General features: G+C 65.3%; 51 protein-coding genes. 34 read left to right on the top strand and 17 right to left on the bottom strand.

Annotation, left to right across the window (positions count from 1 at the left end):
• The first annotated feature begins 200 nt into the window (after positions 1 to 200).
• The 13 genes from JQ635_RS34100 to JQ635_RS34040 all read left to right on the top strand — a co-directional run bounded on the left by JQ635_RS34100 (position 201) and on the right by JQ635_RS34040 (position 11769).
• Positions 201 to 656: a phasin gene (locus JQ635_RS34100; RefSeq protein ID WP_211414154.1), complete on the top strand. Its 456-nt coding sequence runs from the start codon at positions 201 to 203 to the stop codon at positions 654 to 656.
• 124 nt (positions 657 to 780) lie between these two features.
• Complete coding sequence (locus JQ635_RS34095; protein ID WP_211414153.1) at positions 781 to 2067, top strand: DUF445 domain-containing protein; 1287 nt, start codon at positions 781 to 783, stop codon at positions 2065 to 2067.
• A 187-nt stretch (positions 2068 to 2254) separates the two neighbouring features.
• A complete protein-coding gene (locus JQ635_RS34090) occupies positions 2255 to 3025 on the top strand; it encodes an esterase/lipase family protein (protein WP_211414152.1) in 771 nt (256 codons plus the stop codon).
• Between the two features lie 98 nt (positions 3026 to 3123).
• Positions 3124 to 3990, top strand: coding sequence for a phenylacetic acid degradation operon negative regulatory protein PaaX (gene paaX / locus JQ635_RS34085; protein WP_211414151.1), 867 nt, complete (start codon positions 3124 to 3126; stop codon positions 3988 to 3990).
• Positions 3991 to 4066: 76 nt separating this feature from the next.
• The gene (gene paaA / locus JQ635_RS34080) at positions 4067 to 5059 is read left to right on the top strand and encodes a 1,2-phenylacetyl-CoA epoxidase subunit PaaA (RefSeq protein WP_211414150.1); all 993 of its coding nucleotides are present in this window, start codon (positions 4067 to 4069) and stop codon (positions 5057 to 5059) included.
• A 10-nt stretch (positions 5060 to 5069) separates the two neighbouring features.
• Entirely contained in the window at positions 5070 to 5357 is a 288-nt protein-coding gene (gene paaB, locus JQ635_RS34075; RefSeq protein WP_014496929.1) for a 1,2-phenylacetyl-CoA epoxidase subunit PaaB, read from the top strand.
• Positions 5357 to 6133 carry a 1,2-phenylacetyl-CoA epoxidase subunit PaaC gene (gene paaC, locus JQ635_RS34070; protein WP_211414149.1) on the top strand — a complete coding sequence of 259 codons (777 nt, stop codon included), beginning with the start codon at positions 5357 to 5359 and terminating at the stop codon, positions 6131 to 6133. The genes paaB and paaC overlap by 1 nt, the downstream gene beginning before the upstream one ends.
• Positions 6127 to 6630, top strand: a complete 504-nt coding sequence (gene paaD, locus JQ635_RS34065) for a 1,2-phenylacetyl-CoA epoxidase subunit PaaD (RefSeq protein WP_211414148.1) — start codon at positions 6127 to 6129, stop codon at positions 6628 to 6630. Before paaC ends, paaD begins: the two co-directional genes overlap by 7 nt.
• Before the next feature lie 2 nt (positions 6631 to 6632).
• On the top strand, positions 6633 to 7715 hold the full coding sequence (gene paaE / locus JQ635_RS34060; protein WP_211414147.1) for a 1,2-phenylacetyl-CoA epoxidase subunit PaaE: 1083 nt from the start codon (positions 6633 to 6635) through the stop codon (positions 7713 to 7715).
• A gap of 101 nt (positions 7716 to 7816) precedes the next feature.
• Positions 7817 to 8266, top strand: a complete 450-nt coding sequence (paaI, locus tag JQ635_RS34055) for a hydroxyphenylacetyl-CoA thioesterase PaaI (protein WP_211414146.1) — start codon at positions 7817 to 7819, stop codon at positions 8264 to 8266.
• A 41-nt stretch (positions 8267 to 8307) separates the two neighbouring features.
• Complete coding sequence (paaK, locus tag JQ635_RS34050) at positions 8308 to 9639, top strand: phenylacetate--CoA ligase PaaK (protein WP_211414145.1); 1332 nt, start codon at positions 8308 to 8310, stop codon at positions 9637 to 9639.
• Between the two features lie 64 nt (positions 9640 to 9703).
• Positions 9704 to 10708: a quinone oxidoreductase family protein gene (locus JQ635_RS34045; RefSeq protein WP_211414144.1), complete on the top strand. Its 1005-nt coding sequence runs from the start codon at positions 9704 to 9706 to the stop codon at positions 10706 to 10708.
• Positions 10709 to 10710: 2 nt separating this feature from the next.
• Positions 10711 to 11769 (top strand): YeeE/YedE family protein, encoded by a 1059-nt coding sequence (locus JQ635_RS34040; protein WP_211414143.1) that lies wholly within the window; start codon positions 10711 to 10713, stop codon positions 11767 to 11769.
• Here JQ635_RS34040 and JQ635_RS34035 read toward each other — a convergent pair.
• A complete protein-coding gene (locus tag JQ635_RS34035; RefSeq protein WP_211414142.1) occupies positions 11748 to 12662 on the bottom strand; it encodes a DMT family transporter in 915 nt (304 codons plus the stop codon). The two genes, JQ635_RS34040 and JQ635_RS34035, sit on opposite strands and share 22 nt — an antisense overlap.
• A 101-nt stretch (positions 12663 to 12763) precedes the next feature.
• On the opposite strand from JQ635_RS34035, the gene JQ635_RS34030 reads away from it, so the two are divergent.
• Positions 12764 to 14194, top strand: a complete 1431-nt coding sequence (locus JQ635_RS34030; RefSeq protein ID WP_211414204.1) for a PLP-dependent aminotransferase family protein — start codon at positions 12764 to 12766, stop codon at positions 14192 to 14194.
• Positions 14195 to 14203: 9 nt separating this feature from the next.
• On the opposite strand, the gene JQ635_RS34025 is transcribed toward JQ635_RS34030, so the two are convergent.
• From JQ635_RS34025 to JQ635_RS34010, 4 genes are all read right to left on the bottom strand, one after another.
• A complete protein-coding gene (locus JQ635_RS34025) occupies positions 14204 to 15427 on the bottom strand; it encodes a bifunctional alpha/beta hydrolase/OsmC family protein (protein WP_211414141.1) in 1224 nt (407 codons plus the stop codon).
• A gap of 25 nt (positions 15428 to 15452) precedes the next feature.
• Entirely contained in the window at positions 15453 to 16115 is a 663-nt protein-coding gene (locus JQ635_RS34020; protein WP_211414140.1) for a sulfite oxidase-like oxidoreductase, read from the bottom strand.
• Between the two features lie 151 nt (positions 16116 to 16266).
• Positions 16267 to 17487: a cytochrome P450 gene (locus JQ635_RS34015; RefSeq protein WP_211414139.1), complete on the bottom strand. Its 1221-nt coding sequence runs from the start codon at positions 17485 to 17487 to the stop codon at positions 16267 to 16269.
• Positions 17488 to 17553: 66 nt separating this feature from the next.
• A complete protein-coding gene (locus JQ635_RS34010) occupies positions 17554 to 17763 on the bottom strand; it encodes a ferredoxin (RefSeq protein ID WP_018648108.1) in 210 nt (69 codons plus the stop codon).
• Positions 17764 to 17919: 156 nt separating this feature from the next.
• On the opposite strand from JQ635_RS34010, the gene JQ635_RS34005 reads away from it, so the two are divergent.
• Entirely contained in the window at positions 17920 to 18567 is a 648-nt protein-coding gene (locus tag JQ635_RS34005; RefSeq protein WP_211414203.1) for a TetR/AcrR family transcriptional regulator, read from the top strand.
• Here the strand turns inward: JQ635_RS34005 and JQ635_RS34000 are convergent.
• The 4 genes from JQ635_RS34000 to JQ635_RS33985 form a co-directional block, all read right to left on the bottom strand.
• Positions 18564 to 19214: an aspartate/glutamate racemase family protein gene (locus JQ635_RS34000; RefSeq protein WP_211414138.1), complete on the bottom strand. Its 651-nt coding sequence runs from the start codon at positions 19212 to 19214 to the stop codon at positions 18564 to 18566. The two genes, JQ635_RS34005 and JQ635_RS34000, sit on opposite strands and share 4 nt — an antisense overlap.
• Positions 19215 to 19383: 169 nt before the next feature.
• On the bottom strand, positions 19384 to 20394 hold the full coding sequence (locus JQ635_RS33995; RefSeq protein WP_211414137.1) for an amino acid ABC transporter substrate-binding protein: 1011 nt from the start codon (positions 20392 to 20394) through the stop codon (positions 19384 to 19386).
• A 12-nt stretch (positions 20395 to 20406) separates the two neighbouring features.
• Positions 20407 to 21756, bottom strand: a complete 1350-nt coding sequence (locus JQ635_RS33990; protein ID WP_211414136.1) for an aspartate aminotransferase family protein — start codon at positions 21754 to 21756, stop codon at positions 20407 to 20409.
• Between the two features lie 3 nt (positions 21757 to 21759).
• Entirely contained in the window at positions 21760 to 22632 is an 873-nt protein-coding gene (locus tag JQ635_RS33985; RefSeq protein WP_211414135.1) for a MurR/RpiR family transcriptional regulator, read from the bottom strand.
• Between the two features lie 87 nt (positions 22633 to 22719).
• Here JQ635_RS33985 and JQ635_RS33980 point away from each other — a divergent pair, with 87 nt between their 5' ends.
• From JQ635_RS33980 to JQ635_RS33960, 5 genes are all read left to right on the top strand, one after another.
• Positions 22720 to 23904, top strand: coding sequence for an amino acid ABC transporter permease (locus JQ635_RS33980; RefSeq protein ID WP_211414134.1), 1185 nt, complete (start codon positions 22720 to 22722; stop codon positions 23902 to 23904).
• Between the two features lie 2 nt (positions 23905 to 23906).
• Positions 23907 to 25013, top strand: a complete 1107-nt coding sequence (locus JQ635_RS33975; RefSeq protein WP_211414133.1) for an amino acid ABC transporter permease — start codon at positions 23907 to 23909, stop codon at positions 25011 to 25013.
• A 40-nt stretch (positions 25014 to 25053) separates the two neighbouring features.
• Complete coding sequence (locus JQ635_RS33970) at positions 25054 to 26550, top strand: extracellular catalytic domain type 2 short-chain-length polyhydroxyalkanoate depolymerase (protein WP_211414132.1); 1497 nt, start codon at positions 25054 to 25056, stop codon at positions 26548 to 26550.
• 228 nt (positions 26551 to 26778) lie between these two features.
• The gene (locus JQ635_RS33965) at positions 26779 to 27225 is read left to right on the top strand and encodes a (2Fe-2S)-binding protein (protein WP_211414131.1); all 447 of its coding nucleotides are present in this window, start codon (positions 26779 to 26781) and stop codon (positions 27223 to 27225) included.
• A gap of 14 nt (positions 27226 to 27239) precedes the next feature.
• Positions 27240 to 29477: a xanthine dehydrogenase family protein molybdopterin-binding subunit gene (locus JQ635_RS33960; RefSeq protein WP_211414130.1), complete on the top strand. Its 2238-nt coding sequence runs from the start codon at positions 27240 to 27242 to the stop codon at positions 29475 to 29477.
• Between the two features lie 27 nt (positions 29478 to 29504).
• Here the strand turns inward: JQ635_RS33960 and JQ635_RS33955 are convergent, their stop codons facing one another.
• Both JQ635_RS33955 and JQ635_RS33950 read right to left on the bottom strand, forming a co-directional pair.
• Positions 29505 to 30923 (bottom strand): amidase, encoded by a 1419-nt coding sequence (locus JQ635_RS33955; RefSeq protein ID WP_211414129.1) that lies wholly within the window; start codon positions 30921 to 30923, stop codon positions 29505 to 29507.
• A gap of 147 nt (positions 30924 to 31070) precedes the next feature.
• The gene (locus tag JQ635_RS33950) at positions 31071 to 31847 is read right to left on the bottom strand and encodes an SDR family oxidoreductase (protein WP_211414128.1); all 777 of its coding nucleotides are present in this window, start codon (positions 31845 to 31847) and stop codon (positions 31071 to 31073) included.
• A gap of 157 nt (positions 31848 to 32004) precedes the next feature.
• Between JQ635_RS33950 and JQ635_RS33945 the strand changes: the two genes are divergently transcribed.
• Positions 32005 to 33078: a tartrate dehydrogenase gene (locus JQ635_RS33945; protein WP_211414127.1), complete on the top strand. Its 1074-nt coding sequence runs from the start codon at positions 32005 to 32007 to the stop codon at positions 33076 to 33078.
• A gap of 184 nt (positions 33079 to 33262) precedes the next feature.
• On the opposite strand, the gene JQ635_RS33940 is transcribed toward JQ635_RS33945, so the two are convergent.
• From JQ635_RS33940 to JQ635_RS33920, 5 genes are all read right to left on the bottom strand, one after another.
• A complete protein-coding gene (locus tag JQ635_RS33940) occupies positions 33263 to 33904 on the bottom strand; it encodes a suppressor of fused domain protein (protein ID WP_211414126.1) in 642 nt (213 codons plus the stop codon).
• Between the two features lie 156 nt (positions 33905 to 34060).
• The gene (locus tag JQ635_RS33935; protein ID WP_211414125.1) at positions 34061 to 35134 is read right to left on the bottom strand and encodes a malate/lactate/ureidoglycolate dehydrogenase; all 1074 of its coding nucleotides are present in this window, start codon (positions 35132 to 35134) and stop codon (positions 34061 to 34063) included.
• Between the two features lie 11 nt (positions 35135 to 35145).
• The gene (locus JQ635_RS33930; protein WP_211414124.1) at positions 35146 to 36057 is read right to left on the bottom strand and encodes an NAD(P)-dependent oxidoreductase; all 912 of its coding nucleotides are present in this window, start codon (positions 36055 to 36057) and stop codon (positions 35146 to 35148) included.
• Between the two features lie 12 nt (positions 36058 to 36069).
• Complete coding sequence (locus JQ635_RS33925) at positions 36070 to 37320, bottom strand: Zn-dependent hydrolase (RefSeq protein ID WP_211414123.1); 1251 nt, start codon at positions 37318 to 37320, stop codon at positions 36070 to 36072.
• 148 nt (positions 37321 to 37468) lie between these two features.
• Complete coding sequence (locus tag JQ635_RS33920) at positions 37469 to 38386, bottom strand: LysR family transcriptional regulator (RefSeq protein ID WP_211414122.1); 918 nt, start codon at positions 38384 to 38386, stop codon at positions 37469 to 37471.
• A gap of 119 nt (positions 38387 to 38505) precedes the next feature.
• Between JQ635_RS33920 and JQ635_RS33915 the strand changes: the two genes are divergently transcribed.
• The 6 genes from JQ635_RS33915 to JQ635_RS33890 all read left to right on the top strand — a co-directional run bounded on the left by JQ635_RS33915 (position 38506) and on the right by JQ635_RS33890 (position 43965).
• Positions 38506 to 39321, top strand: coding sequence for a putative hydro-lyase (locus JQ635_RS33915; RefSeq protein ID WP_211414121.1), 816 nt, complete (start codon positions 38506 to 38508; stop codon positions 39319 to 39321).
• A gap of 92 nt (positions 39322 to 39413) precedes the next feature.
• The gene (locus tag JQ635_RS33910; RefSeq protein ID WP_211414120.1) at positions 39414 to 40658 is read left to right on the top strand and encodes an ABC transporter substrate-binding protein; all 1245 of its coding nucleotides are present in this window, start codon (positions 39414 to 39416) and stop codon (positions 40656 to 40658) included.
• Positions 40659 to 40690: 32 nt separating this feature from the next.
• On the top strand, positions 40691 to 41569 hold the full coding sequence (locus JQ635_RS33905; protein WP_211414119.1) for a branched-chain amino acid ABC transporter permease: 879 nt from the start codon (positions 40691 to 40693) through the stop codon (positions 41567 to 41569).
• Complete coding sequence (locus tag JQ635_RS33900) at positions 41569 to 42549, top strand: branched-chain amino acid ABC transporter permease (protein ID WP_211414118.1); 981 nt, start codon at positions 41569 to 41571, stop codon at positions 42547 to 42549. Before JQ635_RS33905 ends, JQ635_RS33900 begins: the two co-directional genes overlap by 1 nt.
• Positions 42546 to 43277 (top strand): ABC transporter ATP-binding protein, encoded by a 732-nt coding sequence (locus JQ635_RS33895; RefSeq protein ID WP_211414117.1) that lies wholly within the window; start codon positions 42546 to 42548, stop codon positions 43275 to 43277. Before JQ635_RS33900 ends, JQ635_RS33895 begins: the two co-directional genes overlap by 4 nt.
• Complete coding sequence (locus JQ635_RS33890; RefSeq protein WP_211414116.1) at positions 43261 to 43965, top strand: ABC transporter ATP-binding protein; 705 nt, start codon at positions 43261 to 43263, stop codon at positions 43963 to 43965. Before JQ635_RS33895 ends, JQ635_RS33890 begins: the two co-directional genes overlap by 17 nt.
• A 270-nt stretch (positions 43966 to 44235) precedes the next feature.
• Here JQ635_RS33890 and JQ635_RS33885 read toward each other — a convergent pair whose 3' ends face one another.
• Entirely contained in the window at positions 44236 to 44922 is a 687-nt protein-coding gene (locus JQ635_RS33885) for an aldolase (protein WP_211414115.1), read from the bottom strand.
• 100 nt (positions 44923 to 45022) lie between these two features.
• Between JQ635_RS33885 and ltnD the strand changes: the two genes are divergently transcribed.
• The 7 genes from ltnD (at position 45023) to JQ635_RS33850 (ending at position 56564) form a co-directional block, all read left to right on the top strand.
• A complete protein-coding gene (gene ltnD / locus JQ635_RS33880; RefSeq protein ID WP_433996588.1) occupies positions 45023 to 45946 on the top strand; it encodes an L-threonate dehydrogenase in 924 nt (307 codons plus the stop codon).
• A 14-nt stretch (positions 45947 to 45960) separates the two neighbouring features.
• Complete coding sequence (gene otnI / locus JQ635_RS33875) at positions 45961 to 46743, top strand: 2-oxo-tetronate isomerase (RefSeq protein WP_211414113.1); 783 nt, start codon at positions 45961 to 45963, stop codon at positions 46741 to 46743.
• The gene (gene otnK, locus JQ635_RS33870) at positions 46740 to 48017 is read left to right on the top strand and encodes a 3-oxo-tetronate kinase (protein WP_211414112.1); all 1278 of its coding nucleotides are present in this window, start codon (positions 46740 to 46742) and stop codon (positions 48015 to 48017) included. The genes otnI and otnK overlap by 4 nt, the downstream gene beginning before the upstream one ends.
• 169 nt (positions 48018 to 48186) lie before the next feature.
• Positions 48187 to 49878 (top strand): methyl-accepting chemotaxis protein, encoded by a 1692-nt coding sequence (locus JQ635_RS33865; protein WP_211414111.1) that lies wholly within the window; start codon positions 48187 to 48189, stop codon positions 49876 to 49878.
• Between the two features lie 244 nt (positions 49879 to 50122).
• Entirely contained in the window at positions 50123 to 51817 is a 1695-nt protein-coding gene (locus JQ635_RS33860) for a methyl-accepting chemotaxis protein (RefSeq protein ID WP_211414110.1), read from the top strand.
• 378 nt (positions 51818 to 52195) lie between these two features.
• The gene (locus tag JQ635_RS33855) at positions 52196 to 55375 is read left to right on the top strand and encodes an efflux RND transporter permease subunit (protein ID WP_211414109.1); all 3180 of its coding nucleotides are present in this window, start codon (positions 52196 to 52198) and stop codon (positions 55373 to 55375) included.
• Positions 55362 to 56564, top strand: coding sequence for an efflux RND transporter periplasmic adaptor subunit (locus JQ635_RS33850; RefSeq protein WP_211414108.1), 1203 nt, complete (start codon positions 55362 to 55364; stop codon positions 56562 to 56564). Before JQ635_RS33855 ends, JQ635_RS33850 begins: the two co-directional genes overlap by 14 nt.
• Positions 56565 to 56695 lie beyond the last annotated feature (131 nt).

Here is a 56695-nt window from a genome sequence, read left to right as displayed (position 1 = left end):
GTCCGGATCGGCCCGATCCTCGAACCAATTGGCCAAGGAGGCATCAGGATGCCTCCCGTTAAGGCTGTTCACGATTTCGTGATATCGCAGTGCAATACGAATATTGCATCGCACAATTAACCGTGGCATATAAGCCGTGCCCCGGGCCAATGCGGACGGGGTGAGCCCATAGCTCAACCAATGAGGATGGAGAGAACCCCATGACCACTGAAACCAACACCGCTTTCGAGGGCTTCAAGGACGCTTTCAAGAACATCCAGAACCTGGAAGTTCCCGAGGCCGCTCGCGAATTCGTCAAGAAGACTGCCAACACCGCCAAGGACCGTGCCGCCGAGGTGTTCGCTGGCTCCGAGCGCGTGACCGCCGCCGTCGAGAACGCGGTGACCGAGTCCGTCACTGAAGCCGGCAAGATCAGCCGCAACATCCAGCAGGCGATCTACGAGGACGCCGAGGCGTTCTTCTCGGGCATCGACAAGCTCGCGTCCGCCAAGTCGGTCAGCGAAGCCGTCGAGATCCAGTCGAGCATGCTCCGCGCCCGCGGCGAAGCGTTCGTCTCGCGCGCCAAGGCGACCGCCGACTATCTCGGCAAGCTCGCCGCCAACGGTGCGAAGTCCGCTCAGGACAACTTTGCCAAGGTCTACAACAAGACCGCCTGATTTGGTCTCCTGAGTAGCAACTGAATTTGAGGCCCGCTTCGGCGGGCCTTTTGTTTTTTCGCGGCCGTCATTGCGAGCTGGATTGCTTCGCTTCGCTCGCAATGACGAGTACTGTGACGCTGTCATGAACGCACCCGCCACCTTCTCCTTCGACACCCCCGGCGATGCCGAACGTGCGGCCGAGCTGCGCCGCGTGAAAGCGCTGGCGACGCTGGTGCTGGCCTCGACGCTTCTGCTCTTCATCGTCGCGAAATGGCTGCTGCCAGTGCATCCCGTGTTCGGCTTCATTGCAGCCTTCGCGGAAGCCGCGACCATCGGCGGGCTCGCCGACTGGTATGCGGTGGTGGCGCTGTTCAAGCGGCCGCTCGGACTGCCGATCCCGCACACAGCGATCATCCAGAGCAACCAGGCCCGCATCGCCGACAAGCTCGGCGAGTTCATCCAGGTGCATTTCCTCGAGGCCGGCCCCGTCGAGGCCAAGCTGAACGAGATCGACTTCGGCTCCTTCGTCGCCGACTGGCTGCGCGACCGCAAGCGCAGCGATGACCTTGCGCGCTTCGCGCTGCGTCTGTTGCCGGAGGCGGTGTCCGCCACGGAAAGCTCGGGCCTGATGACCTTCATCATCCGCCGCATGTCCTCGCAGCTTCAGGCGATCGACCTAGCCCCGCTCGCGGCCGGCACGCTGCGCGGCTTCGTTGCGGAAGGGCGGCACCAGATCCTGTTCGACGATCTCCTGCGCGTGATGCACGAGACCCTGAACCAGAAAGAGACAATGGCGATGATCCGCGAGAAGGTGCGCGCGGAGTTGCCGACCTTGCTCAATCTCTATCGCGCCGACAAGTTTCTGGTGAACAAGATCGTGGCCTCCGCCACCGCATTCTTCAACGAGGTGCGCAGCGATCCCAGGCATCCGTTCCGCGGCGAGTTCGACCGCATGGTGCTGAACTTCGTCGACCGGCTCGGTACCGATCAGGCCTATATCGACCGCATCGACGGCTTGAAGCGCGACCTGCTGGCGCGGCCGGAGCTTGCCGATCTCGCCCGCACCGTCTGGGCCAATGCGCGCTCCTTCATCGAGCGTAGCGCGAGCGGCGAAACGCAGGTGCTGCAGCATCATCTGGCCGGCATGTTCGTCTCGGCAGGCGAGGCGCTCGCCGGCGATGCCGAGCTGCGGGGCGAGATCAACAAGGGCCTGGTGACGGTGCTGCGCAGCTTCGTCGCGGACCAGAAGAGCGGCGTCTCGACCTTCATCTCCGACCAGGTCAAGGCGTGGAATATGACGCAGCTGATTTCGCTGATCGAAATCAACATCGGGCGCGACCTGCAATACATCCGCTTCAACGGGTCGTTGATTGGCGGGCTCGCCGGGCTCGCGCTCTACTCCGTAGAATTCCTGCTTCGATGGCTGTGACTTTTGCGTCACGGCCGTTAGCATTAACGCGCGGGCCTATTGTCGCCTCGCATCTCTCCCGCTTGAATGTGCGGACCGGCCGCCTAGCTGATTCATGTTGCGCTGCGGAACGTTCAAGAAGCCGGCGTATTGGAATTCATGCCCATTTGCCGGCATCGCTGCCGGCGCCTTCTCAGGGGAAATGTTGATGACCGCTACTGCCCAGACGCTGCGTCCGCCGTCCCGTACCCTGATGTTTCTGGAAGGGCGCGCGATCCACGAGTTCGGCGCATTCCTCGGCGCACTGCCGCTGCTGAGCCTCGCGCCGCGCGGCGATGGGCACCCGGTGCTGGTGCTCCCGGGCCTCGTGGCCTCCGACGCCTCCACGCGCGCGCTGCGTACGTTCCTGTCCGGCAAGGGCTACACGGTGAGCGGCTGGCGCCAGGGCCGCAATTACGGCCTGCGCGAAGGCGTGCAGCACGCGATGGTCGATCTGGTCGAAGAGCTCAGCGACAAGCACGGACGCAAGATCAGCCTGGTCGGCTGGAGCCTTGGCGGTCTCTATGCGCGCCAGCTCGCCAAGATGATGCCCGAGCGCGTGCGTCAGGTGATCACGCTCGGCAGCCCCTTCGCCGGCGATCCCCGTTCGACCAATGCCTGGCGGGTCTATGAATGGGCGAGCGGCCGGAAGTCCGACGAGGTCGATCCGGAGTTCGGCGGCGAGCTCGCCGTCCCGCCTCCGGTGCCGACCACCGCCATCTTCAGCCGCACCGACGGCGTCTGCGCCTGGCAGGGCTGCATGGAGAAGACGGGCGCGCAGACCGAGAGCATCGAAATCGAGAGCAGCCATTGCGGCATGGGCCATCATCCCGCCGCGGTCTACGCCGTCGCCGACCGGCTTGCGCAGAAGGAAGGCCAGTGGCAACCCTTCGACCGCAGCGGCTGGCGCAGCCTGGCCTATCCCGATCCGCACAGGTGATCTTCTTCGCCTCTCCCCGTAAGAACGGGGAGAGGGAGAGCAAGAGCCGTCGCTCCCGTCCATTGTCGTGCCCGCACCAAACGCGCTATGCCTCGCGCATGGCGCATCCGCTCTCCCGCATCATCGACCAGCTCAAGCGCGAGCCCTCGCGCACCGGCTCCATCGTCATCACCGTGTTTGGCGACGCCATCGTGCCGCGCGGCGGCTCGGTGTGGCTGGGCACGCTGCTGGAATTCTTCGAAAGCCTTGATATCGACAGCGGTGTGGTGCGCACCGCGATGTCGCGCCTTGCTGCCGACGGATGGCTGACGCGCGAAAAAGTCGGCCGCAACAGCTTTTATCGTCTTGCCGAAAAAGGCCGTCAGACCTTCGAGGCTGCGACGCGCCACATCTACGATCCGCCGCCATCGGATTGGACCGGGCGCTTCGAGCTGCTGCTGATCGGCAATGGCGAGGACCGCGACGCCTCGCGCGAGGCGCTGCGCAATGCCGGCTTCGGCAGCCCGCTGCCGGGTGTCTGGGTCGCACCGTCAGGCGTGCCGGTGCCGGATGAGGCTGCCGGCGCGATCCGCCTCGAGGTCTCTGCGGAGGACGACAGTGGCCGACGTCTGCTCAGCGCGAGCTGGCCGCTGGACCGCACCGCGGACGCCTACCTGAAATTCATGAAGACGTTCGAGCCGCTGCGCGCCGCGATCGGCCGCGGCACGGACCTGTCCGAGGCCGACGCCTTCACCGCGCGCATCCTGCTGATCCACCACTACCGCCGCGTCGTGCTGCGCGACCCGCTGCTGCCCCAGAGCCTGTTGCCGGCGGACTGGCCGGGCAGGGCGGCACGCGAACTCTGCGGCGAGATCTATCGCGCGTTGCTCGCCTCGTCGGAGCAATGGCTTGACGGTCATGGAACCAATGAAAAGGGGGCACTGCCGCCCGCGCGAAAACTCCTGGAAAGGAGGTTCGAGGTCTGATCTATCTGTTACAGAAATATCTTGCATGACGTAATTTTTGTTATATATTGCCTCCCAATAAAACGGGAGGACGCGCATGTACACCCAGGCGCTGAACACGGCCGAGACCGATGATCGCGGTCTGGAGGATGCAGGCAAGGCTGCGCAGTTCCAGGCCCGCATCGATGCCGAGGAGCGCATCGAGCCGAACGACTGGATGCCGGCGGCCTATCGCAAGACGCTCACCCGCCAGATCTCCCAGCACGCGCACTCCGAAATCGTCGGCATGCTGCCCGAGGGCAACTGGATCACGCGCGCGCCAACCTTGCGCCGCAAGGCGGCGCTGCTCGCCAAGGTGCAGGACGAGTGCGGCCACGGGCTCTATCTTTACGCGGCCGCCGAGACGCTCGGCTCCTCGCGCGAGGAGCTGGTCGACGCGATGCTCGCGGGCAAAGCCAAATATTCCTCGATCTTCAACTATCCGACGCTGACCTGGGCTGACATCGGCACGATCGGCTGGCTGGTCGACGGCGCCGCGATCATGAACCAGATCCCGCTGTGCCGTTGCTCCTACGGGCCCTATGCCCGCGCGATGATCCGCGTCTGCAAGGAGGAGTCCTTCCACCAGCGCCAGGGCTACGAGATCATGGTGACGCTATGCCGCGGCTCGGACGAGCAGAAGGCGATGGCGCAGGACGCACTGAATCGCTGGTGGTGGCCGGTGCTGATGATGTTCGGCCCGCCGGATTCCACGAGCCAGCACAGCGACACCTCGACGAAGTGGAAGATCAAGCGCTTCTCCAATGACGAGCTGCGCCAGAAATTCGTCGATGCCACCGTGCCGCAGGCGCAATATCTCGGCCTCTCCATTCCCGATCCCGGCATGATTCAGGATGCCGACGGACACTGGCGCTACAGCGAGATCGACTGGACCGAGTTCAAGCAGGTGCTCGCCGGCAATGGCCCCTGCAACCGCGACCGCATGGCCGCGCGCCGCAAGGCCCATGAGGAGGGCGCCTGGGTACGCGAGGCGGCGGCCGCCTATGCCGCCAAGCGCGCGCAGCGTCAGACCGCGCAAGCCGCCGAATAGGGAGATCAATATGGCCACGCCGAACACGCCGCTGTGGGAAGTCTTCATTCGCAGCCGCAACGGGCTCGCGCACAAGCATGTGGGATCGCTGCATGCGAACGACGCGACGATGGCGCTGCAGGCTGCCCGCGACATCTACACCCGGCGCGGCGAGGGCCTGTCGATCTGGGTCGTTCCGTCCACCGCGATCACCGCGAGCGATCCCGCCGAGAAGGGCATGATGTTCGAGCCGGCGGAGTCGAAGATCTACCGGCATCCGACGTTTTATGAGGTGCCGGAAGAAGTGGGGCACATGTGATGGCGGTCGCCAACATCCAGGTCTCCGAAACGCCGCTGGTGCTCTACGCGCTGCGCCGCGCCGACGATGCGCTGATCCTCGGTCACAGGCTGTCGGAATGGTGCGGGCATGCGCCGATGCTGGAAGAGGACATGGCCCTCTCCAACATCGCGCTCGACCTCATCGGCCAGGCGCGAGAGCTCTACACCTTTGCCGCCCAGGCCGAGGGCAAGGACAACGACGAGGACAAGCTCGCTTATCTCCGCGACGTGCGGCAGTACCGCAATCTGCTTCTGGTCGAGCAGCCGAACGGCGATTTTGCCCAGACCCTGGTGCGGCAGTTTTTCTATTCCGCCTTCGCCGACCTCTACTGGCGCGCGATGATGAATTCGCGCGATGCGACGCTGGCGGCCATTGCCGCCAAGTCGGAGAAGGAGAGCGCCTATCATCTGCGCCACGCCTCGGAATGGATCATCCGGCTCGGCGACGGCACGGACGAAAGCCATGTCCGCGCGCAAGCCGCGATCGATCGCCTCTGGGCCTTCACCGGCGAGATGTTCGCCGTCGACGACGGCGAGCGGGCCCTGATCCATGCCGGCATTGTCGTCGATCCCGGCGCCTTGCGTGGTCGCTGGCTGACGACGCTCTCGGATATCACCCGTGAAGCAACGCTCACGCTGCCGCAGAACGACTGGATGCAGCAGGGCGGTCGCTCTGGCCGGCATAGCGAGCATCTCGGCCATCTCCTGTCGGAGCTGCAATCGATGCAGCGAACGTTTCCGGGGCTGACATGGTGACGGTGCTGGACCGCGACAGCGAGCTGCGCCGGCGCGCTTGGGATGCCGCCGCGAGCGTGGTCGATCCCGAGATTCCGGTACTGAGCATTGCCGATCTCGGCGTGCTGCGAGATGTCGTCCTCGACGGCGATCATGTCGAGGTCGCGATCACGCCGACCTATTCGGGATGCCCGGCCATGAACATGATCGCGCTCGAGATCGAGATCGCGCTGGAGCGCGCCGGTTTTCGTCATCCGAAAGTGCGAACCGTGCTGTCGCCGGCCTGGACCACGGACTGGATGAGCGAGGCGGGGCGCGAGAAGCTGCGCGCCTACGGCATCGCGCCGCCGCAAGCCTCGAGCTCGCGCCGCGCGCTGTTCGGCGAGCAGGCGGTGGCATGCCCGCAATGCGGCTCGGACAAGACCGAGCTGCTGTCCGAATTCGGCTCGACCTCCTGCAAGGCGCTCTGGCGCTGCAAGACCTGCCGCGAACCCTTTGATTACTTCAAGTGTCATTGACCATGTCCGCAGCCGCACCGCGCTTCCATCGCCTGGCCGTCAGCGACCTCCGCCGCGAGGCCTCCGACGCCGTCTCGATGACCTTCGCCATTCCCGGCGATCTCGCTGGCGACTACGCCTTCACGCCCGGCCAGTATCTCACGCTCCGCACCACGCTCGATGGTGAGGAGGTGCGCCGTTCCTATTCCATCTGTTCTGGCCCCGACGACGGCGAGATCCGCATCGCCGTGAAGAAGGTCGATGGCGGCGCGTTTTCGAGCTGGGCAGCCGAAGATCTCAAATGCGGCGATGAGCTAGACGTGATGACGCCGACCGGGCGTTTTGGTGTGGTCCCGCCCGCCGATGCAGGCCGCATTCATGTCGGCTTCGCCGCGGGCTCCGGCATCACACCGATCCTGTCGATCGTGAAGGGCGTGCTCGCGCGCGAGCCGGACAGCCGCTTCTTCCTGTTCTACGGCAACCGCACGACCGACAACATCATGTTCCTCGAAGCGCTCGAGGAGCTGAAGGACCGCTTCATCGATCGCCTCTCGATCTTCCACGTCATCTCCGGCGAGGAGCAGGACATCCCGGTCCTCCATGGTCGGCTCGACGGCGAGAAGGTGAGGGTGCTGCTCCGCTCGCTGGTGCCGGCGGGAAGCGTCGATCACGTCTTCATCTGCGGTCCATCAGGCATGAGCGAGGAGATCGAGGCGACCTGCCGCGATCTCGGCATCGCGGATGAACGCATTCACGTCGAGCGCTTCGTCTCCGAATTCGGCGGCAAGCCGCGGCCGAAGAAGGCCGTTGCGCCCGATGCACCGCCGAAGGCGATCGCCTCACTGATCATCGACGGCAAGCGTCGTGACGTGCCGGTCGCAGAGGATGAGGCGATCCTCGATGCCGCGCTGCGCGCCGGCGTCGATCTGCCCTTCGCCTGCAAGGGCGGCATGTGCTCGACCTGCCGCGCCAAATTGGTTGAGGGCGAGGCGCCGATGGACATCAATTATTCGCTGGAACCGTGGGAGCTGAAGGCCGGCTTCGTCCTGACCTGTCAGGCCAAGCCGTCGTCGGAGCGGGTCGTGGTCGATTACGACCATGTCTGATCGGGCGTATCAGGCTCCGACAATGCAAATGCGTCGCATTATTTGACAGTTTTGGCCAACCAGCAGAACATCATGTGCAAACAATCGGCCGGGAGAAGCGCGTGAACGTCAAAGCCGCCCTGTCGCCTGAGGATATCGCCCGCGCCTGCGCTCAGGCGATGTGGGCCGAGGACGATGCCTCCAAAGGTCTCGGCATGGAGATCGTCGAGATCGGCCCGGGCTTCGCGACGCTCGCAATGACGGTGCGGCCGGACATGGTCAACGGCCAGCGCATCGCCCATGGCGGCTTCATCTTCACGCTCGCCGATTCCGCTTTCGCGTTCGCCTGCAACTCGCACAATGAGCGCGTGGTGGCGGCGCAAGGCCAGATCACCTTCATCAAGCCGGGCAGGCTCGGCGACCGACTCGTTGCGAAGGCGCGCGAGATCACCCGCGGCGGCCGTTCCGGCATCTACGACGTACGTGTCACCGCGGGCGACGCCGTCATCGCGGAATTCCGCGGGCATTCGCGCGTCATTCCTGGCACGTGGCTGCCAGCGCAAGATCAATAAGACAAAAGAAGAAAAGAACAAACCAATGTGGGGAAACGAGGATGGCTCTGACGAGGCTCAAGGAAGGCGGCAGCACCTATAGCGCCGAGATGGACGCGCATGAGCGCGCCTCGCGCGACGAGATCATGGCGCTGCAGAAGCAGCGGCTGGCTTGGTCGCTGAAGCACGCCTACGACAACGTCGCGCATTACCGCAAGGCCTTCGACAAGGCCGGCGTGCATCCGTCCGATTTTCGCGAGCTCTCCGATCTCGCGAAATTTCCGTTCACGGTGAAGACGGACCTGCGCGACAACTACCCCTTCAACATGTTCGCCGTGCCGCGCGAAAAGCTGGTGCGCGTGCATGCTTCATCCGGTACGACGGGCAAGCCGATCGTCGTCGGCTACACCCAGCGTGACATCGACACCTGGTCCGAGGTGATGGCGCGCTCGATCCGAGCGGCCGGCGGCCGCACCGGCATGATCATCCACAATGCCTATGGCTACGGCCTCTTCACCGGTGGGTTAGGGGTGCACTACGGCGCCGAAAAACTCGGCTGCACGGTGGTACCGATCTCCGGCGGCATGACCGAGCGGCAGGTGCAGCTCATCAACGATTTCCGGCCTGACATCATCACGGTGACGCCGAGCTACATGCTGGCGATCCTCGACGAGTTCAAGCGCCAGAAGCTCGACCCGCGGCAGTGCTCGCTCAAGGTCGGCATCTTCGGCGCCGAGCCCTGGACCAACGCGATGCGCGGCGAGATCGAGGACGCCTTCGACATGGATGCGACCGACATCTATGGCCTGTCCGAGGTGATCGGTCCCGGCGTCGCGCAGGAGTGCATCGAGACCAAGGATGGCCTGCACATCTGGGAGGATCATTTCTACCCCGAAGTGATCGATCCCCAGACGGGTGCGGTGCTGCCGGATGGCGAGAAGGGCGAGCTGGTCTTCACCTCGCTCACCAAGGAGGCCTTCCCCGTGATCCGCTATCGCACCCGCGACCTGACGCGGCTGCTGCCAGGCACGGCGCGGCCGGGCATGCGACGGATGGAGAAGGTGACGGGGCGCTCCGACGACATGATCATCCTGCGCGGCGTCAATCTGTTCCCGACCCAGATCGAGGAGGTGCTGCTCGCGACCGACTGGTGCGGCGGCCATTTCATCCTCGAGCTCACCCGGGAAGGCCGGATGGACGAGCTGACCATCATCGCCGAGGCACGGCCTGAGAGCTGGGACGGCCGCGGGCTCGTCGATCATGCCGACCGGATCGCGACCCACATCAAGAACACGATCGGCGTCAGTTCGAGGGTCCAGGTGGTTGCGCCGGCCACGCTCGAGCGCTCGCTGGGCAAGGCCAAGCGGCTCTACGACAAGCGGCCCAAGGACTGACTTGACGGATTGACTTGACCGGTCCCAAAGGCGACAAGGCCCGCGAGAAAACGCGGGTCTTTTCATGTCGCCAGCCGATGCCAAAACGGTCGAAGCGCGCTGTGTGCGCCTCAACGCCAAAGCCGAAAACGCCGCTGCGCTTGCACCGGGCGTCGAGCGCCAGACGCTTGCGCGCGGGCCGAACGATCTCCTGATCGAGGTGAAGGCCGCCGCCGTCAATCCCTCCGACGTCAAGGCGGCGACCGGGCTGATGCCCTATGCCGTGTTCCCGCGGACCCCCGGCCGCGACTACGCCGGCGTGGTGATCGGCGGGCCCGCAGGCACAATGGGGCGTGAAGTGTTCGGCTCCTCCGGCGATCTCGGCATCCGCCGCGACGGGACCCACGCAACCCATCTCGTCGTCGAGGCCGATGCGGTCGTGGAGAAGCCCAAGACCGTGTCCTGGGAGGAGGCCGCTGGCATCGGCGTGCCCTTCGTCACCGCGATGGAAGGCTTTCGCCGCGCAGGCGTGCCGAAGACCGGCGAGACGGTGCTGGTGTTCGGCGTCAACGGCAAGGTCGGCCAGGCTGCAGTGCAGATCGCGACTTGGCAGGGCGCGCGCGTTATCGGCGTGGTGCGCAAGGCGGAAGCTTATGAAGGTCACGCCAACGCGCCCATCGAGGTGATCGACGCCTCCGCCACCGACGTTGCCGCGCGCGTGCGCGAATTGACGGGCGGCAAGGGCGCCGACATCGTCTTCAACACCGTCGGCGATCCCTATTTCCAGGCTGCGCACAAGTCGCTCGCCTTGCGCGGCCGCCAGATCCTGATCGCGGCGATCGACCGCATCGTGCAGTTCAACATCCTCGAATTCTACCGGGGGCAGCACACTTATGTCGGCATCGATACGCTCGGCCTGTCCTCTGCTGCAACCGGCGCGGTGCTGCGCGACCTCGGGCCGGGCTTTGCGAGCCAGCACCTGAAGCCGTTCCCGATCAAGGCGAATGCGATCTATCCGCTGGAGCGCGCGAAGGAGGCGTACGTTGCCGTCGCCGGCTCGTCGCGCGACCGCGTGATCCTGAAGCCGTGACGATGGAAGCCTCCGCCCAACTCGTCATCCTCGCCGGCCTCGTCATCGGTCTCGTCTACGGCGCCGTCGGTTTGCTCAGCGGCTTTTGCCTGATGAGCAGCATGCGCGGCTTTCTGGCGGACGGGGACGGGCGGCTGGTGCGAACCTACGCGCTGGCGATCGCGGTCGCGATTGCCGCGAGCCAGTTCCTCGCCGGCAGCGGCACGGTCGATCTCGGCAAGTCGATCTATCTGCAGCAAACCTTTTCTGCCCCGGTGCTGTTCCTTGGCGGCCTGCTGTTCGGCTACGGCATGGTGCTGTCGAATGGCTGCGGCTCGCGTGCGCTGGTGCTGCTCGGGCGTGGCAATCTCCGCTCCTTCGTCGTCGTGATTGTGCTTGCGATTGCCGCGCAGATGACGCTCAAGGGCCTGATCGCGCCGGCGCGCATCGCGCTGGTCCAGGCTTCGCAAACCACGCTCAACGCGAATTCGCTGCCGTCCTTGCTGGCGACGCTCGGTCTCGCGGGGACGCTTTCGCGCGCGCTTGCCGCTGCGACGATTGTCGTCGCGCTGATCCTGTTCGCTTTCGCGCATCCGGCGTTCCGCCGCTCGCCCGGCCAGATCGCAGCGGGCGTCATCGTGGGCCTCCTCGTCGCCGGCGGCTGGTTGGTCACCGGCTATCTCGGCGCCGACGACTTCAATCCGATTCCCGTGACCTCGCTCACCTTCATCGCGCCGATCGCGGACGCCCTGCAATACGCGATGCTCTCGACCGGACTGACGCTCAACTTCGGCGTCGCGACAGTTGCCGGCGTCTTCGCCGGCAGCTTGGTCGCCGCACTCGCTACCGGCCGCTTCAAGCTCGAAGGCTATTCATCGCCGCGCCACATGCTGCGCTCAGGCGCCGGTGCCGCGTTGATGGGGATCGGCGGCGTGATGGCGTTTGGCTGCTCGATCGGGCAGGGGCTCACTGGTCTCTCGACCCTCGCGCTGGGCTCGCTCATTGCGGTTGCCGGCATCCTGCTCGGCACGGCGGCCGGTCTGCGCGGTGCGTTGCGGGTTCAGCCGCTCGCGGTGGCCTGACTGCGCAACAGCCGGTCGCCTAACGTGGCAAGACCAATGCCGGTGACGATCAGCCCGGCCGCGACGGCAAGACTCATGTCGATCGGCTCGCCGAGCAGGATCGCCGCGCTGGCGATGCCGACGAGTGGCGTTCCGGTGGTGCCGAGCGCCGTCGTCAGGGCCGAGATGCTCTTGTTGACCATCGACATCGCCCAGTAGGCCAGCGCCGTCCCGATCAGGCCGGAGTATAGAAACAGCAAGACGAGCCTCCACGACCATTCCACGTGCGGTACGCCATCCGTGACCGCCGCCGACGTTGTCAGCACGATCGTCGCGACCAGCACCTGCCAGATCAGCAACTGGAGCGGCGACGCGATCCAGCGATGCGCGCGGATATAGATGATGTTGGCGGCCCACGAGATCGCGGCCAGGATCACCATGCCGGCGCCGAGCACGACATTCGCATTGGTCCAGTCGATGGACGTCGGGTTCAGGATCACGGCAAGGCCGATCAATCCGAGCAGGGCGCCGGCGAGCTTTGGCGCGGTCAGCGTATCCTTCCCCAGCAAGGGCGCGGCGATTGCGACCCAGAGCGGCGTGGTGTAGCCGAGCACGATGGCCTTGCTCGCAGGCAGGAAGCGCACACCGGCCGCAACCAGGACCGAGAACACCGTCATATGCAGCAGCGCCACGCTCAGGACCACGGGAATGTCGCGCCGCTCCGGGATCACCAGATTCTTGCTCAGTCCGAGGATCACGAACAATCCAGCCAGCGCGATCCAGCTCCGGATCGCTGAAGTCCACAGTGGCGGAAGGAACTGGACGAGCTGTTTCGTCACCGACCAGTTCACGCCCCAGGCCAGCACGATGATGAGGAACAGGCCGACGGCGGCGCGGGGGGACAGGGAGTTCATCACGGAGGTCCTTGAAGCAGTCCAGTGCGGCGGATAGCATCTCGGCTGGCACCAGAAAAAGTGCCAGATTGGAGAAGAACAAGGTGCCAGTTACCGAAGGCATGATCGCGGGCCTGATCGACCTGAAACGCGCCGACGAGGAGGGCTTGGCTGCGCAGCTGACGGGTCAGCTCCGAAGCCTGATTGCGAGCGGTCGCCTCGGCAGGGGCCGTGCGCTGCCGTCGAGCCGCCGGCTCGCGAGCGATCTCGGCGTGTCCCGCAACACCGTCACTTACGCGTTCGAGCAGCTCGCCGCGGAAGGATATTTGGCAGCGTCGCACGGGCGGCGCCCGGTCGTGACCGTCGACGGCGCTGAGCGGATCGATGCAGCAGGGGCAGCTACATCGCGTCCGCGCTCCGGTAAGCCGAGGCTCTCGCCCTGGGCGTCGAAGCTGAAGCAGACGGACTGGCCGATGTCCTATCTGGCGCCGCTAAAACCCTTGCGCCCGGGGCATGGCGACGCAAGAGAGTTTCCGAACGAAACCTGGGGGCGCTGCCTGCGCCGCAGCGCCGTAGGGGCAGCCAGGCGCGAACTCGGGCCGGTCAACCGGCCGCGCTTGCGCGAGGCGCTGGCGCATTACCTCGCGACCAGCAGAGGCGTTCGCGCCACGGCGGAGCAGATCCTGATCCTGCCGAGCGCGCAGGCCGCGCTGACGTTGATCGCGGTTGCAGTCATCACGCCTGGCGACGAGGTCTGGGTCGAGGATCCCGGCTATCCCGGCGCCGCCGCTGCCTTCCGAGCCTCTGGCGCGCGCGTGACCGGCATCCGGCTGGACGAGCAGGGCATGCAGCGAATGGCGGGCATGGCGGTGCCAACGCTGATCTTCATGACGCCATCGCACCAGCATCCGACCGGGCGGCTGATGTCACTGGCCCGCCGCACCGAGTTTCTCAGGGCAAGCATGCCCGGCAAGACCTGGATCGTGGAAGACGACTACGATGGAGAATTCCACTACGACAGCCGGCCGGTGCCGGCGTTGCAGGGCCTCGATGCACACGGCCGCGTGTTCTATGTCGGCACCTTCTCGAAGGCGATGACATCGGATATCCGGCTCGGCTATCTCGTCGTGCCGCCGGCGCTGGTCAGCACGCTGGAGATCGCGCAGCGGCACATCGGGCTGATTGCGTCCAGCCACATCCAGGAGGCGCTCGCCGAGTTCATCGGCGACGGGCATTTCCTCGCGCATCTGCGCCGGATGCGCCGGCTCTATCACGCGCGCCGCGATCATCTCGTCGATGGGCTGGAGCGCCATCTCGGCGAGGTGCTCACCGCCGAGGTGCCCTCAGGCGGCATCCAGCTCGTCGCGCGTCTCAAGCGCGGCCGCGCCGATCAGGCAGCGGTCAAGCGGCTAGGTGAGGCGGGCGTTGTGACGCGAGCCTTGTCCAGCCTGGCGCTCGGCAAGCCGCGCGATCACGGCCTGCTGCTAGGCTTTGCGGCGTGGCGCGAGGGTGAGATCAGCGCGGCCGTGCGGACGATGGCATCGTGCTTCTAGCGCGCCGATTCACTCCACCGCCTTCGTCACGATGCGGATCTCCGAGGTCAGCGTGCGGTGCACCGGGCACTTGTCGGCGATCTCCATCAGCTTCTTGCGCTGCTCGGCATCGAGTGCGCCGTCCATTGTGATGTCGCGCTCGATCTGGTCGAGCATGCCCTCGCGCGTCTCGCACTCTGCGCAATCCTTGGCGTAGATCTTCGAATGTTTCAGCGTGACCGTGACGCGGTCGAGCGGCAGCGACTTGCGATCGGCGTAGAGGCGCATCGTCATGGAGGTGCAGGCTCCGAGGCCTGCGAGCAGGAAATCATAGGGGCCGGGACCGGCATCCTCGCCGCCGGCCGCAACCGGCTCGTCCGCCACCAGATGATGCGGGCCGACGGTGATGATCTGGTTGAACTTGCTCTTGCGGGTCTCCTGCACCACGACCTTCCGCGGCTCCTCGGGAAGATCCATCGCTTTTGCGGGCTTTGCCGTATCGATGTAGCGGCTGGCCCAGGCGGTGATCACGTCGGCCGCGTAGAGCGCATCGGCCGGCTTGGTCAGCAGATGATCGGCATGGTCAAGCGAGACGAAGCTCTTGGGATGCTTTGCCGCAACGAAAATCTTGGTTGCGTTGTCGATGCCGACGGTGTCGTCAACGGGCGAATGCATCACCAGCAGCGCCTTGTGCAGGCCGGTGACATCCTTCATCAGCTCGTGCTCGACGATGTCGTCGAGGAATTCGCGCTTGATCCGGAACGGGCGTCCCGCGAGCGAGACTTCGACCTCGCCCTGCGTGCGGATGTTGTCGATATGCTCCTTGAATAGGCCGGTGACGTGGGCGGGGTCGGAGGGCGCCGCGATGGTGGCCACCGCTCTCGCCTCGGGAATCTGAGCGGCTGCCGCAAGGATCGCGGCGCCGCCGAGACTGTGGCCGATCAGGAGCGACGGTGCCTTGCGGACGCTGCGCAGATGATCGGCCGCGTGCACGAGATCGGCGACGTTGGAGGAAAAGGTCGAATTGGCGAAATCACCTTCGCTGGAGCCCAGTCCGGTGAAGTCGAAACGCAGCACCGCGATGCCCCTGGCCGCGAGGGCGACCGAGATGCGCTTGGCCGCCAGCGTGTCCTTGCCGCAGGTGAAGCAGTGCGCGAACAGCGCGTAGGCGGCGGGCTCGCCGTCCGGCAGCTCCAGCGCCGCCGCGAGCTGATGGCCGCCTTCGCCGGTGAACTGAAAGCGTTCCGTGGGCATGGGATTCCCCCGTTCTGTTTGGAGTCTAGTCGCCCGAATAACGCTGCTCGGCCCAGGGATCGCCGCGGTTATGATAGCCGCGGACTTCCCAGAAGCCCGGCGCGTCCTCGGTCAGGAATTCGATCGCCTGGAGCCATTTCGCGCTCTTCCAGAAATACAGATGCGGCACCACCAGCCGCACCGGGCCGCCATGTTCCTCCGTCAGCGGCTGGCTGGACCAGCTATGGGCGAGCAGGGCATCCTCGGCGGCAAAGTCCTCCAGCGCGAGGTTGGTGGTGTAGCCGTCATAGGAATGCAGCACGACGAAGCGTGCATCCTCGCGCGGCCGGCAGACGGCGAGCAGCTCGCGCGTGGCGAGGCCTTCCCAAAGATTGTCGTAGCGCGACCAGGTCGTCACGCAATGGATGTCGGAAGTGAACTGGACCTGATTCTGCGCGGCGAACTCAGGATAAGTCCAGAACACCGGATTTTCGACCGCGCCGTAGACGTCGAGCCGCCAGCGCTCGCGTGACACCGGCGGCATGACCCCGAGATCGAGCACCGGCCAGTCCTTGGTCAGGTGCTGACCGGGCGGCAGGCGCTGATCTTCCGGCCGCGTGACCTTGCCGGTGAGGAAGCGGCCTTCGCGCGCCCATTTCTCCTTGGTGCGCGTCAGCTTGCTGTCGGGCGGCTCGCTGTCGTCGGTCATGGGCTGCTCGTGGCGACGAGATTGCCGACGGAGCCGATGAAGATCGCCTTGATCCGACGCTCGGCGTCGGCGACGTCAAAATGCTCGAAGGCCGGCTTGATTGCTTGGTCTGTCATCGCCGGCCATTCCACTTCCTTTGTCCGGGGAAGGCCTACATCGCCTTTCCCAACAGAAATGGCAACTGCCGCGGGCCTCTCACCGTGCCCTGCGACCAGGTCACGATGCCTGCCGGATCAAGGCGGAAATCCGGGATTCGCTTCAGCCATTCCTCCAGCGCAACCTGCATCTCCATGCGCGCAAGGTTGGAACCGACGCAGCGATGGATGCCGAGGCCGAAGGCGGCGTGGCGGTTCTCCCGGCGGTCGATCACGACTTTGTCAGCGTCGGGAAACATCTTTGGATCGCGGTTGGCGGCCGGGAAGGACAGCAGCACCATGTTGCCCGACTTGACCGGGCAGCCCGAGATCGTGGTTTCCTTGACCACCTCGCGGGCCATGGTCACCGGCGAATAGGCGCGCAGCAGCTCCTCGACGGCGGTCGGGATCAGGCCGGGTTCGGCGATCAGCCGCTCGCGGTCGGCGGGCGTCCTCGCGAGATGCCAGAGCGAAGAGCCGATCGCGCTCCAGGTGGTGTCGATGCCGGCGATCAGGAGCAGGCGCAGCGAGCCCAGCACATGGGAATCCTCGAGCGGGTTGCCCTCCTTGTCCTTGGCGTTCATCAGATAGGAGATCAGGTCGTCGGTCGGCCTCGATCTGCGCTCCTCGATATGTGTCCTGAAATAGTCGCTCATCTCGTGCACAGCCTGGAGCAGCATATTTTCGTCCTTGATGCCGAGCTCCAGGATCATGTGGATCCAGTTGATGAAGAGATCGCTGTCGCTCTCGGGGATGCCGAGCATGTGCGCGATGGCCTGGACCGGGATGTATTTGCTGTAGCGCGCAGCCGCGTCGACCTTGCCGTCGGCGATGAAGCCGTCGATCAGCTCGTTGCAGATCGCGCGCATCCGCGGTTCCAGCTTTTTCATCGCATCCGGCGTGAACGGTGGCAGCAGCAGCTGCTTGGCCGGCTTGTGCACGGGCGGGTCCGAGGTGATCGGAGGGGCCGCGTTCCTGGCAATCTCCGGCCGCACGTCGCGGACGATGATGCGTCGCGAGGAGAAATGCTCGGTGTCGTTGGCAATCTCGCGCACGGCCTCGTAGGTCGTCGGCATGTAGCAGCCGAGGAAACGCTCTGTGTGCACGACCGGGCTTGCGGCGCGCAGCTCATCCCAGATCGGAAACGGATCGTCCGTCCATTGCGGATCGGTGTGGTCGAAATCGTTGACCCAGTCGGTGACGGGCGGATGGGCGACGGGCTGGCTGACGTCGGACATGTCGGGGGAATCCTCGGGCTGGTGGTCGCTGGAATCACGCGCACGCGGGCACACAGGACGCCCGCGCTACTCCTCGATCACATCGATTGCGATTTCCGGGCAGTTGGATTTGGCAAGCCACGCCTTGTCCTCGAGCCCCGGCGGGACAGTGCCATCGCCGGCTTCATGCGCGTTGCCGTATTCGTCGAGCTCGAACAGCTCGGGCGCCAGCGCTTTGCAGCGGGCGTGGCCCTGGCATTTGTCGGGATCGACGTGCACCTTCAGTCGCTCTGCCATGGCGGCTTCCCTGGTCGTTTGCGTGCGCGCGAAAGGCGGCCCGCGTTCCTCATGTCAATTCTATCGGCGGCATTTGCCGCTCGCTTTAAGTTATATGCTATTACATTCGCGGCAGGCTTCCCCTGTCAAGCGCAAACTTATAGGCTTCGCCGTAACATGCGTTCACAACTCGCTCGCAAGCCCGAGAAGACCTACCACCATGGCGATCTCCGTGACGCCCTGATCAAGGCCGCGTTGCGCGAGGCGGAGCAGGGCGGGGCGGAAGCGATTAGCATCAAGGCGCTGGCGAAACAGCTCGGCGTCTCGCAGCCGGCGCCGTATCGGCATTTCGCCGACCGTGATGCGCTGCTAACGGCGGTGACGGCGGAGGCGTTCCGGCAGCTCAGCGCAACCTTTCGGGCGGCGATGGCGAAACCGTCAAAGCAGTCGAAGCTGTCGTTGCTGGCGCAGGCGATGCTGGACTTCGGATTGCGCCGCAACGGCATCTATCGCCTGATGTTTGCGTCCCGCACCGTGTCTTGCGCCGCCAAGGGCAGCGAGCTGCATGAGGCCACGCGCGAGACGTTTGCGCTTGTCATCGAGGCCCTGGAAGTGCCTGCCGTTGGCTTTTTACGCGAGCGGCAGGCTCTCAAGATCTGGGCAGCGCTGCATGGCGTGGTGATGCTGGCCGAGCAGGGGCTTTTCACCGGCGAGGCGGCGCATACCACGCGTGAGGAGCTGGTCGAGGATTTTGTCAATGAGACGAAGGCCGCGCTGACGACCGCGATCAAGGACGCGCGGCGTCGGAAAAAGGCTGGCGCCTAGGCCTTCACTTTCAGCAGCTTCATCAGCTTGTCGACTGCACTATCTGGCGTGGTGACGACTGGACGGCCGGTGGCTTCCGCGACCAGCGGCGCCGTTGCCGCGATGCTGAATTGCGCCAGCGCGATGACGTCGCAATCGCGCAAGTCGCGCGAGGCTTCCGCGATCAGCCGGTCATGCGTGGCGCGGTCGCCGCGGTCGAGCGCGGCCAGCGCGCCTTCGGCGAGTTTCGGCACGACCTGGACCGAGGCGGGGAATTCCGGCGGCATCGAGATCAGCGTTGGCGGGAAGGTCGAGAGCAGGCCGATCCGCTTGCCCATCGTCACCGCGCGCTCGATCATGGCCTCGTTCGGCTTCAGCACCGGCATCGGCGCATGCGCGCGCGCCACCGCCTCGATACAGGGGCCGAAGGCCGAGCAAGTGAAGAGGATCGCGTTCGCCCCTGTTCCCACAGCGTAGTCGCCGAGCGCGAGGAAGCGCTCGGTCATGGCGTCGGTGAGCTCACCATCGCGCGCCAGATCCGCCGACAGGCTGTCGTCGAGCAGGTTCATCAGCCGCGCCTGCGGCCACGCCTGCACGAATGCCGCTTCGATCGGGGCGATGGAATGCTTGAGGGCGTGGATGAGGGCGATGCGAGGAGGTGTTGTCATTGAACGTGACTACCTGGTAGGTCTCGTGCCCCGGACGCAGCGCAGCACGAAGTGATGCGCTGCTGAGCCGGGGCCCATTCTTTTAGGGCGTCAGAAGCCGTGGTTTCCTGGGTCCCGGCTCTGCGCAGCAGCATTGCATGCTGCAGCGCGTCCGGGACACGGGAGAGGTTTACTTGAACGGCACGGCGTACATCAAGCCGCCCTTGCTCCAGAGGCCGTTGAGGCCGCGATCGAGCTTGAGCGGGCTCGCCTTGCCGACGTTGCGCTCGTAGATCTCGCCGTAATTGCCGGTGGCCTTGATCACGGTCACCAGCCATTTGTTGTCGAGCCCGAGCCGCGAGCCGAGATCGCTGGAAGCGCCCAGCAGGCGCTGGATCGCGGGCGTCTGCGACTTCGTCATCTCGTCGACATTGGCCTGCGTGACGCCGAGCTCCTCGGCTTCGATCAGGCCGTAGTGCAGCCAGGTGATGATGTCGCTCCAGACCTCGTCGCCGTTGCGGGTGAAGGGCCCGAGCGGCTCCTTGCTGATGGTCTGCGGCAGCACGACGTAGTCGGCCGGATTCGGTGCCGCGGTCGTGACGGCGCCCGCCAGCGCGGAAGCGTCCTGGGTCATGGCATCGCAGCGGCCGCCGAAGAAGGTCTGGTACATGGTGTCGACGCGGTCGAACACCAGCGGCTTCCAGTCGATGCCGTTGGCGCGGCCGTAATCTCCGAGCGTGACCTCGTGGGTGGTGCCTTGCGCGACGCAGACGGTGGCGCCCTTGAGGTGCTTCAGCTCCTTCACGCCGAGATCTTTCTTCACCACAAAACCCTGACCGTCGTAGAAGTTGATCGGGCCCTGGCGCAGGCCGAGCGTCACGCCGCGCAGGTAAGTCTGCGTCGAGTTGCGGTAGAGCACATCGATCTCGCCCGATTGCAGGGCGGTGAAGCGGTTCTGCGCCGTCAGCGAGACGTAACGCACCTTGTTGGGATCGCCGAGCACGCCGGCCGCGAGTGCGCGGCAATAGTCGACGTCGAGGCCCTTGTAGTTGCCTTGCGAGTCCGGTGCCGAGAAACCGGCAAAGCCGGCGCTGACGCCGCACACCAGCGTGCCGCGGCTCTTCACCGTGTCGAGCGTCGCCGCCGACGCGACAATTGTCGATGCCGCGAGCACGCCCGCTGCGATAACTACTTTCCTCATACTACTCTCCCCTCAGTGATTGACACTACGCAACACGTTGTCGACGGCTGTGCCGAGCTTGTCGACGATCAGGTCGATCTCGTCAGCCGACGCGATATAGGGCGGCGCCAGCAGCACGTGGTCGCCGCGCACGCCGTCCACGGTGCCGCCACCGGGATAGCAACCGAGCCCGTTCGCGAAGGCTTCGGCCTTGATCTTCTGGTGCAGCTTGAGCGCGGGATCGAACGAGGCGCGGCTCGCGCGATCGGCGACCAGCTCGATCGCCCAGAACAGCCCGCGGCCCCTGATGTCGCCGACATGGCGGTGATTGCCGAAGCGCTCGGTCAGGCGCTGCTCGAGCTGCCGGCCGCGTTCCTTGACCTGGTCGAGCAGGCCGTCCTCGCGGATCACGTCCTGCACCGCGAGCGCCGCCGCACAGGCGAGGGGATGCGCGAGGTAAGTATGGCCGTGCTGGAATGCGCCCGAGCCTGCGCGGATGGTGTCGATGATCCTGCCGCTCGCGAGCATCGCGCCGATCGGCTGGTAGCCGCCGCCGAGCCCCTTTGCGATCGCCTGGATGTCAGGGGCAATGCCTTCCTGCTCCCAGGCGTGGGTCGTGCCGGTGCGGCCCATGCCGCACATGACCTCGTCGAGGATCAGCAGCGCGCCATGCCGGTCGCAGATCTCGCGCATCGCCTTGAAGTAACCGTCCGGTGCCGTCACGGCGCCGGCGGTGGCGCCGACGACGGGCTCGGCGAGGAACGCCGCCACGGTATCGGGCCGCAGTCGCTGGAATTCGGCTTCGAGCTCGGCCGCGAGCCGGGCCACGAACTGCGCATCGGACTCGCCCTCGCGCTTCTCGTGGTAGGCAAAGGCCGGCGTCACATGGCTGAAGGCGGCGGAGAGCAGCGGCGCATAGGGCGCGCGGCGCCACGCGTTGCCGCCGGCGGCGAGCGCGCCGAGCGTGTTGCCGTGATAGCTCTGCCGCCGCGCGATGAAATGCTGCCGCTGCGGCTCGCCGCGCTCGATGAAATATTGCCGCGCCAGCTTGATGCTGGCCTCGATCGCCTCCGATCCGCCGCTGACGAAATAGGCGTAGGCGAGGCCCCCCGGCTCGTGCCCGACCAGCCTCTCGGCCAGCGCCTCGGCTGGCTCAGAGGAGAAGAAGGCGGTGTGGGCATAGGCCAGCGTCGCGGCCTGTTTGGTCATCGCCGCGATCACGCGCGGATGCTGGTGGCCGAGGCAGGAGACCGCCGCTCCGCCGGAGGCGTCGATGATGCGGCGTCCGTCCTCGGCAAACAGATAGACGCCTTCGCCGCCGATCGCCTTGGGCGGTGTCTCACGCAACGAACGGTGCAGCACGCGGCTGGTGCGGGTGCTCATGGATCAACCTTTCTCCGAGACGTAGGTGGAGGCAGCAGTGAGTCGTGCCTCGGTATTTTCCAGGCGCTTCTTCGCAGCGACGCCGCCGAGCGAGAACGTGACCGCCGCGAGCGACTGCGCGATCGCAATCGCGCCGGTGAGACTTGGGAAAAAGCCGGGCGATGACGCCGCTTCGAACAGCAGCACGTGGTCGGCGCCCTCGGCCATCGGCGCCGAGAGGCTGTCCGCGATCGCGATCAGCGTTGCGCCGCTGCGATGAGCGGCCTGCGCGACGCGGACGCTCGCATGCGTGTAAGGCAGGAAGCCGACGACGATGACGGCTTCGCCGGGACGGAACGCGCCGAGATCGAGATCGTCAGGACCAGATGCGCCGACGAGTTGCACCTGCTCGGGGCGGAAGAGTCGCAGCTCGTAGTTCAATAGCTCTGCCACGCTGCGGCAGCTGCGATAGCCTGCGATCCAGATCCGCTTGGCGTCGTGCAGCGCGCGCGCCGCTTCCGCAATGGGATGTGCCGGAATGCGCGGAAGGCCGGCGGCCTCGGCTTCGAGCTTGTCGATGACGAGCGCGACGTCGGCGTTGGGACCATGACGCCGGCTCTTCGCCCTGCCGGAGAAGGGCGAGGTCTGTGAGGGACGCCTGGCTTCGGTCAGCGCCGCGCGCAGCTCGTCCCAGCCGGAATAGCCAATCGCCTTGGCGAGCCGGGTGAAAGCAGCGGGGTCGGCGCCGGCCTCCGCCGCGAGGTCGCGCATCGAACGGGTGGTGGCGTCGTAATCATTGGCGGCGACGAAGCGGCCGACCTCCTGCAGGCGCAGGGGGAGCGATGGCAATGCGATGCGCAGTTCGCTCAGGGGCGAGGATTTCGCGGGCTCGGCCATGAAACATTTGTTGCATGAAATGGAGTTTGGTGCAACAGTTGACGTGCGCCGCCGGAAATCGTTGCATTTGAGAAGGATTTTTGTGCTGTGACCGCCGATCATCCCAGACCGCCGCCGCGCCGCCGCTTCCTTGCGCTCGGGCGCAACGAATTGAAGGGCCTGTTCTGGCAGGTCCTGGTGGTCGGGATCGCCGTCGGTGTTGTCGCCTTCCTCTGGTCCAACACCGTCACCAATCTGTCGGCCCGCCGCATCACCACTGGCTTCGCCTTCCTCGGCCGTGAGGCCGGGATGCCTATTGCCGACAGCCTGCTCGCCTACAATCCGAGGGACACCTACCTCTGGGCCTTCGTCGTCGGCATCGCCAACACGTTGCGGGTCGCGGTGATCGGCATCGTGCTCGCGACCATCCTCGGCACGCTGGTCGGCATCTCCAGGCTGTCGGCCAACTGGCTGTTGTCGCGGCTTGCCGCCGTCTATGTTGAAACGCTCCGCGACATCCCACTGCTGCTCCAGCTGCTGTTCTGGTACGTGCTGATGCAGGCGCTGCCGGCCGCGCGCGCGGCGTGGCGGCCGGTCGAGGGCGTATTCCTCTCCAATCGCGGCCTGATCCTGCCGGCGATCCCGTTCGGGCCGCCACAGCTCTGGGTGCTCGGCACGGCGGTGCTGGGTCTGGCCGTGTTCTATGTCATCCGGCGATGGCTGATCGCCCAACAGATGCGCGACGGCAGGCCGCGGCCGGCCTGGCCGTTCGCGCTCGGCCTCGTCGTCGCGGTGCCGGCGGCCGTCTCGCTGGTGCTCGGTGTCTCCTGGACGATCGAATGGCCAGAGCTGCGCGGCTTCAATTTCGTCGGCGGGCTGACGCTCGCGCCGGAATATTTCGCACTGCTGATCGCGCTCGTGACCTACACCTCGGCCTTCATCGCCGAGATCGTGCGCAGCGGCATCCAGTCGGTGCCGCGCGGCCAGTGGGACGCCGCCAATGCGCTCGGCCTGCGCCGGAGCTTCATGCTGCGGCAGATCATCCTGCCGCAGGCGCTCCGCGTCATCGTGCCGCCGATGACGAGCCAGTATCTCAACCTGACCAAGAACTCCTCGCTCGCGGTCGCGATCGGCTACCAGGACGTGGTCTCGGTTGCCAACACCACGCTGAACCAGACCGGGCAGGCGATCGAGGCCATCGCGCTGATCATGGCGGTGTTCCTGACCATCAGCCTTTCCATCAGCTTCTTCATGAACTGGTACAATGCGCGCATCGCGCTGGTGGAGCGCTGAGCATGACCGCGATCACCGACATCCCCGATGCACCCCGCGCCGCCCGCCGACCGCAGATCGGCAATCCGGTGCTGCGCTGGCTGCGCACCAATCTGTTCTCCTCGATCCCGAATGGGATTCTCACGGTCGTGCTGCTGGCGCTGCTCGCCAAGGGCATCTTCAGCTTCGTGCAATGGGGCATCGCCAATGCTGTCTGGCTGACGCCGGCGAACGATTCCAGCGCCTGCCGTGCGGTGCGCGGTCTCGGCGCCTGCTGGGCGATCATCCCCGAAAAGTACCGCTTCATCCTGTTCGGCACCTATCCGTTCGACGAGCAGTGGCGGCCGGCGCTGGCAGTGCTGCTGTTCATCGCGCTGTATTATCTCTCGACCCGTCGCGCGCTCTGGCGGCGCGAACTCGTCTATCTCTGGATCGGTGCACTGGCGCTGATCAGCGTCTTGATGTGGGGCGGCGTGTTCGGCCTGTCCTTCGTCTCGCAGGACCGCTGGGGTGGACTGCCGGTGACGCTGATCCTGGCGACGTTTGGATTGGCGTTCGGTTTCCCGCTCGGCATCCTCGTGGCGCTCGGCCGGCGCTCGAAGCTGCCGGCGATCCGCTCGCTCAGCGTGCTCTACGTCGAGCTGATCCGCGGCGTGCCGCTGGTGAGCCTGCTGTTCATGGCAAGCGTGATGTTTCCGCTGTTCATGCCCGCCGGCTTCAACATCGACAAGCTGCTGCGCGCGCAGATCGCGATCATCCTGTTCGCCGGCGCCTACCTCGCCGAAGTGATCCGCGGCGGTCTCCAGGCCGTGCCGCGCGGGCAATATGAAGCCGCCGACGCGCTGGGGCTGTCCTACTGGCGCAAGCATCGGCTGATCGTGCTGCCGCAGGCGATCCGCCACGTCATCCCGCCGCTGGTCAACACCTTCATCGCCTTCTTCAAGGACACCAGTCTCGTCCTGATCATCGGCATCTTCGACCTGCTCACCACGGCCAAGACCGCGATCATCGATCCGGCCTGGCAGCAGTTCTCGGTCGAGGTCTACATCTTCGTTGCCGCGATCTATTTCGTCTTTTGCTTCGCAATGTCGCGCTACAGCCGCAGCCTGGAGACGACAACGCCGAAGTGACGGTGCCTCGTTTGGTGCCGCTTGTTTGCGCTTGCACCGATTGCCGATCTGGAGCTGTATTACCAGAGGTTGCTCCTGCGGTCGATTTGGCGAGGCTGTCATGCGCGTGGCCGTTTTGCGGCAATTCACCGCCGCCCTGATCTGCGTCCTGATCTTCACAACCACGCTCGGCGTGTCGTCGCGTGCCGCGGAGGGGTTACGGGGCTACCGCGCGCCGATCGGTGAGAGTTCGATTTCGGGAATTTCGTCGGGCGCGTTCATGGCCGTTCAGTTCGGCACGGCGTGGTCGTCGGTGATCAAGGGCGTCGGCGTGGTCGCAGGCGGCCCTTACTGGTGTGCGAAGGCGGACGCGCTCGATGCTGTCACCTGGTACTGGGGGCCGATCTGGCGGGCCACGGGTGCATGCATGAAAGGGCCGGCGTCGGATCTGGATCCGAAGGATTTTACGGCCAAGGCCGACGCGAAGGCGGCAGCGGGCGAGATCGACCCGCTCAGCAATGTCGGCAGGCAGAAGATCTATCTCTTTCACGGCTACAATGACGCGGTCGTCGACAAGGCCGCGACCGATGCGGCCGCCGATTTCTATCGCCATTATCTGGGGGATGCCAATCGCGGCAACTTGTTCTATCAGGCCACGCTCGGCGCGGGCCACTCGTTCGTCGTGACGAAACAGGGCGCAGCCGGGCTCAACGACTGCAAGGCCAACACGGAGCCCTATATCGACCAATGCGGCTATGACCAGGCCGGCGTCATCCTGCAGCATATTTACGGCCGCCTGAATCCGCCCAGTCCCGCGCAGCGCGCAGGCTCGGTGAAGAGCTTTGATCAATCGATCTATACCACGCCGCATCTGCCCGACGCGCTGAGCATGGGCGATACCGGCTATGTGTTCGTACCTCAGGATTGCGAGCAGGGCAGTCCGTGTCGCGTTCACGTCGCGCTCCACGGATGCAAGCAGGACGTCGCCGATATCGGACGCAAATTCGTGGATGAGGCCGGCTACAATGCGTGGGCGGATACGAACCACCTGATCATTCTCTATCCGCAGACCAAGACCAGCTCATACTGGCCGAGCAATCCGCAGGCCTGTTGGGATTGGTGGAGCTACGTCGATCATCAGGATAGCTACGTGACGAAGTCCGGATCGCAAATCAAGGCGATCAAGGCCATGCTGGATGCGCTCGCGGCCGGGGCCGCAGCGCCCGCCGGCGCGACCGCGCCATCGCTATCGGCACCGCAGTCGCTCACGGTGATCGATACGTCGGATCGCGGCGCTGACCTGGCCTGGTCTCCAGTGGATGGCGTAACAACCTACCGGGTTTCGCGTGCGGGGCCAGATGGCGCGTTCCAGGCGATCGGCGACGTGACAGGAGCGAGCTTTGGGGATTCCGGCCTGACGCCGCAAACAACATATCGCTGGCGTGTCTCGGTCATTCTGAACGGAGCGGCGGGCCCCAGCTCCGACGATGCGACCGGCACCACGCGATCGACGCCTCCTCGCTGCGATACCCCCGGCTCCTGCCCGATCGCCAAATAGCGAACCGAGTAACCGTCCCGCGTGCCGCGCGATGACCGGCAGGGTGCGACGGGAGGTCGTGCCGCGCTCGCCCGCGATTTATCAATACGGCTCATAACTCCATGCGAAATTGAGCCGGTTATCCAGGGGAACCGCTCGCGGTAAGGCTCGCCTCTTGTCAGACGGTGTGTCTGGCATTCCCTGCGCGGCCGGCGGGTCGCGGGGCGGCAATCCGAGGAGCGGCTTTCCATGGACGTCATCATCAACGGCAAGACTCATCAGGTTCAGACGGAGGACGATACGCCTCTGCTATGGGTGATCCGCGACGAGCTCGGGATGACTGGCACCAAATATGGCTGCGGCATCGCCCAATGCGGCGCCTGCACCGTGCTGATCGACGGCCAGGCAACGCGATCCTGCATCACGCCGGTCGGCAGTGTCGCCGGCCAGGCCATCACCACCATCGAGGCCGTCACGGACGACGCCGTCGGCCGCCGCGTCGTGGAAGCCTGGGTGGCGAACCAGGTGCCGCAATGCGGCTATTGCCAGTCCGGTCAGGTCATGGCCGCGACCGCGCTGCTGAAGCAGAACCCGAAGCCCAGCGAGCAGGACATCGCGGCGGCCATGGTCAATCTCTGCCGCTGCGGCACCTATAACGCCATCGCTGCGGCGGTGCGCCAGGTTGCCCAGGGCTGATGGAGCGCACGATCATGAACAGCATGAGCCATGAATTCGCTCCGGTCGGCGAGCTGCCGGAAGAGAAGCCCGTCAACCTGTCGCGCCGCGGCTTCCTTGGTGCTTCGCTCGGTGCGCTGGTGCTCGGCGTCGCATTGCCCGGCGCTGGCGCAAAGGCGCAGAATGCAGCGGCGGCGGCAAAGTCGGCACCGCGCGTCTCCGCCTTCCTCGAAATCCGCACAGACAGCACCGTGTTGTTGCGTAGCCCCTTCGTCGAGGGCGGGCAGGGCGTCGCCACCGCGATGGCGCAGATCGTCGGCGAAGAGCTGGACATGGACCCGGCACGCTTCACGGTGGAATGCGCGCCGCCCGGCGCCGATTATCAGGTCGTTGGCGGCCGCCGCTTCACCGGCGGCAGCTTCTCGGTGCGATCGAGCTACGAGACCATGCGCCGCGTCGGCGCATCGGCGCGGCAGATGCTGCTCCAGGCCGCGGCCTCCCGCCTGAAGGTGCCTGTGGCCAGTCTCACGACCGAGCCCGGCCGCGTGCGCCACGCCGCATCGGGCCGCACGCTCGATTATGGTGCGCTCGCCGCGGACGCCGCTGCCTTGCCGGTGCCCGAGAATGTCACACTGCGTGCGGACAAGGATTTCCGCTGGATCGGCAAGCCGATGGCGCGTCTCGATGCGCGCGACAAGTCCACCGGCAAGGCTGCTTATGCCATCGACATGCAGGTCGACGGCATGCTGCGCGCCGCCGTTCAACACGCGCCGCGCCTCGATCTGGAGCCGGGCTCCTTCGCCAATGAGGCGGAGGTGAAGGCGATGCCCGGCGTGCATTCGATCCATCGCCTGCCTGGCGCCGTCGCTGTTGTCGCCGACCGCTGGTGGCACGCGCGCCGCGCGGTGGAAGCGCTGCAGGTGACGTGGACCGATGCGGCGCCGGGGACGCGCCGCGCGATGCCGTCGGACTTTTCGTCGGAAGGCCGCAGGGCGCAGCTTTCGGCCGCACCGGGGCCGGGCATTGCCGCGGAGACGGTTGGTGATGCCGCCGCCACGCTGAAAGGCGCTGCGAAGGTCGTCACCGCGACCTATGACGCGCCCTATCTCGCGCACGGTCAGCTCGAGCCGCCTTCGGCACTGGCGCGCTGGAACGAGGATGGCTCGCTGGATCTCTGGGTGCCCAACCAGGCTCCTGAAATGTTCCAGGTGCTTGCCGCCAAGGCTGCCGGTATTCCGCCGGAGAAAGTCAAAATTCATTCGCCGATGCTGGGCGGCTTCTTCGGCCGCCACTTCATCTACGAGACCGCCAATCCGTTCCCGCAGGCGATCCTGCTGTCGAAGGCGGTCGGGCGGCCGGTCAAGTTGATCTGGAGCCGCGAGGAAGAGTTTTTGCGCGATGCGCTGCGGCCGATGGGTTTTGTGCGTTTCCGCGCCGGCCTCGACGCGAAGGGATTGCCGGTGGCGCTGGATGCCGAGGCGGTTGGCGAAGGACCACGTGATCGCTGGTTCGGTCGCAAGCCGGATGCCGCCGATGGTTCGGCGGTCGAGGGCATCTCCGGAAAACCCTATGCTATCCCCAATCGCCGTGTTGCGCATGTCCTCGTCGACGACCCCGCGATCATCGGCTTCTGGCGTTCGGTCGGCCACTCCATGAACGACTTCTTCTACGAGACGTTCTTCGACGAGGTTGCCGACGCAGGCCAGCAGGATCCGTACGATCTGCGGCTGCGCCTGCTCGCGGACAAGCCGCGCCACAAGACGCTGCTGCAGGCGGTCGGCGATCTCTCCGGAGGCTGGAAGCGCGGTCCCTTCACCGCGCCCGACGGCAGCAAGCGTGCACGCGGCGTCGCGATGGCTTCACCGTTCGGCAGTGAGGTCGCGACGATCGCGGAAGTGTCGCTTAGGGGAGGCGCGGTCACCGTGCACGACGTCTGGGTGGCGATCGACCCGGGCCGCATCGTCAATCCCGGCATCATCGAGGCGCAGGTCAATTCGGCCGTTGCGCTCGGCCTGTCCTCGGCGCTGCTGGAGGAGGTCGTCTACGCCAAGGGCGTGCCGCAAGCGCGCAATTTCGACGGCTATCCGATCCTGCCGCCGGACCGCATGCCGCGTGTCCACGTCCGCATCGTCGAAAGTGGCGCGCCGATGGGCGGCATCGGTGAGCCGGGGCTGCCCGGCGTGCCGCCGGCCGTGGCCAATGCGGTTGCCGCATTGACCGGTCAGCGTGTGCGCAGCCTGCCGCTGTCGAAGATGAAGTTCGGGGCGACCTGAGGCGCGGGGCTTACCGCGCCGCTCGCGTCACCTCTTCACCTTCGGGTCGATCGGCGTCGTCTCGCGCAGGCCGAGAATGTCTTCCAGCACCTTCGCGCCGGCAATCACCTGCGCATCGGCGCGCGGGGCGCCGACGACCTGCACGCCGACCGGCAGGCCCGATGCCGTGAACCCGCACGGCAGCGACAGCGACGGGCAGCAGGCCAGCGTGATGGCGTAGACGATGCCGAGCCATTCGATGTAGTTCTCGAACCTCTTGCCGTCGCATTCGGCGACGTAGCGGTTCTCGATCGGGAAGGGTGGCACGATCGTCGTCGGCACCAGAAGCAGGTCGTAGCTCTTGAAGAACTCGACCGCGCGGGCGGTCATGCCGACGCGCTGCGCCTCGGCGCGCGCGAGCTGCTCGACGGTCAGCTTGAGGCCTTCCTCGATATTCCAGATCACCTCGGGCTTAAGCAGGTCGCGCTTGGTACGCAACAGATTGGCCTTGGTGATCGCGAAATCGAAGGCGCGCAGCACGTGGAAGCATTCATGCGCCTCGCGCCAGTCCGGATGCGCCTCCTCGACGATGGCGCCGGCTTCCGCGAAACGTTCGGCGGCCTTGCGTGTGATCGCCTTCACTTCGGGATCAACCGGGGTGATGCCGAGATCGGGCGAGTAGGCGATGCGTTTCGGCTTCTTGCCCGCCTGGGCCGCCGACAGGAACGAGGTCGCGGGCGCCGGCAGCGACAGCGGATCATCCCCATAGTCGCCGCTCATGGCATCCAGCAGCAGCGCGAGATCCTCGACGTTGCGCGCCATCGGGCCGACGACGCCGAGATTGCGGTCGATGCCCGATTTAGGGGTATGTGCGACGCGGCCGATGCTCGGCCGCATGCCGACGACGCCGCAGAAAGCCGCTGGGCTGCGCAAAGATCCGCCCATGTCGGAGCCCTGCGCGAGCCAGGCCATACCGGTCGCAAGCGCCACGGCCGCGCCGCCGGACGAGCCCGCTGCCGATTTCGTCGTATCCCACGGATTGAGCGTCGCGCCGAACACTTCGTTGAAGGTGTTGGCGCCGGCGCCGAATTCCGGCGTGTTGGATTTGGCGTAGACCACCGCGCCGTTGGCCTCGAGGTTCTCGACCATGAGGTCGGACTTCGCGGGAATGTTGTCCTTGAAGATCGGCGAGCCCTGCGTGTTCAGCACGCCCGCGACGTCGGTCAGGTCCTTGATCGGCACCGGCAGGCCCGCGAGCAGTCCGCGCGCACCGGCCGGCTTCTGCATCATCGCCTTCGCATTGGTCCGTGCGCGATCGAAGCACAGTATCGGCAGCGCATTCACCTTGCCGTCGACGTCGCCGATGCGCTTCTCCAGCACATCCAGCAGCTCGAGCGGTGAGACGTCGCCGGAGCGCAGCTTGTCGACGACGGTGCAGGCGGTTTCGCGGATCAGGTCTTGAGACAACTATCTTACTCCTACCTCTTGATTGTCATTCCGGGGGGCCCGAAGGGCGAACCTGGAATCTCGAGATTCTCAGGTGCGCAATTGCGCACCATTGTTCGATGCTTTGCATCGCCCCGGAACGACGGTGTTTAAAAAAATCTGAAGCAATTAACCCCAGCCAGCGCTGATGCCGCCGTCCACCGTGTAGATCACGCCCGAGGTATAGCCGGCGCGATCCGACGCCAGGAACGCCATGAGATCGCCGATCTCGCGCGCATGCGCGGGGCGGCCGAGCGGCAGGCTTTTCTGGAATTCCTTGTAGCGGCTCTCGTCGCCGAACTGGTGCTTTGCGCGCGTCTTGAGCAGGGTGACGTGGCGGTCGGTGCCGACGGGGCCGGGATTGATCCCGACCACGCGGATGTTGTCGGCGAGGCTCTTGCCACCGAGCGCGCGGGTGAAAGCCATCAGCGCGGCATTGCCCGCGCTGCCGCAGATGTAGTTGGCGTCGAATTTCTCGCCGGCGGCGCCGATGTCGTTGACGATGATGCCGCCGCCCCTGGCCTTCATCTGCGCGTAGATATGCCGCGTGAGGTTGATATAGCCGAACACCTTCAATTCCCAGGCGTGCCGCCAGGCCGCCTCATCGATCTTGTCGATCGAGCCGCCGGGGATGTCGCCGGCGTTGTTGACGAGGACGTCGATGTCGGCAGCTTCTTTCGCGAGGCGCGCCACATCCTCTTCCTTGCGCAGGTCGACAATGCTCGTTGCGGCGTCGATCTGATGTGCGGCGCGTAGGCGATCCGCCAGCGCCTTGAGCTGGTCGCCGCTACGGGCGGCGAGCAGCAGATGCGCGCCTTCCTCGGCAAACGCTTCGGCGGCGGCAGCGCCAATGCCCTTGGATGCGCCGGTGATCAGGACGCGCTTGCCGCGCAGATGCAGATCCATGGGGAGTACTCGCAGGATGGGAACAGGATGAAATCAGTAGGCGCCCGGCTGCACCATGGTCAACATTGCAGTGCAGCGTTGCACTGCCGCCGACTTTGGTCCATTGCAGTGCGGTCAAAAAAGACGGCGGCTGCCGGACCAAACAAGGACGTTCTCGATGAGCAAGAAACAATACCGGATCGCGGTCATTCCCGGCGACGGCATCGGCAAGGAAGTGATGCCGGAAGGCCTGCGCGTCCTCGAGGCGGCCGCGAAGAAGCATGGCGTCTCCGTGCATTTCGACCATTTCGACTTCTCGTCCTATGACTACTACGAGAAGCACGGCCAGATGATGCCCGATGACTGGAAGGAGAAGATCGGCAAGCACGACGCGATCTATTTCGGCGCGGTCGGCTGGCCGGCGAAGATTCCGGATCACGTCTCGCTGTGGGGCTCGCTGATCAAGTTCCGCCGCGAGTTCGACCAGTATGTGAACCTGCGTCCGGTGCGGCTGATGCCCGGCGTGCCGTCGCCGCTGGCGGGCCGCAAGCCCGGCGACATCGATTTCTGGGTGGTGCGCGAGAACACCGAAGGCGAATACTCTTCGGTCGGCGGCCGCATGTTCCCGGACACCGACCGCGAGTTCGTCACCCAGCAGACGGTGATGACCCGCACCGGCGTCGATCGCATCCTGAAATTTGCGTTCGAGCTGGCGCAGTCGCGGCCGAAGAAGCACCTGACCTCGGCGACCAAGTCCAACGGCATCTCCATCACCATGCCCTATTGGGACGAGCGCGTGGAGGCGATGGCCAAGAAGTTTCCGGGTGTGAAGTGGGACAAGTACCACATCGACATCTTGACGGCGAACTTCGTGCTGCATCCGGACTGGTTCGATGTCGTGGTCGGCTCGAACCTGTTCGGTGACATCCTCTCCGATCTTGGCCCTGCCTGCACGGGCACGATCGGCATCGCGCCGTCCGGCAACATCAATCCCGAAGGCGATTTCCCCTCGGTGTTCGAGCCGGTGCACGGCTCGGCGCCCGACATCGCAGGCCAGGGCATCGCCAACCCGATCGGTGCGATCTGGTCCGGAGCGATGATGCTCGAGCATCTCGGCGAGAAGGAAGCGGGCAAGTCGATCGTCGAGGCGATCGAGCGCACGCTCGCCGAACGCACGCTCCGCACCAAGGACCTCGGCGGCAACGCGGACACCACGGCTTGCGGCAAGGCTGTCGCGAATATGGTGGACTGAGGCGGTCGATCTTTCCCTCTCCCCTTGCGGGAGAGGGTGGCTCGCCGCGCAGCGGCGAGACGGGTGAGGGGTCTGTCTCCGCGGAGACAGATCTATCATTCGCAGAATTGCTCGCCGAGAAAACCCCTCATCCGGCGCTTCGCGCCACCTTCTCCCACAAGGGGAGAAGGAAGAGGCGTACGCCTCAGACGTAAGACCGTCGCGCCGGATCGAAGATCGGCGGATAATCGTTCTCGTCGAGCAGGTCGAGAAACGGGTCGAGCCCCCTGGACTTGATGAGCCCGAGCTCCTGATGCGAGATCAGGTTCACGGTCAAAATCTCCACGGGATCGCCCGCGATCTCCAGCGCCTCGGCGATCTGCTTGTCGGGGCCGATGATCGGTGTGAGAAACAGGAACGTCTGGAAGTCCGTTCCTGCAACCGGCGGCCACGGCAGCGCGACGCGATGGCCGAAGCCGAACCAGGTCGTATCGATGAACGGCAGATTGGCGAGCCAGCGCAGATTGGCGCAAACCTCCTCTGTCGGCTCGCGGACATACCACATCAGCTCGGCACGCGGCTTTGCGTCCCCGAGCACCCCCGGCATCCGTTGCTCGCTCATGCCGTTGGTCAGAAGCACGTAGCCTTCGTCAGATCCCTCTTCGCACACCGGCACAAAATCGCGGCCAAAGGCGTGAATATCGATGCGGCGCTCCGCGCTGTCGGTGAAGCTGTGCTCGGGCTCGCCAAGCTCGCTCTCATAGATGGCGAGCCGTTGCCGGTAGAGGTCGGCTGCGCCTGACGCCTGACCAGTGCCGGACATGAACTTTGCAAGACGGGAGAACATGTAAACCTCGGGAGGGGATGTGTGCCGGGACATCTGCGTTGTCGCGAGACAACGCGGGCCGGTTCAAATCCGTCCCGCAGGCGAGCCGATGTTTCGCCGCAGTCCAGCCCCCGTTGCGCAATTGTGCATTCGGCCGGAACTATTTGGGCAATGGCTTCAGCCCGCGATTTTCTCGATCGTCGCCTGATCCAGCCCGAACTTCTTCCCGGCCTCCAGAATCTCCTGCCAGGTAGTCGGATCGACCGGAATGCCTTCGGCGAGGCGCTTCTTCTTGGTCTCGCGCTCGGGATCGCCGGCGATCAGCACCTTGTCGACACCAGGGCCGGGCGGTGAGCCGGTGTGCCAGGCGACGAAGCTCTCGACTTCGCGCGCGAGGTTTTCGCCGGTGCCGAGCTTGCCCGGGTCGATGATGATCGAGAGCATGCCGTTGATGACGTTGTACTTGCCGTCGGACGGGCCCTTGACCACCTGCCCGCCGGAGAGCGCGCCGCCGAGGATTTCGCACACGAGCGCGAGCCCCGAACCCTTGTGCTCGCCGAACGGCAGGATGGCGCCGTACGGCGGAATCACGGTGTAGCGCGGGTTGACCGTGGGCTTGCCTTCATTGTCGATGATGGTGCCGGGATCCAGCTCGACGCCCTTGTTGTGGGCGACGCGGGTCTTGCCCTGCGCGATCCTGCTGGTGGCGAAGTCGAGCACGATCGGGTCCTTGCCCCTGCGCGGGATGCCGACGCAGAACGGGTTGGTGCCGTGGCGGGCATCGCTGCCGCCCCAGGGCGCCACGATCGGGCGCGAGATCACGTTGACGAAGTGGATCGAGACCAGCCCGTGGTCGATGCACTGCTCGGCCCAGTGGCCGATGCGGCCGATATGGTGCGAGTTGGAGAGGCCGACCAGACACACGCCGTTGCTCTTGGCCCGCTCGGCAGCCAGCTCCATCGCTTCATGGCCGATCACCTGGCCGTAGCCGGTGAGGCCGTCGAGGGTGAGCAGCGGCCCCGTGTCGAGCACGATCTTGACGTGCGAGTTCACGGCGAGGCCGCCGTTGGTGACGCTCTGGACATAGCGCGGGATCATGCCAACGCCGTGCGAGTCGTGTCCTCGAAGGTTGGCCTCGACGAGGTTGATGGAGACGAGCTCGGCCTCGCGGTCCGAGGAGCCGCCGGCCTTGACGATGGCGCGAACGACGTTGGTGAGCGCTTCGGCCTTGATGGTGCGATAGTCAGCCATTGTTGTTGCTCTTATCCCTTCACGATCCGGCGGCAGTGAACCCACGCCGCTTCAATCAGGTTCTCGCTGGCCTCCGGCGTGCGGAACGCCGAATGCGCCGACAGCGTCACGTTCGGCAGCTTCGTCAGCGGATGGTCGCCCGGCAGCGGTTCGATGTTGAAGACGTCGAGGCCGGCATGGCGGATATGGCCGGACTTCAGCGCGTCGATCATCGCGGTCTCGTCCACGACCGCGGCGCGGGCGGTGTTGATGAGGATGACACCGGGCTTCATCGCAAAAATCTTCTCGCGCGTGATCATGCCGCGCGTCTCGTCATTGAGCAGCAGGTGCAGCGAGACGACATCGCTCTTCGCCAGCACCGTATCGAGATCGGTGAACTCGACGCCGGGATAGCTCTTCGGCGAGCGGTTCCAGGCGATCACCTTCATGCCGCTGCCCGTGGCGATGCGCGCGACCTCCGCGGCGATACCGCCGAAGCCGATCAGGCCGAGCGTCTTGCCGGTGAGCTGCATGCCGTCCTCGCGCAGCCAGCTGCCGACGCGCATCTCGCGGTCCATCATCGCGATGACGCGCGCCGAGGCCCACATCAGCGCGATCGCGGATTCCGCCACGGCGGTGTCGCCATAGCCCTTGATTAGGTGCACGGAGATGCCGAGCTCGGCGAGCTCCTCCGGGTTCATGTAGCTGCGCGCGCCGGTGCCGAGGAACACGACGTGCTTCAGGCCGGTGCACTTCTTCGCGACCTCGGTCGGCAGCGCAGTGTGGTCGACGATCGCGATCTCGGCGCCGTCGAGGATCTCAGGATATTGCTCGGGCTTGATATCAGGGTCCCGGTGGATCCGCATCTTGGGATCGCCGGGCTTCTCCAGCCGCTCCATGATCACGGCGAGGGCTTCGTTGGCGTCGACGAAAACTCCGCGCATGGTTCTCTCCGGTCAGGATGCGACGCCGGCAATCGCCAGCACGGTGTGCATCAGCACGTTGGTGCCCGCGGCGCAGTCGGGCTGCGTGGCGTCCTCCAACTCGTTGTGGCTGATGCCGTCCTTGCAGGGCACGAACACCATCGCTGCCGGCATGACGGTGTTGAGATTGCAGGCATCATGGCCTGCGCCGGAGGTGATGCGGCGGGAGGAATAGCCGAGCGTCTTTGCCGCGTTCTCGACCGCCGCGATCAGCTTCGGATCGAAATGCGTCGGCGGCTTGCGCCAGACGAGGTCAATCTTGACCTCGACCTTGCGGCGCGCGGCGATCTCGGCAATGGCGGCGCGCAGATCGCGGTCGAGCGCATCCATGATGGCGCCATCGGCACTGCGGCAGTCCATGGTGAAGGCGATCTCGCCGGGAATGACGTTGCGCGAGGGGTTTGCGATCACGGCTTCGCCAATTGTGCCGACTGCGTTCGGGCCATGCTTTTTCGCAATGGCCTCCATCGCCAGCACGATCTCGGAGAGCGTGGCCAGCGCATCGCGCCGCAGCGGCATCGGGGTCGAACCCGCATGGCTCTCGAAGCCGGAAATCTTGCCGTCGTACCAGAGCACGCCCTGGCCGGAATCGACCACACCGATGGTCTTGCCCTCGGCTTCCAGGATCGGGCCCTGCTCGATATGCAGCTCGACGAAGCAGCCGAGCTTCTGGAAACCGACCGGCTTGTCGCCGCGATAGCCAATGCTGTCGAGCGCCTGGCCGACGGTCGTGCCCTCGATATCCTTGCGCGACAGAATGTCGTCCGTGGTGAAATCGCCGACATAGGCGGCGGAGGCCATCATCGCCGGCGCGAAGCGCGAGCCTTCCTCGTTGGTCCAGTTGACGACGCAGATCGGGGCCTCTGTCTCGATGCCGGCGTCGTTCAGCGTGCGGATCACCTCCAGCGCGCCGAGCGTTCCCAGAATGCCGTCATACTTGCCGCCGGTCGGCTGGGTGTCGAGATGTGAGCCGATGCCGACAGGCAGCTTCGACATGTCACGGCCCTTGCGCAATCCGAACTGTGATCCGAGCGCATCGACATGTACCTCGAGGCCGGCGTCCTCGCAGGCCTTGCGGAACCAATCGCGCACCTGCTTGTCCTCGGCGCTCAGCGTCAGCCGCCGCACGCCGCCCTTGGCCGTTCCGCCGAACTGCGCGGTCTCATGGATGGAGCCCCACAGGCGGGCGGAATCGATTTGCAGATTGGTGGCGGCTCGGCTCATGCGTCTCTTCCATTGATCGCTGTCATTCCGGGGCGCCCGTAGGGCGAACCCGGAATCTCGAGATTCCGGGTTCGATGCTGCCGGGGCCGCGCTTTGCGCGGTCCCCTCGCATCGCCCCGGAATGACGATAGAAAATCCGGCGCCTTTTTCAATGACGCGCCAGCGCGGGCGCGTCAACCGCGAGGCTGCTCTGCGCAATCTGACATGCAAGCTCGGCGACGCGCTCCACCGCCACGACGTCGGGTGAGGCGAGCCAGCTTGCCGTGAACGTCAACGGTGCGATCGCGAGATCGGTGTCGAGCAGTTGCAGCCGCCCGTCGGCCAGTTCGTTCTCGACGATGGCATCGGGGATCACGGCGATGCCGAGTCCTTCGACCGCCATGTGGATGACGGTCGCCAGCGAAGCGGACGCATGCAGTCGGATCGGTGGCAGCTCCGGCCGGTCGAACACCTCGCGCACAACTTCATAGGGCTTGGTCTTGCGCGGGAAGGTGATGATCGGAAACCGCGCGAGCTCCGCCGGCGTGACCGGGCCCTTGCCGAGTCCGAGCGAGGGACTTGCGAGGAATCCGATCGGGTAGTCGGCGAGCACGCGGTTGTGCACGCCGGAGGCCGACAGCGGCCCCACCACGAAGGCGAGCTCGATCTCCTGCGCGAGCAAGCGCGCGGTGAGGTTCGGCGTGATGTCGACCTCGATCTCCAGCGACAGGTTTGGATAGAGCTCGTTCACGCTCTTCACGAGGCGCGGCAGCCAGGTGTGCACGATGGTCTCGGCGACGCCGAGCCGCATCACGCCGCGCATGGCCGAGCGGTCGCCGATCTCCGCCATCATCTGCGCGCGCAGGCCGATCAGCTTCTCCGCATAGACCATCATCTGCCGTCCGCTCGGCGTCGGCGAAGCGACGCGATGATCGCGGTTCAGAAGCTTCACGCCCATCTCGCGCTCGAGCTGGGCGATGCGCTGGGAGATCGCCGGCTGGGTGGTATTGAGCCGTTGTGCAGCGCCGCGAAAGCTGCCGAGCTTCACAACCCAGAGGAACGTCTCGATCGACCTGAAGTCCAGCATTGGAAGGATTTTCCCAGTCGATAAATCAGATTTATCGATATTGATTAGAAACGAAGATTAGACTTTATAGCACGCTTGGTGTTGGCTGTCTTTGTCGAGTTTATAGGCAGGTCGATTACATGACTGTTTTGGTGGCAGCGCAGCAAACTGAAACGCCCGACACGCTTCCAAGCCGCAAGGCACGGCTCGCCTATCGCGCCGGCGAGGTGGGTTCCACTGCAGGGGTCGCCCCCGGCTTCGTCCAGGGCAATCTGGCGATCCTGCCGGCGGAATACGCCAGCGCCTTCCACCGCTTCTGCCAGCTCAATCCGAAGCCGTGCCCGATCATCGGCATCTCCGATGTGGGCAGCCCGCATATTCCGGCGCTGGGCGCCGATCTCGACATCCGCACCGACGTTCCCCGCTACCGCGTCTGGCGCGACGGCGAAGTCGTCGCCGAGCCGACCGACGTGAAGAGCTACTGGCGCGACGATCTCGTGACCTTCGTGCTCGGCTGCTCGTTCTCGTTCGAGGAGGCGCTGCTCGACGAGGGCATGCCGATCCGCCACATCGAGCACAATGTGCGGGTGCCGATGTACCGCACCAATATCGCCTGCGGCGAGGCCGGCCCGTTCGCAGGCCCTATGGTTGTGTCGATGCGCCCGTTCAAGCCCGCCGATGCGATCCGCGCGGTACAGATCACCTCGCGCTATCCCGCAGTGCACGGTGCGCCCGTGCACCTCGGCCATCCGCATCTGATCGGCATCAAGGACATCGCCAAGCCCGACTACGGCGATCCCGTACCTGTTGCCGATGACGAGATTCCGGTATTCTGGGCCTGCGGCGTGACGCCGCAATCGGTGATCAACGCGGCGAAGGTACCCTTCGCGATCACGCATTCGCCCGGCCTGATGCTGGTGACGGATCTGAAGAACAGGACCATGGCCGTGATTTAATGGGCAGCGTTTGCTGCTTCTTCAGGCTTTACGCTATCTGCCAATCGCTTCATTCGATACGCGCAAAATTCGGATAACAGGGGACTTTGCCAATGACGATCTCTCGCCGCGACGTACTGCTCGGAGCCACCGCCGCTGCTGCGCTGCTGCCGCTAGCTGCGCGCGCGCAAACGTCGGAGGTGGTGATTGGCGCGACCTATCCGCTGTCGGGCTCCGGCGCGCAGGTGGGTGTCGATGCGCAGCGCGCGTTCGAAACCGCGATCGACATCATCAACAACGACCAGGACTTCGAGCTTCCGCTGGCAAAGGGCGTCGGCTTGCCGGGCCTCGGCGGCGCCAAGATCCGTATCGTCTATGCCGACACCCAGGGCGACCCGCAAAAGGGGCGCGCCGAAGCCGAGCGACTGATCACGCAGGAAAAGGTCTCCGCCATCCTCGGTTCCTATCAAAGCGCGGTCGCAGTCACGATCAGCCAGATCTGCGAACGCTATCAGATTCCGTTCATGTCGGCGGACAACTCCTCCCCGAGCCTGCATCGCCGCGGTCTGAAGTATTATTTCCGCGCCTCGCCGCATGACGAGATGTTCTCGGCCGGGATGTTCGACTTCCTCGATGCGATGAAGAAGAAGGGCGCCAAGGCCCAGACGCTGGCGCTGTTCCACGAAGACACCATCTTCGGCACCGACTCCGCCAACGCCCAGACCAAGCTCGCAACCGAGCGCGGCTACAAGATCGTCGCCGACATCAAGTACCGCGCCAACTCGCCGTCGCTGTCGGCCGAGGTGCAGCAGCTCAAGGCTGCCAATGCCGACGTGCTGATGCCGTCGAGCTACACCACGGACGGCATCCTGCTGGTCAAGACCATGGCCGAGCTCGGTTACAAGCCGAACGCGATCGTGGCCCAGGCGGCCGGCTTCTCCGAGAAAGCGCTCTACGACGCGGTTGGCGACAAGCTCGAGGGGGCGATCACCCGCGGCAGCTTCTCGCTCGATCTCGCCGCCAAGCGGCCGATGGTCGGCAAGATCAACGATCTGTTCAAGGCGAAGTCGGGCAAGGACCTCAACGACAACACGTCGCGGCAGTTCATGGCCATGATCATCATGGCGGACGCCATCAACCGCGCCAAATCGACCGACGGCGAGAAGATCCGTGACGCGCTGGCCGCGACCGAAATGCCCGGCGAGCAGACCATCATGCCCTGGAAGCGCGTCAAGTTCGACGAGTCGGGCCAGAACAACGATGCCGATCCGGTCCTGCTGCAATATGTCGGCGGAAAGTTCGTCACCATCTTCCCGTCGCAGGCGGCGGTGGCTGATCCAATCTGGCCGATGAAGTAAGCGATCAGGTTGCGGGCGGGGGACGAAACGACGTGACAGCTGAAACGATTATCCAGAGTCTTGCGAGCGGCCTGCTGATGGGGCTGCTTTACGGACTGATCGCCGTCGGCCTGGCCTTGATCTTTGGCCTGATGGACGTCGTCAACTTCGCCCATGGCGAATTCCTGATGCTGGCGATGTACGTGACATTCTTCCTGTTCACGTTCTTCGCGATCGATCCACTGCTGTCGGCGCCGCTGGCCGCCGCCGCCCTGTTTGTTCTGGGGGCGGCGGTCTATCTCGTGATCGTGCGGTTTGCGATGCGGGCCAAGGCCAATGTCGGCATGGTGCAGATCTTCGCGACCTTCGGCCTCGCGATCGTGATGCGCGGCCTGGCGCAGCTGTTCTTCACGGCCGACTATCGCAGCGTCCCCAACTCATGGCTCGGCGGCAAGACGGTATCCGTCGCCGGGATCTACCTGCCGCAGCCGCAGCTGTTCGGCGCGCTGGTCGCAATCGCCGCGTTCGGTGGACTCTATCTCTTCATCAACCGCACCGATTTCGGCCGCGCGCTGGAAGCGACGCGAGAGGATCCCGGCGCAGTGGCCCTCGTCGGCATCGACAAGAACCGCGTGTTCGCGCTCGGCTGGGGCCTCGGCGGCGCGCTGGTCGGGCTTGCCGGCGCCATCATGGCGACTTTCTTCTACATCTATCCCGACGTCGGCGCGTCCTTCGCGCTGATCGCCTATGTCACGGTGGCGCTCGGCGGCTTCGGCAGCGTGTTCGGCGCCTTTGCCGGCGGCATCGTCGTCGGCCTGGTCGAGGCCACCACTGCGTTGATCCTGCCGCCATCGTTGAAGTCGGTCGGCATCTACGCGGTCTATCTGCTCGTCGTGTTCATTCGGCCGCGTGGCCTGTTCGGGTCGATGTGATGGACAAGCAATTCGTCGAGCGGCGCCGCCGCGACCTCATCACCGCCGCCGGTCTCGCGGCCGTCGCCGCGATCGTGCCGCTGTTCGTCAAGGACGTCTACGTCCAGAACATCATGGTGCTGACGCTGATGTACGCGGCGTTGTCGCAGAGCTGGAACATCCTGTCCGGCTATTGCGGGCAGATCTCGCTCGGACACGCGCTGTATTTCGGGCTCGGTGCCTACACCACCGCGCTGCTGTTCACCAAGTTCGGCGTGCTGCCCTGGTTCGGCATGATCGCCGGCGGGCTGATCTCGGCCGCAATCGCGATGGCGCTGGGCTATCCCTGCTTCCGCCTCGGCGGCCACTACTTTGCGATCGCCACCATCGTGATCGCCGAGATCGGGTTGCTGCTGATCCAGAACTGGGATTGGGCGGGCGCGGCCCTCGGCATCGACATTCCCGTGCGCGGCGACAGCTGGCTGAAATTCCAGTTCACGCGCTCGAAACTGCCATACTTCTACTTCGCGCTGGTGCTCGCCTGCGTCGCCTGGTTCGTCACCTGGTGGCTGGAAGATTCCAAATGGGGCTATTGGTGGCGCGCGGTGAAGGACAATCCGCAGGCGGCCGAGAGCCTCGGCGTCGTCGTGTTCAACTCGAAGATGGGCGCGGCGGCGGTCTCCGCCTTCCTGGTCGCCGTCGGCGGCAGCTTCTATGCGCAGTTCGTTTCCTACATCGATCCCGGAAGCGTCATGGGCTTCCAGTTCTCGCTCTTGATGGCGTTGCCGGCAGTGCTGGGCGGCATCGGCACGCTGTGGGGGCCGCTGCTCGGCGCCGTCATCCTGATCCCGATCACCGAGCTGACGCGGTCCTATATCGGCGGCTCCGGCCGCGGCGTCGACCTCATCGTCTACGGCGCGCTGATCGTCCTGATCGCGCTCGCGCGGCCGGAAGGTCTGGTCGGCCTGTTCTCGCGCCGGCGCAAGGAGGCCACGCGATGACCGCGCTCCTGGAAACCCGCGGCGTCTGGCAGCGCTTCGGCGGCCTGATCGCCAACAGCGACGTCTCGATCTCGGTCGGGCGCGGCGAGATCGTCGGCCTGATCGGCCCGAACGGCGCCGGAAAGTCGACGCTGTTCAACCTGATCGCCGGCGTGTTGCCGCCGACCCAGGGCTCGATCATCTTCGACGGCGAGGATGTCACCAATCTGCCGGCGGCCGCGCGCTGCCAGCGCGGGATCGGGCGCACCTTCCAGGTGGTCAAGAGCTTCGAGACCATGACGGTCATCGACAACGTCATCGTCGGCGCTCTGGTGCGCAACACCGTGATGCGCGAGGCTCGCCGCAAGGCGCATGAGGTGCTGGAATTCACCGGCCTTGCTGCGCGCGCCGACGTGCTCGCGAGCGACCTCGTGCCGGCCGAGAAGCGTCGCCTCGAAGTCGCGCGTGCGCTCGCGACCGAACCGAAACTGTTGCTGCTCGACGAAGTCCTCACCGGCCTCACGCCCACCGAGGCGCAGACCGGCGTGGCGCTGGTGCGCAAGGTGCGCGAGACCGGCGTCACCGTGCTGATGGTCGAACACGTCATGGAAATCGTGATGCCGCTGGTCGACCGCGCCATCGTGCTCGACCTCGGCAAGGTGCTGGTCGAAGGCAAGCCTGCGGACGTCGTTCGTGATCCCAAGGTGATCACGGCCTATCTGGGAGATCGTCATGCTGTCGGTGCATGAAGTCACGACCGCCTATCAGGGTCTGGTCGCGATCTCCGCGGTCTCGATCAATGTCGAGAAGGGCGAGATCGTCTGCGTCGCCGGCGCCAACGGTGCGGGCAAGTCGACGCTGCTGAAATCCATCGCCGGCGCCGAGCGCCCGCGCTCGGGTACGGTGACGTTCGACGGCAAGCGCCTCGACGGCATGGCGCAGCATCACATCACCGCAACAGGCATCGCCTATGTGCCGGAGAACCGCCGCCTGTTCCCGCGCCTGTCCGTGCGCGACAATCTTCGTCTCGGCAGCTATCTCTACCGCGGTGATGCGAATCGCGAGGGGCCGCTCGATCTCGTCTTCACGCTGTTCCCGCGTCTCCAGGAACGTTTGGAGCAGCGCGCCGAGACGCTCTCCGGCGGCGAGCAGCAGATGCTCGCGATCGGCCGCGCGTTGATGACGCGCCCGCGGCTTCTTATGCTGGATGAGCCCTCGCAAGGAATCATGCCGAAGCTGGTGGACGAGATCTTCCAAGCGGTGAAGCGCATCCGCGACGCCGGCATGACCGTGCTGATCGTCGAGCAGCGCATGGCCGAGTGCCTCGAGATCGCCGACCGCGCCTACATCCTGCAGACCGGCCGCGTGCTGATGCAGGGCCCGGCAGCCGAGATCAGGGGCAATCCGGACGTGCGCAAGGCGTATCTGGGGCTGTAGCGGCCCGCACACTGTCGTAGCCCGGATGAGCGAAGCGATATCCGGGGCAGGTGGTCCCGCATGTCGCTGCGCTCATGCGGGCTACGATCCTTTCGTGATGTGTGTGCAGTGTCCACACAATCGGTGTCATCGCCCGACTTGAATCGGGCGATCCAGTACTCCCAGAAGCCAGAGAGATACGGATAAGCCGCGGCGTACCGGATTCCCCGCCTTCGCGGGGAATGACAGCGGTGGGTGAGGCGACGTTAGCCCGCCTATGACCGCGCGCCACTAATGCCCGTGCCCATGCTCCGGCAGCGTCACGCCAAACACCTTCACCAGATCCTTCACCTGTTCCGGTGACAAATACCGCGGGTTCATCCCGCGCAGCAGCAGGTACAGCTTGGCCGTCTCCTCCAGCTCTTCCGTGGCGAACACCGCGGCTTCCAGCGTGTCGCCGGCGACGACCGGGCCGTGATTGGCGAGCAGCACGGATGAATATTTCCCCGCCAGGCCCTTGATCGCATCCGCGACCGCAGGGTCACCGGGGCGGTAATAGGGCACGAGCGCGGTGGCACCGCACTTCATCAGGTAATAGGCCGTCATCGGCGGCAGCGCGGCGCGCGGGTCAACCTCAGGGAGCATCGAGAGCGCGACCGAATGGGTCGAATGCAGATGCACGATCGCGCGCGCGCTGCCGCGCGTGTCGTAGAGCGCGGTGTGGAGCGGAACTTCCTTGGTCGGGGCATTGCCCGAGATCAGCCGGCCGGTTTCGTCCAGCTGCGACAGCTTTGCCGGATCGAGGAAGCCGAGCGAGGCGTTGGTCGGCGTCACCAGCCAGCCGCCGCCGTCCAGCCTGACGCTGATATTGCCGGAGGATCCCGGCGTCAGCCCGCGCTCGAACAGGGACCGTCCAAAGCGGCAGATATCCTCACGCAGCCTTGTCTCGTTGCTCGTTTCAGTTCTCATGGCCGTCATGCCCGCTTGTCTCACGCTTTGGCAGCGCGGCCAAGCCGTGTTATTCGGTTGCCAAGCTGCCGCAAAGGGCGGCTATTCGGGAAACGTTCGCAAGGATCAGTTGCATATGTCCGCCTCCACGTCACAAAATCAGCGTATCGCCGTCGTCGGGCTCGGCTCGATGGGGTTTGGCATGGCGACCTCGCTGAAGCGCGCCGGCCATGCCGTCACCGGCTGCGACGTCTCGGCTGATGCGGTGGCGCGGTTCGTGAAGGACGGCGGCGCAGGCGCCAAAACGCCGGCCGAAGCGGCCAAGGGGGCCGACATCGTCGTCAGCGTCGTTGTCAATGCCGCCCAGACCGAGGCGATCCTGTTCGGCAAGGATGGCGCTGCCGAGACCATGCCGAAGGACAGCGTCTTCATATCCTCCGCCACCATGGACCCGGACGTGGCGCGGCGCCTCGCAAAACAGCTGGAGGCGACCGGCCGGCATTATCTGGATGCGCCGATCTCCGGCGGCGCGCAGCGCGCTGCGCAGGGCGAACTCACGATTCTTGCTTCCGGCAGCCCGGCTGCCTTTGCAAAGGCACGGCCGGCGCTCGATGCCATGGCGGCAAAGCTCTACGAGCTTGGTGATGCCGCCGGGCAGGGCGCCGCCTTCAAGATGATCAACCAATTGCTGGCCGGCGTGCACATCGCCGCCGCGAGCGAAGCGATGGCGTTTGCGGCCAAGCAGGGCCTCGACATCCGCAAGGTCTATGAGGTGATCACCGCCTCGGCCGGCAATTCCTGGATGTTCGAGAACCGCATGCCGCATGTGCTCGACGGCGACTACACGCCGCGCAGCGCCGTCGAGATCTTCGTCAAGGACCTCGGTATCATCCAGGACATGGCGCGCAGCGCCCGATTCCCGGTGCCGGTCTCGGCCGCCGCCCTTCAGATGTTCCTGATGACGGCTGCCGCCGGCATGGGCCGTGATGACGACGCGTCGGTCGCGCGCATGTATGCGCAGGTCACCGGCGTGAAGCTGCCGGGCGACAAGTAACAAGAGGATCTGCAATGCCCCGTTTCGCCGCCAACCTCTCGATGATGTTCACCGAGGTGCCATTCCTCGACCGCTTCGATGCCGCAGCCCAGGCGGGCTTCACGGCCGTCGAGTTTCTCTTTCCCTACGAGCATCCGGTCGAGGCCGTCGGCGAGCGTCTCAAGCGCAACGGCCTGACCCAGGCGCTGTTCAACCTGCCGCCGGGCGACTGGAATGCCGGCGAGAAGGGTTTTGCGGCGTTGCCCGCACGGTTCAATGATCTCAAGGCGAGCCTCGAGACCGCGCTGCCCTATGCCAAGGCAACCGGCGTCAAGCGGCTGCATTTGATGGCCGGCATTGCCAACCGCGGCGAGCGCGTCGCGATCGAGGCGTTCTACAAATCGGTGGCGTGGGCCGCGGAATTCTTCGCACCGCATGGCATCGACATCGTGCTCGAGCCGATCAATGCCCGCAACGTGCCCGGCTATTTCCTTAACGATTTCGGCTTCGCGCGCGACCTGATCCAGGAGCTGCGGCTGCCGAACCTGAAACTCCAGTTCGACATCTATCACTGCCAGATCATCCATGGCGACGTCACCATGCGCCTGCGCGAGATGATGCCGATCATCGGCCACATCCAGATCGCCAGCATTCCCTCGCGCAACGAGCCCGACGGGGAGGAGCTGAACTATCCGTTCCTGTTCGATGAGCTCGACCGGCTCGGCTATGCCGGGTTCGTCGGCTGCGAATACAATCCACGCGGCAAGACCACTGACGGCCTTGCCTGGTTCAAGCCCTATGCGGGAGTGAAGCCGTGACACTTGCATTGGGCTGCATCGCCGACGACTACACCGGCGCCTCCGATCTCGCCAACACGCTGACGCGGGCGGGCCTGCGCACCGTGCAGACCATCGGCGTGCCCTCGGACGATCTCGCGCTCCCCGAGGTCGATGCTGTCGTGGTGTCCTTGAAGAGCCGATCGATCGAGGCCGGCCTTGCGGTATCGCGCTCGCGCGCAGCGGACAAATGGCTGCGCGGCCGCGGCGCGAGCCATGTGCTGTTCAAGATCTGCTCGACCTTCGATTCCACGGACGCCGGCAATATCGGCCCTGTCATGGACGCGCTGCGTTCCGATTGCGGCGAAAATGCCGTGCTGGTGACGCCGGCCTTCCCGGAGACCGGCCGCACCGTCTATCAGGGCAACCTCTTCGTCGGCGCGGTGCCGTTGAACGAAAGCCCGCTGAAGGACCATCCGCTCAACCCGATGCACGATTCCAACCTGGTGCGCGTGCTGGCGCGCCAGAGCAAGACGCAGATCGGCCTCGTCGATCTCGCGACCGTCACGCGCGGCGCGGACGCCGTGCGGGCGCGCCTGGCCGAGCTCGCCGCCAAGGGCATTGGCGCTGCGATCATCGACGCTGTCTTCGACCGTGATCTCGAGACCATCGGTCTCGTCGCTGCTGAACATCGCTTGTCGGTCGGCGCCTCCGGCATCGGCCTTGGGCTGGCGCGGGCGCTGGTTTCGACCGGCAAGGTCAAGTCGGCTGCGGCGAGCAATGAAGCCGGCGCCGCGGTCGGCGGATCGGTGGCGTGTCTTGCCGGAAGCTGTTCGCAGGCGACGCTTCAGCAGATCGCGAATGCCGAGCGTGTCATGCCGGTGTTGCATCTCGATCCCGAGCAGATCGTTGCGGGGACTGGCGAAGCGCAGCGCGCTCTCGCCTGGGCCCGACCGCGGCTGGCGGATGGTCCGATGCTGATCGCTTCGAGCGCGACGCCGGAGGCCGTTGCCGCGGTTCAGGCCCGCCACGGCCGCGATGCCGCTGGCCACGCCATCGAGCAGGCCATGGCCGACATCGCCGAGGGGCTGGTGCAGGCCGGAGTCCGGCGCTTGATCGTCGCCGGCGGCGAGACATCCGGCGCCGTGGTCGATCGGTTGAGGATTCCCGGATTTCTCGTAGGAGTGGAAATCGCCGCGGGAGTCCCGGTGCTGCGCGCGGTCGGCGCAGATGCAGGCGAGATGTTGCTCGCTCTGAAGTCCGGAAATTTCGGCGGTGCGGAGTTCTTCTCGGACGCGCTTAGGCTCATGCGCTGAGCGCAGAGCATTCTTAGCTGCCTGTTCATTTGTTTCGGGCTTCCGTACTCGTACGGAGTCGTAGTTAACATCTGCTCAGGTGCTCTGGTGTCGGATGTCGGTGCTGCTCCCTTTGGTTGATTCGTAAAACTTCCGGACGCGCCGCCGCGCCAGCACAAGAGACCCGATAATGCTCGCCACCATTTCCATCCGCGCCAAGATCATCAGTGTCGTGGCGTTCCTGCTGGTCGCGATGGCCGGCATGGGCCTGCTCGCTGTCATGAAAATGCGGTCGATGAACGCCAACACGGTCGACATCACCACGAGCTGGATGCCGAGCGTGCGGGTGCTGGGCGAACTCCGGGCCAGCGTCATCACCTATCGCAGCGTGGTCCGCGAGCACATGCTGGCCGAGACCATGGAAGAAAAGCTCGCGATGGAAAAGACTGCGGTCACCACCGGCGAGACGCTGGCCAAGGCCCGCCAGAGCTACGAGCCCATGATCACCTCACCGGAGGAGCGGGCGCTCTACACCGAATGGTCCAAGCTGTGGAACGACTACAAGAAGAGCGCGGACGAGGTCTTTGCGTTGTCGCGCAAAGAGGTTGGCAAGATCCCGCACGAGGCGCATGAGCTGAACGTCAAGACCGCCAACAGGATCGGCATCCAGTCCGACGAAGTTCTGCGCAAGGACATCGATCTCAACACCAGGGGGGGCGATCAGGCCGCTCGGGACGCAGACAACAGCTATTCCTTCGCGTTCATGCTGGTCTCGGTCATTCTCGGCGCCGCCATCATCGTCGGCGTCGGTGTCGGCTTCTATCTCGTCCACGACGTCTCGAGCGGCATCAACTCCATCACCCTGCCGATGCAGGCGCTGGGCAAGGGAGACCTGACCGCTGAAGTTCCGCACCGGGGCGAGAAGACCGAGATCGGCGCTATGGCCGATGTGCTTCAGATCTTCAAGGAGGCGCTGATCGCCAAGAAGGCCGCCGACGAAGCTGCCGCGGCCGACGCGGAGGCCAAGATCGAACGCGGCCGCCGCGTCGACAACATCACCCGCGAATTCGAAACGATGATCGGCGAGATCGTCCAGACGGTGTCGTCGGCCTCGACCCAGCTCGAGGCTTCCGCCTCGACGCTGACCTCGACTGCCGACCGCTCGCAGCGGCTGGCCACCACGGTTGCCGGCGCGTCGGAGGAGGCCTCGACCAACGTGCAGTCGGTGGCCTCGGCCACCGAGGAGATGGCCTCGTCCGTCGGTGAGATCAGCCGCCAGGTACAGGAATCGGCGCGGATGGCGGGCGACGCCGTCGGCCAGGCCCGTGCGACGACCGAGCGTGTCAGCGAACTCTCGAAGGCGGCCTCCCGCATCGGCGACGTCGTCGAACTGATCAACACCATCGCCGGCCAGACCAACCTGCTGGCTTTGAACGCCACGATCGAAGCGGCGCGCGCAGGCGAGGCCGGCCGCGGCTTTGCCGTGGTCGCCTCCGAGGTGAAGGCGCTTGCCGAGCAGACCGCGAAGGCGACCGGCGAGATCGGTCAGCAGATCTCCGGCATTCAGTCGGCGACCAACGATTCGGTCGGCGCGATCAAGGAGATCTCCTCGACCATCGAGCGCCTGTCGGAAATCTCCTCGGCGATCGCTGCGGCCGTGGAAGAGCAGGGCGCGGCCACCCAGGAGATCGCCCGCAACGTGCAGCAGGCCGCGCAGGGCACCCAGCAGGTCTCCTCGAACATCACCGACGTGCAGCGCGGTGCGACCGAGACCGGCACCGCCTCCTCGCAGGTGTTGTCGGCGGCGCAGATGCTGTCGAACGACTCGAACAGGCTCAGGACCGAGGTCAGCAAGTTCCTGACCAACGTCCGCGCGGCGTAAGCCGCGACGCCGGACTCATCGACGAACGGGCGGCGCCGCAAGCGTCGCCCGTTTTTCTTTGGGCGGTAGCATGATGTCGCCTGCAGGTAGTATCATGATGGATTACCCGTAATCGTACGGGCGCGCCGTTTCACCGATGGTTAAATTCGATTTACGAGAATTGGCGGAGATGTTCGCGCGCAAGATGCGCCGGCAATATTGATGGGAATGAACTCATATTGAATCCGGTCTTCTGGGGGGCCCGATGCGCAAGAATTTTCCCGTTACCGATGTCGAATATCCAGTTAGCGACGAGACGCTGATCGTCTCCCGGACCGACCTCAAGGGCAAGCTCACCTATTTCAACGAGGACTTCCTCGCCGCCGCCGGCTTCACGTCGGCCGAGCTGATGGGCCAGCCGCACAACATCGTCCGTCACCCCGACATGCCGCCGGAGGCGTTCGACAATCTCTGGGACACGCTGAAGGCCGGCAAGCCCTGGCTCGGCGCGGTGAAGAACCGGCGCAAGAACGGCGACTTCTACTGGGTGCTGGCGACGGCTTCGCCGATCCGCGAGAACGGGCAGGTCAAGGGTTACACGTCGATCCGCACCAGGCTGCCCGCCGACCAGCGCAAGCTCGCCGAAGAGGTGTACGCTGCGATCCGTGAGAAGAAGCCGCATGGCTATCGCATCGACGCCGGCATCATCCGCCCCCGCTCGCTGCTCGATCGCTTCAGCATCTTCACCGGGACCCTGAAGGCGCGCCTCGTCACGACGATGGCGCTGCAGGCGCTGTTCATGCTGGCGCTCGGTATCGGCGGCGCGCTCTCCACCGGCGGCTCGACGAGCCTGGTTCTGGCACTGCTGTCCCTGGCCGGCGCCGCCATCGTCGGCTGTGCCGGCTTTGCGACCATGCGCGCGATCCAGGGGCCGATGCAGCATCTCAACGACACCCTGGTCAATCTCGTGCAGGACAAGCTCGACAACCGCATCGTCATCGACCGCGATGACGAGATCGGCGAGGCGCTGCGCAATCTCCAGACCGTGCAGACCATCATTCGCTTCAGCCGCGACGAGGTGCAGGCGGTGCAGCGCCGTGCCGAGGCGCAGCGCAAGACCGACATGACCAGGCTCGCCGACGGTTTCGAGGCCGCGATCGGCGAGATCGTCGAGACCGTGTCCTCGGCCGCGACCGAGCTCGAGGCGTCGGCCTCGACGCTGTCCTCGACTGCGGGCCGGGCACAGGAATTGGCCACGGTGGTCGCATCCGGCTCGGAGGCCGCCTCCAGCAATGTCCATTCGGTGGCCTCTGCTGCCGAAGAGATGTCGTCCTCGGTGCGCGAGATCGGCCGCCAGGTGCAGGATTCCACCCGGATCGCGAGCGAGGCCGTCAGCCAGGCGCATGCCACCACCGAACGTGTCAGCGAGCTGTCGCGGGCCGCGGCACGGATCGGCGATGTTGTCGAGCTCATCAATGCCATCGCGGGCCAGACCAACCTGTTGGCGCTCAACGCCACGATCGAGGCGGCGCGTGCGGGTGAGGCCGGCCGCGGCTTCGCGGTGGTCGCTTCCGAGGTCAAGGCACTGGCCGAGCAGACAGCAAAGGCCACCGGCGAAATCGGCCAGCAGGTCGGCGGCATTCAGGCGGCGACGCAGGATTCGGTCAGCGCCATCGGCGAGATCAGCGGCACCATCGCGCGTCTGTCGGAGATCGCTTCAGCAATCGCCGCAGCCGTGGAGCAGCAGGGTGCGGCCACCCAGGAGATCGCCCGCAACGTTCAGCAGGCGGCCCACGGCACCCAGCAGGTTTCGGCGAATGTCGGTGACGTCCAGCGCGGTGCGTCCGAGACCGGCTCGGCGTCCTCGCAGGTGTTGTCGGCGGCGCAGATGCTGTCACGCGACTCCAACCGTCTCAAGCTCGAGGTCGGCAAGTTCCTCAACTCCGTCCGCGCGGCGTAAGCTGTCGACGTCGGGCTCCAGCTGCCTCCCCTATGTCGTCCCGGCCTAGTGCGCAATCGCGCACGGGGGCCGGGACCCATACCGTGGAATCTATCGATTGCGTTCGGTAGGAGTACCGAACGACGAGTCTTCGCCAAACCACGTCCTGTGGTTATGGGTCCCGGCCCCCCGTGCGCAATTGCGCACTAGGCCAGGACGACGCCGTGATGTGCTTCCCCTCGCATAGCTGCGATGCCAATTCCGCAGTGCGGTAGCAGGGAAGTGAATGGGCCGGCAGCGCTTCGCGTTGGCGCGTTCGGCGGTGCTCGGGTAAAGGGGACAGAGGATCCCCATGGGGGCGGACTCCGTATCCTTGCCTGACCTGGAATTGCCTGGCGCATGATTGCTCTGGTCCGTATTGCCCTGAGCCGGCCCTATACGTTTGTCGTGCTGGCGCTCCTGCTGCTGATCATCGGACCGCTCGCGGCGCTGCGGACGCCGACCGACATCTTCCCGGACATCCGCATCCCCGTGATCGGCGTGGTCTGGCAGTACACCGGCCTGCCGCCGGACCAGATGTCCGGCCGCATCACCACGCCGTTCCAGCGCGCGCTGACGACGACCGTCAACGACATCGAGCACATCACGGCCAATTCCTATAACGGCTTCGGCATCATCAAGATCTTCTTCCAGCCGAACGTCGACATCCGCACCGCCAACGCGCAGGTCACCGCGATCTCGCAGACGCTGCTCAAGCAGATGCCGCCGGGCGCAACGCCGCCCTTGATCCTGAACTACTCCGCCTCGACCGTGCCGATCATCCAGGTGGCGCTGTCGGGCGACGGGCTGACCGAGCAGAACCTCGCCGACATCGGCATCAACCAGCTGCGCACGCCGCTGGTCACGGTGCCCGGCGCGGCGATCCCGTATCCGTTCGGCGGCAAGCAGCGCCAGGTCCAGATCGATCTCGATCCGACCGCGCTCCAGGCCCGCGGGTTATCAGGCCAGGACGTCGCCAATGCGCTGGCAGCCCAGAACCTGATCACGCCGGTCGGCACCCAGAAGATCGGCCAGTTCGAATACAACATCCAGCTCAACAACTCGCCGCTGCGGATCGACGATCTCGGCAATCTGCCGATCAGAACCGTCAACGGCGCCATGGTCTATGTGCGCGACGTCGCGACCGTGCGCGACGGCAATCCGCCGCAGACCAACATCGTCCATGTCGACGGCAACCGTTCGGTGCTGATGATGGTGCTGAAGGCGGGCGCGACCTCGACGCTCGACATCATCGCTGGCATCAAGCAGAAGGTGATCGAGGTCAAGGACCAGCTCCCGGACGCCCTGAAGATCGGCTTCATCGGCGACCAGTCGGTGTTCGTCCGCGGGGCGATCGAGGGCGTCGCCTTCGAGGGCGTGATCGCGGCGCTGCTGACCAGTGTCATGATCCTGCTGTTCCTCGGCAGCTGGCGCTCGACCATCATCATCGCGGTCTCGATCCCGCTCTCCGTTCTCGGCGCCATCATCATGCTGTCGGCGATCGGCGAGACGCTGAACATCATGACGCTCGGCGGCCTCGCGCTCGCGGTCGGCATCCTCGTCGACGACGCCACCGTGACGATCGAGAACATCAACTACCATCTGGAGCAGGGCAAGCCGGTCGAGCAGTCGATCCTCGACGGCGCCAACCAGATCGTGACGCCGGCCTTCGTCTCGCTGCTCTGCATCTGCATCGTGTTCGTGCCGATGTTCTTCCTCACCGGCGTCGCGCGCTTCTTGTTCGTGCCGATGGCCGAAGCTGTGATGTTCGCAATGATCTGGTCGTTCATCCTGTCGCGCACGCTGGTGCCGACCATGGCGAACTATCTGCTCAAGGCGCATGTCCATCATGAGGGGGAGCCGCCGAAGTCGCGCAATCCGTTCGTCTGGTTCCAGCGCGGTTTCGAGAAACGCTTCGAGCGCATTCGCGGCGGCTACCACGATTTCCTCGGCCTGGCGCTGGCGCATCGCGCCGTGTTCGTGATCGGCTTCATCTGCGTGGTCGGCGCGTCCTTTGCGCTGGTGCCGTTCCTCGGGCGCAACTTCTTCCCCGCGGTCGATGCCGGCAACATCCTGATGCACGTCCGCACGCAAGTAGGCACCCGCGTCGAGGAGACCGCCAACCAGCTCGCCGATGTGCAGAAGGCGGTGCGCAAGCTGATCCCCGGCGAGATCGAGACCATGACCGACAACATCGGCATGCCGATCTCCGGCATCAACATGACCTACAACAACACCGGCGTGATCGGCCCGCAGGACGGCGACATCCAGATCAAGCTGAAGGAAGGCCACAAGCCGACCGAAGAGCATGTGAAGGTGCTGCGCGAGCAGCTGCCGCGCCTGTTCCCCGGCGTCAGCTTCGCCTTCCTGCCGGCCGACATCGTCAGCCAGATCCTGAATTTCGGCGCGCCGGCGCCGATCGACCTGCAGATCCGCGGCGCCAATCTCAGCGCCAACTTTGCCTATGCCAACAATCTGCTGGCGAAGGTTCGGCGCATTCCGGGCGTGGCCGATGCGCGCATCCAGCAATCGCCGAGCAATCCGACCTTCAACATCGATGTCGACCGCACCCGCGCCCAATATGTCGGCCTGACCGAGCGCGACGTCACCAACAGCCTTGTGGTCAATCTCGCCGGCTCCTCGCAGGTCGCGCCGACCTACTATCTCAATCCCGATAACGGCGTGTCCTATTCGATCGTGATGCAAACGCCGCAATACCAGATCGACTCGCTCAGCGCGCTGCAGACCCTTCCGATCACGGCCGCCGGCAACCCGCAGTCGCCGATCCTCGGCGGCATCGCCGACATCAAGCGTTCGACCTCCAGCGCAGTGGTGTCGCAATACGACATCCAGTCGATGGTGCAGATCTTTGCGACGACCTCGAGCCGCGATCTCGGCGCGGTCGCCGCCGATATCCGCCAGGTGATCGCCGACACCGCGAAAGAAGTTCCGAAGGGCTCCTCCGTGGTGCTGCTCGGCCAGGTGCAGACCATGAACAGCGCCTTCACCGGTCTGCTGTTCGGCCTGCTCGGGGCCGTCGTGCTGATCTACTTCCTGATCGTCGTGAACTTCCAGTCATGGTCCGACCCGTTCGTGATCATCACCGCGCTGCCGGCCGCGCTCGCAGGCATCGTCTGGATGCTGTTCGCGACCGAGACCACGCTGTCGGTCCCGGCGCTCACCGGCGCGATCATGTGCATGGGCGTTGCCACCGCCAACAGCGTGCTCGTGATCTCCTTTGCGCGCGAGCGTTACGAGGAACTCGGCGATCCCATCGCCGCGGCGCTGGAAGCCGGCTTCGTCCGGTTCCGCCCCGTGCTGATGACCGCGCTCGCCATGATCATCGGCATGGCGCCGATGGCACTGGGGCTGGGCGAGGGCGGCGAGCAGAACGCGCCGCTCGGCCGCGCCGTGATCGGCGGCCTGATCTTTGCAACCTTCGCCACGCTGATGTTCGTTCCCGTGGTGTTCAGCATGGTCCACAAGAAACAAGGCGCCAAAGCCGCCGCCTCATCGGAGACTCCGCATGTCGCCCACTGAATCCCGCTCGGCGGTGTCGCACCGGAAACTCGGCATTTTTGGCGTGGTGGCGCTGATTGCGGCAGGCCTTGTCGTCGGCACCGGCATCCGCGCCCGCGAGGAGCAGGGCTCCAAGCTGAAGGAATGGACCGATGATCAGGCGGTTCCCAGCGTGGCGGTGACCCAGCCCAACGCCAAGGCCCTCAGCGCCACCATCGATCTGCCGGGGCGACTCGAGGCTTACTATCGCGCGCCGATCTTCGCCCGCGTGAGCGGCTATCTGAAGAGCTGGAGTGCCGATATCGGCGCCCGCGTCAAGGCCGGGCAGGTGATCGCCGAGATCGAGGCGCCGGACCTCGACCAGCAGCTGTTGCAGGCCCGCGCCGATCTCGCCAGCCAGCAGGCCAGCGCCAGGTTGTCGGAAGCAACGCTGAACCGCCGCAAGACGCTGGTCGCCTCCAACTTCGTCTCCGCGCAGGAGATCGACGAGCGCACCGCCGATCTCTCCAACAAGAACGCCGCTGTCAATTCGGGCAAAGCCAATGTCGAGCGGCTGGAAGCGCTGGCCGGCTACAAGAAGATCACCGCGCCGTTCGACGGCGTGGTGACGGCGCGCGACACCGACGTCGGCGCGCTGATCAATGCCGGCGGCGGCTCGGGCCCGGCGATGTTCGTGATCTCCGACATCACCAAGCTGCGCGTCTACGTCAACGTGCCCCAGAATTACGTGCCGGCGATCAGGATCGGCGCCAAGGCCACGATCACGCTGCCGGAGTACCCGAACCGGACTTTTCAGGCGACGGTGGAGGCGTCCTCGCAGGCCGTCGACGTCGCCTCGGGCACAACACGGATGCAGCTTGGATTGGATAACTCTTCGGGCGAGCTGATGCCCGGTGGTTATGCCAGCGTGAAGCTGAACCTCCAGCGCGACTCCGCGCCGCTCAGCATTCCCGCCAGCGCGCTGATCTTCAACGGCAGCGGTCTGCGCGTTGCAACCGTCGGCGCGGACGACAAGGTGCTGTTCAAGACCGTGACCATCGCCCGCGATCTCGGCCGCGAGATCGAGCTCGCCTCGGGCATTGTGCCCGACGATCGCGTCATCACCGCTCCGCCGGACGGCCTCTCGGATGGCGACCAGGTGCGCGTGACCGGCGCCGGAGCCAAGGGCAAACCGGCGACGGCATCGGAGAAGCAGCCGCCGAAGAGCTAAGGCGCGGTCTCGCGCCCCGGACGCCGGCCTCGTATTGCCCCGGGCGTAGGTCTCGTAGATTCCATGGGGCGGTGAGCGTGGCCTTTCCGATAGGTTTGGGTTTCCACACTCGAACCCACGGAGAGCCAGAT

The sequence above is a fragment of the Bradyrhizobium iriomotense genome (genome assembly GCF_018130765.1).
Taxonomy (GTDB): Bacteria; Pseudomonadota; Alphaproteobacteria; order Rhizobiales; family Xanthobacteraceae; genus Bradyrhizobium; species Bradyrhizobium iriomotense_A.
The sequence above is the reverse complement of the archived record's forward strand: the minus strand, read 5'-3'. Positions and strand labels throughout refer to the sequence as shown.

Excerpts from the sequence above, each read along its gene's own strand:
- JQ635_RS34095 (WP_211414153.1), top strand. The coding sequence starts at position 781 with ATGAACGCACCCGCCACCTTCTCCTTCGACACCCCCGGCGATGCCGAA.
- JQ635_RS34100 (WP_211414154.1), top strand. The coding sequence starts at position 201 with ATGACCACTGAAACCAACACCGCTTTCGAGGGCTTCAAGGACGCTTTC.
- JQ635_RS33960 (WP_211414130.1), top strand. The coding sequence starts at position 27,240 with ATGAACAGCATGAGCCATGAATTCGCTCCGGTCGGCGAGCTGCCGGAA.
- JQ635_RS34015 (WP_211414139.1), bottom strand. The coding sequence starts at position 17,487 with ATGTCCGACGTCAGCCAGCCCGTCGCCCATCCGCCCGTCACCGACTGG.
- paaK (WP_211414145.1), top strand. The coding sequence starts at position 8,308 with ATGGCTCTGACGAGGCTCAAGGAAGGCGGCAGCACCTATAGCGCCGAG.
- JQ635_RS33915 (WP_211414121.1), top strand. The coding sequence starts at position 38,506 with ATGACTGTTTTGGTGGCAGCGCAGCAAACTGAAACGCCCGACACGCTT.
- JQ635_RS33945 (WP_211414127.1), top strand. The coding sequence starts at position 32,005 with ATGAGCAAGAAACAATACCGGATCGCGGTCATTCCCGGCGACGGCATC.
- JQ635_RS33935 (WP_211414125.1), bottom strand. The coding sequence starts at position 35,134 with ATGGCTGACTATCGCACCATCAAGGCCGAAGCGCTCACCAACGTCGTT.
- JQ635_RS33850 (WP_211414108.1), top strand. The coding sequence starts at position 55,362 with ATGTCGCCCACTGAATCCCGCTCGGCGGTGTCGCACCGGAAACTCGGC.
- JQ635_RS33895 (WP_211414117.1), top strand. The coding sequence starts at position 42,546 with ATGACCGCGCTCCTGGAAACCCGCGGCGTCTGGCAGCGCTTCGGCGGC.
- JQ635_RS34025 (WP_211414141.1), bottom strand. The coding sequence starts at position 15,427 with ATGCCCACGGAACGCTTTCAGTTCACCGGCGAAGGCGGCCATCAGCTC.
- JQ635_RS33855 (WP_211414109.1), top strand. The coding sequence starts at position 52,196 with ATGATTGCTCTGGTCCGTATTGCCCTGAGCCGGCCCTATACGTTTGTC.
- JQ635_RS33975 (WP_211414133.1), top strand. The coding sequence starts at position 23,907 with ATGACCGCGATCACCGACATCCCCGATGCACCCCGCGCCGCCCGCCGA.
- otnI (WP_211414113.1), top strand. The coding sequence starts at position 45,961 with ATGCCCCGTTTCGCCGCCAACCTCTCGATGATGTTCACCGAGGTGCCA.
- JQ635_RS33965 (WP_211414131.1), top strand. The coding sequence starts at position 26,779 with ATGGACGTCATCATCAACGGCAAGACTCATCAGGTTCAGACGGAGGAC.
- JQ635_RS34010 (WP_018648108.1), bottom strand. The coding sequence starts at position 17,763 with ATGGCAGAGCGACTGAAGGTGCACGTCGATCCCGACAAATGCCAGGGC.
- JQ635_RS34030 (WP_211414204.1), top strand. The coding sequence starts at position 12,764 with ATGATCGCGGGCCTGATCGACCTGAAACGCGCCGACGAGGAGGGCTTG.
- JQ635_RS34040 (WP_211414143.1), top strand. The coding sequence starts at position 10,711 with ATGGAAGCCTCCGCCCAACTCGTCATCCTCGCCGGCCTCGTCATCGGT.
- paaA (WP_211414150.1), top strand. The coding sequence starts at position 4,067 with ATGTACACCCAGGCGCTGAACACGGCCGAGACCGATGATCGCGGTCTG.
- paaE (WP_211414147.1), top strand. The coding sequence starts at position 6,633 with ATGTCCGCAGCCGCACCGCGCTTCCATCGCCTGGCCGTCAGCGACCTC.
- paaD (WP_211414148.1), top strand. The coding sequence starts at position 6,127 with ATGGTGACGGTGCTGGACCGCGACAGCGAGCTGCGCCGGCGCGCTTGG.
- JQ635_RS33925 (WP_211414123.1), bottom strand. The coding sequence starts at position 37,320 with ATGAGCCGAGCCGCCACCAATCTGCAAATCGATTCCGCCCGCCTGTGG.
- JQ635_RS34090 (WP_211414152.1), top strand. The coding sequence starts at position 2,255 with ATGACCGCTACTGCCCAGACGCTGCGTCCGCCGTCCCGTACCCTGATG.
- JQ635_RS33920 (WP_211414122.1), bottom strand. The coding sequence starts at position 38,386 with ATGCTGGACTTCAGGTCGATCGAGACGTTCCTCTGGGTTGTGAAGCTC.
- JQ635_RS33930 (WP_211414124.1), bottom strand. The coding sequence starts at position 36,057 with ATGCGCGGAGTTTTCGTCGACGCCAACGAAGCCCTCGCCGTGATCATG.
- paaB (WP_014496929.1), top strand. The coding sequence starts at position 5,070 with ATGGCCACGCCGAACACGCCGCTGTGGGAAGTCTTCATTCGCAGCCGC.
- JQ635_RS33890 (WP_211414116.1), top strand. The coding sequence starts at position 43,261 with ATGCTGTCGGTGCATGAAGTCACGACCGCCTATCAGGGTCTGGTCGCG.
- JQ635_RS33950 (WP_211414128.1), bottom strand. The coding sequence starts at position 31,847 with ATGGATCTGCATCTGCGCGGCAAGCGCGTCCTGATCACCGGCGCATCC.
- paaC (WP_211414149.1), top strand. The coding sequence starts at position 5,357 with ATGGCGGTCGCCAACATCCAGGTCTCCGAAACGCCGCTGGTGCTCTAC.
- JQ635_RS33990 (WP_211414136.1), bottom strand. The coding sequence starts at position 21,756 with ATGAGCACCCGCACCAGCCGCGTGCTGCACCGTTCGTTGCGTGAGACA.
- JQ635_RS33985 (WP_211414135.1), bottom strand. The coding sequence starts at position 22,632 with ATGGCCGAGCCCGCGAAATCCTCGCCCCTGAGCGAACTGCGCATCGCA.
- paaX (WP_211414151.1), top strand. The coding sequence starts at position 3,124 with ATGGCGCATCCGCTCTCCCGCATCATCGACCAGCTCAAGCGCGAGCCC.
- JQ635_RS33865 (WP_211414111.1), top strand. The coding sequence starts at position 48,187 with ATGCTCGCCACCATTTCCATCCGCGCCAAGATCATCAGTGTCGTGGCG.
- JQ635_RS34035 (WP_211414142.1), bottom strand. The coding sequence starts at position 12,662 with ATGAACTCCCTGTCCCCCCGCGCCGCCGTCGGCCTGTTCCTCATCATC.
- JQ635_RS34020 (WP_211414140.1), bottom strand. The coding sequence starts at position 16,115 with ATGACCGACGACAGCGAGCCGCCCGACAGCAAGCTGACGCGCACCAAG.
- JQ635_RS33940 (WP_211414126.1), bottom strand. The coding sequence starts at position 33,904 with ATGTTCTCCCGTCTTGCAAAGTTCATGTCCGGCACTGGTCAGGCGTCA.
- JQ635_RS33860 (WP_211414110.1), top strand. The coding sequence starts at position 50,123 with ATGCGCAAGAATTTTCCCGTTACCGATGTCGAATATCCAGTTAGCGAC.
- JQ635_RS34005 (WP_211414203.1), top strand. The coding sequence starts at position 17,920 with ATGCGTTCACAACTCGCTCGCAAGCCCGAGAAGACCTACCACCATGGC.
- JQ635_RS33910 (WP_211414120.1), top strand. The coding sequence starts at position 39,414 with ATGACGATCTCTCGCCGCGACGTACTGCTCGGAGCCACCGCCGCTGCT.
- JQ635_RS33900 (WP_211414118.1), top strand. The coding sequence starts at position 41,569 with ATGGACAAGCAATTCGTCGAGCGGCGCCGCCGCGACCTCATCACCGCC.
- JQ635_RS33885 (WP_211414115.1), bottom strand. The coding sequence starts at position 44,922 with ATGACGGCCATGAGAACTGAAACGAGCAACGAGACAAGGCTGCGTGAG.
- JQ635_RS33995 (WP_211414137.1), bottom strand. The coding sequence starts at position 20,394 with ATGAGGAAAGTAGTTATCGCAGCGGGCGTGCTCGCGGCATCGACAATT.
- JQ635_RS34000 (WP_211414138.1), bottom strand. The coding sequence starts at position 19,214 with ATGACAACACCTCCTCGCATCGCCCTCATCCACGCCCTCAAGCATTCC.
- JQ635_RS34045 (WP_211414144.1), top strand. The coding sequence starts at position 9,704 with ATGTCGCCAGCCGATGCCAAAACGGTCGAAGCGCGCTGTGTGCGCCTC.